The sequence below is a fragment of the Rheinheimera baltica genome (genome assembly GCF_030731985.1).
Classification (GTDB): Bacteria; Pseudomonadota; Gammaproteobacteria; order Enterobacterales; family Alteromonadaceae; genus Alishewanella; species Alishewanella baltica.
Genome location: NZ_JAPJDY010000002.1, coordinates 115,343 through 173,013 on the forward strand (window position 1 = coordinate 115,343; position 57,671 = coordinate 173,013).

At 47.0% G+C, this 57,671-nt stretch carries 53 protein-coding genes (2 of these 53 running past the window's edge); 35 read left to right on the forward strand and 18 right to left on the reverse strand.

What is annotated here, in order from left to right; all coding sequences use genetic code 11:
* Nucleotides 1-66, forward strand: partial view of a LysR family transcriptional regulator gene (locus tag ORJ00_RS03440; RefSeq protein ID WP_027669798.1) — the 3' end only. It extends 873 nt beyond the left edge of the window; the window shows 66 of its 939 coding nt (coding positions 874-939); its start codon lies beyond the left edge, outside the window; its stop codon occupies nt 64-66.
* A gap of 301 nt (nt 67-367) precedes the next feature.
* Here the strand turns inward: ORJ00_RS03440 and aceB are convergent, their stop codons facing one another.
* Nucleotides 368-1,972: a malate synthase A gene (gene aceB / locus ORJ00_RS03445; protein ID WP_306138991.1), complete on the reverse strand. Its 1,605-nt coding sequence runs from the start codon at nt 1,970-1,972 to the stop codon at nt 368-370.
* Between the two features lie 227 nt (nt 1,973-2,199).
* On the opposite strand from aceB, the gene ORJ00_RS03450 reads away from it, so the two are divergent.
* Nucleotides 2,200-2,850, forward strand: a complete 651-nt coding sequence (locus ORJ00_RS03450) for a DUF2726 domain-containing protein (protein ID WP_027669796.1) — start codon at nt 2,200-2,202, stop codon at nt 2,848-2,850.
* Nucleotides 2,851-2,969: 119 nt separating this feature from the next.
* Nucleotides 2,970-3,164, forward strand: a complete 195-nt coding sequence (locus tag ORJ00_RS03455) for a hypothetical protein (protein ID WP_027669795.1) — start codon at nt 2,970-2,972, stop codon at nt 3,162-3,164.
* A 61-nt stretch (nt 3,165-3,225) separates the two neighbouring features.
* Here ORJ00_RS03455 and ORJ00_RS03460 read toward each other — a convergent pair whose 3' ends face one another.
* Nucleotides 3,226-4,779 carry a methyl-accepting chemotaxis protein gene (locus ORJ00_RS03460; protein ID WP_306138992.1) on the reverse strand — a complete coding sequence of 518 codons (1,554 nt, stop codon included), beginning with the start codon at nt 4,777-4,779 and terminating at the stop codon, nt 3,226-3,228.
* Between the two features lie 231 nt (nt 4,780-5,010).
* Here ORJ00_RS03460 and ORJ00_RS03465 point away from each other — a divergent pair, with 231 nt between their 5' ends.
* The 4 genes from ORJ00_RS03465 to ORJ00_RS03480 all read left to right on the forward strand — a co-directional run bounded on the left by ORJ00_RS03465 (nt 5,011) and on the right by ORJ00_RS03480 (nt 8,665).
* Nucleotides 5,011-6,351 (forward strand): hypothetical protein, encoded by a 1,341-nt coding sequence (locus tag ORJ00_RS03465; RefSeq protein WP_306138993.1) that lies wholly within the window; start codon nt 5,011-5,013, stop codon nt 6,349-6,351.
* A gap of 16 nt (nt 6,352-6,367) precedes the next feature.
* Nucleotides 6,368-7,063 (forward strand): response regulator transcription factor, encoded by a 696-nt coding sequence (locus ORJ00_RS03470; protein ID WP_305977569.1) that lies wholly within the window; start codon nt 6,368-6,370, stop codon nt 7,061-7,063.
* An 11-nt stretch (nt 7,064-7,074) separates the two neighbouring features.
* Nucleotides 7,075-8,199, forward strand: a complete 1,125-nt coding sequence (locus ORJ00_RS03475) for a sensor histidine kinase (protein ID WP_306138994.1) — start codon at nt 7,075-7,077, stop codon at nt 8,197-8,199.
* A gap of 82 nt (nt 8,200-8,281) precedes the next feature.
* Nucleotides 8,282-8,665 (forward strand): response regulator, encoded by a 384-nt coding sequence (locus ORJ00_RS03480; RefSeq protein WP_027669793.1) that lies wholly within the window; start codon nt 8,282-8,284, stop codon nt 8,663-8,665.
* A 68-nt stretch (nt 8,666-8,733) separates the two neighbouring features.
* On the opposite strand, the gene ORJ00_RS03485 is transcribed toward ORJ00_RS03480, so the two are convergent.
* Both ORJ00_RS03485 and ORJ00_RS03490 read right to left on the reverse strand, forming a co-directional pair.
* Complete coding sequence (locus ORJ00_RS03485) at nt 8,734-10,686, reverse strand: phytase (RefSeq protein ID WP_306138995.1); 1,953 nt, start codon at nt 10,684-10,686, stop codon at nt 8,734-8,736.
* Between the two features lie 14 nt (nt 10,687-10,700).
* Nucleotides 10,701-13,466 carry a TonB-dependent receptor gene (locus ORJ00_RS03490; RefSeq protein WP_027669791.1) on the reverse strand — a complete coding sequence of 922 codons (2,766 nt, stop codon included), beginning with the start codon at nt 13,464-13,466 and terminating at the stop codon, nt 10,701-10,703.
* 201 nt (nt 13,467-13,667) lie between these two features.
* Between ORJ00_RS03490 and ORJ00_RS03495 the strand changes: the two genes are divergently transcribed.
* The 4 genes from ORJ00_RS03495 (at nt 13,668) to ORJ00_RS03510 (ending at nt 17,653) form a co-directional block, all read left to right on the forward strand.
* Complete coding sequence (locus tag ORJ00_RS03495) at nt 13,668-14,564, forward strand: GGDEF domain-containing protein (protein ID WP_306126140.1); 897 nt, start codon at nt 13,668-13,670, stop codon at nt 14,562-14,564.
* Nucleotides 14,564-15,598: a helix-turn-helix transcriptional regulator gene (locus tag ORJ00_RS03500; RefSeq protein ID WP_306138996.1), complete on the forward strand. Its 1,035-nt coding sequence runs from the start codon at nt 14,564-14,566 to the stop codon at nt 15,596-15,598. The genes ORJ00_RS03495 and ORJ00_RS03500 overlap by 1 nt, the downstream gene beginning before the upstream one ends.
* Before the next feature lie 20 nt (nt 15,599-15,618).
* Complete coding sequence (locus ORJ00_RS03505) at nt 15,619-16,524, forward strand: metallophosphoesterase family protein (protein WP_305976658.1); 906 nt, start codon at nt 15,619-15,621, stop codon at nt 16,522-16,524.
* Nucleotides 16,525-16,636: 112 nt separating this feature from the next.
* Nucleotides 16,637-17,653, forward strand: a complete 1,017-nt coding sequence (locus ORJ00_RS03510) for an SPM autocatalytic domain-containing protein (RefSeq protein WP_306138997.1) — start codon at nt 16,637-16,639, stop codon at nt 17,651-17,653.
* 207 nt (nt 17,654-17,860) lie between these two features.
* Here ORJ00_RS03510 and ORJ00_RS03515 read toward each other — a convergent pair whose 3' ends face one another.
* The 3 genes from ORJ00_RS03515 to ORJ00_RS03525 form a co-directional block, all read right to left on the reverse strand.
* Complete coding sequence (locus tag ORJ00_RS03515) at nt 17,861-18,946, reverse strand: AI-2E family transporter (RefSeq protein WP_027669786.1); 1,086 nt, start codon at nt 18,944-18,946, stop codon at nt 17,861-17,863.
* Nucleotides 18,947-18,972: 26 nt separating this feature from the next.
* Entirely contained in the window at nt 18,973-20,211 is a 1,239-nt protein-coding gene (locus ORJ00_RS03520; protein WP_027669785.1) for a DUF819 family protein, read from the reverse strand.
* A gap of 132 nt (nt 20,212-20,343) precedes the next feature.
* Complete coding sequence (locus ORJ00_RS03525; protein ID WP_027669784.1) at nt 20,344-20,688, reverse strand: HopJ type III effector protein; 345 nt, start codon at nt 20,686-20,688, stop codon at nt 20,344-20,346.
* A gap of 184 nt (nt 20,689-20,872) precedes the next feature.
* Between ORJ00_RS03525 and ORJ00_RS03530 the strand changes: the two genes are divergently transcribed.
* Both ORJ00_RS03530 and ORJ00_RS03535 read left to right on the forward strand, forming a co-directional pair.
* Nucleotides 20,873-22,240: an AlkA N-terminal domain-containing protein gene (locus tag ORJ00_RS03530; protein WP_205623157.1), complete on the forward strand. Its 1,368-nt coding sequence runs from the start codon at nt 20,873-20,875 to the stop codon at nt 22,238-22,240.
* A 3-nt stretch (nt 22,241-22,243) separates the two neighbouring features.
* The gene (locus ORJ00_RS03535) at nt 22,244-22,693 is read left to right on the forward strand and encodes a methylated-DNA--[protein]-cysteine S-methyltransferase (RefSeq protein WP_306138999.1); all 450 of its coding nucleotides are present in this window, start codon (nt 22,244-22,246) and stop codon (nt 22,691-22,693) included.
* Nucleotides 22,694-22,722: 29 nt separating this feature from the next.
* On the opposite strand, the gene ORJ00_RS03540 is transcribed toward ORJ00_RS03535, so the two are convergent.
* Nucleotides 22,723-23,259: a putative outer membrane beta-barrel protein gene (locus tag ORJ00_RS03540; protein WP_306139001.1), complete on the reverse strand. Its 537-nt coding sequence runs from the start codon at nt 23,257-23,259 to the stop codon at nt 22,723-22,725.
* 203 nt (nt 23,260-23,462) lie between these two features.
* Here ORJ00_RS03540 and ORJ00_RS03545 point away from each other — a divergent pair, with 203 nt between their 5' ends.
* The 11 genes from ORJ00_RS03545 (at nt 23,463) to ORJ00_RS03595 (ending at nt 37,910) form a co-directional block, all read left to right on the forward strand.
* Nucleotides 23,463-24,350, forward strand: coding sequence for a pirin family protein (locus tag ORJ00_RS03545; protein WP_306139002.1), 888 nt, complete (start codon nt 23,463-23,465; stop codon nt 24,348-24,350).
* Nucleotides 24,351-24,432: 82 nt separating this feature from the next.
* Complete coding sequence (gene mtnN, locus ORJ00_RS03550; protein WP_027669779.1) at nt 24,433-25,143, forward strand: 5'-methylthioadenosine/S-adenosylhomocysteine nucleosidase; 711 nt, start codon at nt 24,433-24,435, stop codon at nt 25,141-25,143.
* Complete coding sequence (locus tag ORJ00_RS03555; protein ID WP_306139004.1) at nt 25,133-26,101, forward strand: cobalamin biosynthesis protein CobD/CbiB; 969 nt, start codon at nt 25,133-25,135, stop codon at nt 26,099-26,101. The genes mtnN and ORJ00_RS03555 overlap by 11 nt, the downstream gene beginning before the upstream one ends.
* Before the next feature lie 120 nt (nt 26,102-26,221).
* Nucleotides 26,222-30,757 (forward strand): EAL domain-containing protein, encoded by a 4,536-nt coding sequence (locus tag ORJ00_RS03560; protein WP_306139005.1) that lies wholly within the window; start codon nt 26,222-26,224, stop codon nt 30,755-30,757.
* 110 nt (nt 30,758-30,867) lie between these two features.
* Entirely contained in the window at nt 30,868-31,716 is an 849-nt protein-coding gene (locus tag ORJ00_RS03565; protein WP_306139006.1) for a DMT family transporter, read from the forward strand.
* A gap of 124 nt (nt 31,717-31,840) precedes the next feature.
* Nucleotides 31,841-33,274 (forward strand): tRNA (N6-isopentenyl adenosine(37)-C2)-methylthiotransferase MiaB, encoded by a 1,434-nt coding sequence (gene miaB, locus ORJ00_RS03570; protein ID WP_306139007.1) that lies wholly within the window; start codon nt 31,841-31,843, stop codon nt 33,272-33,274.
* 46 nt (nt 33,275-33,320) lie between these two features.
* The gene (locus tag ORJ00_RS03575; RefSeq protein ID WP_027669775.1) at nt 33,321-34,322 is read left to right on the forward strand and encodes a PhoH family protein; all 1,002 of its coding nucleotides are present in this window, start codon (nt 33,321-33,323) and stop codon (nt 34,320-34,322) included.
* Complete coding sequence (gene ybeY / locus ORJ00_RS03580) at nt 34,322-34,783, forward strand: rRNA maturation RNase YbeY (RefSeq protein ID WP_305976653.1); 462 nt, start codon at nt 34,322-34,324, stop codon at nt 34,781-34,783. The genes ORJ00_RS03575 and ybeY overlap by 1 nt, the downstream gene beginning before the upstream one ends.
* Before the next feature lie 33 nt (nt 34,784-34,816).
* Nucleotides 34,817-35,689 (forward strand): CorC family transporter, encoded by an 873-nt coding sequence (locus tag ORJ00_RS03585; RefSeq protein WP_306126130.1) that lies wholly within the window; start codon nt 34,817-34,819, stop codon nt 35,687-35,689.
* A 5-nt stretch (nt 35,690-35,694) separates the two neighbouring features.
* Entirely contained in the window at nt 35,695-37,251 is a 1,557-nt protein-coding gene (gene lnt / locus ORJ00_RS03590; protein ID WP_306139008.1) for an apolipoprotein N-acyltransferase, read from the forward strand.
* Nucleotides 37,252-37,331: 80 nt separating this feature from the next.
* Nucleotides 37,332-37,910 (forward strand): GNAT family N-acetyltransferase, encoded by a 579-nt coding sequence (locus ORJ00_RS03595; RefSeq protein WP_306139010.1) that lies wholly within the window; start codon nt 37,332-37,334, stop codon nt 37,908-37,910.
* A 39-nt stretch (nt 37,911-37,949) separates the two neighbouring features.
* On the opposite strand, the gene ORJ00_RS03600 is transcribed toward ORJ00_RS03595, so the two are convergent.
* Complete coding sequence (locus tag ORJ00_RS03600) at nt 37,950-40,343, reverse strand: Lon protease family protein (protein ID WP_306139013.1); 2,394 nt, start codon at nt 40,341-40,343, stop codon at nt 37,950-37,952.
* A 147-nt stretch (nt 40,344-40,490) separates the two neighbouring features.
* On the opposite strand from ORJ00_RS03600, the gene ORJ00_RS03605 reads away from it, so the two are divergent.
* From ORJ00_RS03605 to ORJ00_RS03620, 4 genes are all read left to right on the forward strand, one after another.
* Entirely contained in the window at nt 40,491-40,766 is a 276-nt protein-coding gene (locus ORJ00_RS03605) for a hypothetical protein (RefSeq protein ID WP_027669769.1), read from the forward strand.
* A 96-nt stretch (nt 40,767-40,862) separates the two neighbouring features.
* Entirely contained in the window at nt 40,863-41,468 is a 606-nt protein-coding gene (locus tag ORJ00_RS03610; protein WP_306139015.1) for an HvfX family Cu-binding RiPP maturation protein, read from the forward strand.
* Nucleotides 41,465-42,130: a sigma-70 family RNA polymerase sigma factor gene (locus tag ORJ00_RS03615; RefSeq protein ID WP_306139017.1), complete on the forward strand. Its 666-nt coding sequence runs from the start codon at nt 41,465-41,467 to the stop codon at nt 42,128-42,130. The genes ORJ00_RS03610 and ORJ00_RS03615 overlap by 4 nt, the downstream gene beginning before the upstream one ends.
* Nucleotides 42,123-42,824 (forward strand): DUF3379 family protein, encoded by a 702-nt coding sequence (locus ORJ00_RS03620; RefSeq protein ID WP_027669766.1) that lies wholly within the window; start codon nt 42,123-42,125, stop codon nt 42,822-42,824. The genes ORJ00_RS03615 and ORJ00_RS03620 overlap by 8 nt, the downstream gene beginning before the upstream one ends.
* A gap of 143 nt (nt 42,825-42,967) precedes the next feature.
* Here ORJ00_RS03620 and pnuC read toward each other — a convergent pair whose 3' ends face one another.
* The 9 genes from pnuC to ORJ00_RS03665 form a co-directional block, all read right to left on the reverse strand.
* The gene (gene pnuC / locus ORJ00_RS03625; protein WP_306139018.1) at nt 42,968-43,555 is read right to left on the reverse strand and encodes a nicotinamide riboside transporter PnuC; all 588 of its coding nucleotides are present in this window, start codon (nt 43,553-43,555) and stop codon (nt 42,968-42,970) included.
* 15 nt (nt 43,556-43,570) lie between these two features.
* Nucleotides 43,571-43,981, reverse strand: a complete 411-nt coding sequence (locus ORJ00_RS03630; protein WP_037053475.1) for a DCC1-like thiol-disulfide oxidoreductase family protein — start codon at nt 43,979-43,981, stop codon at nt 43,571-43,573.
* A gap of 57 nt (nt 43,982-44,038) precedes the next feature.
* Nucleotides 44,039-44,749, reverse strand: coding sequence for a ZIP family metal transporter (locus ORJ00_RS03635; protein WP_306139020.1), 711 nt, complete (start codon nt 44,747-44,749; stop codon nt 44,039-44,041).
* A 79-nt stretch (nt 44,750-44,828) separates the two neighbouring features.
* Nucleotides 44,829-45,524: an aspartate/glutamate racemase family protein gene (locus ORJ00_RS03640; RefSeq protein WP_027669762.1), complete on the reverse strand. Its 696-nt coding sequence runs from the start codon at nt 45,522-45,524 to the stop codon at nt 44,829-44,831.
* Nucleotides 45,525-45,659: 135 nt separating this feature from the next.
* Nucleotides 45,660-46,010, reverse strand: a complete 351-nt coding sequence (locus ORJ00_RS03645) for a putative quinol monooxygenase (RefSeq protein WP_027669761.1) — start codon at nt 46,008-46,010, stop codon at nt 45,660-45,662.
* A 55-nt stretch (nt 46,011-46,065) separates the two neighbouring features.
* On the reverse strand, nt 46,066-47,517 hold the full coding sequence (gene nhaD / locus ORJ00_RS03650) for a sodium:proton antiporter NhaD (protein ID WP_051219706.1): 1,452 nt from the start codon (nt 47,515-47,517) through the stop codon (nt 46,066-46,068).
* A 125-nt stretch (nt 47,518-47,642) separates the two neighbouring features.
* Nucleotides 47,643-48,497, reverse strand: a complete 855-nt coding sequence (locus ORJ00_RS03655; protein ID WP_306126118.1) for a universal stress protein — start codon at nt 48,495-48,497, stop codon at nt 47,643-47,645.
* Nucleotides 48,498-48,525: 28 nt separating this feature from the next.
* Complete coding sequence (locus tag ORJ00_RS03660) at nt 48,526-50,010, reverse strand: SulP family inorganic anion transporter (RefSeq protein ID WP_306139022.1); 1,485 nt, start codon at nt 50,008-50,010, stop codon at nt 48,526-48,528.
* Between the two features lie 101 nt (nt 50,011-50,111).
* On the reverse strand, nt 50,112-50,594 hold the full coding sequence (locus tag ORJ00_RS03665) for a zinc ribbon-containing protein (protein WP_027669757.1): 483 nt from the start codon (nt 50,592-50,594) through the stop codon (nt 50,112-50,114).
* A gap of 134 nt (nt 50,595-50,728) precedes the next feature.
* On the opposite strand from ORJ00_RS03665, the gene leuS reads away from it, so the two are divergent.
* The 7 genes from leuS to mrdA form a co-directional block, all read left to right on the forward strand.
* Nucleotides 50,729-53,320, forward strand: coding sequence for a leucine--tRNA ligase (gene leuS / locus ORJ00_RS03670; RefSeq protein WP_027669756.1), 2,592 nt, complete (start codon nt 50,729-50,731; stop codon nt 53,318-53,320).
* A 1-nt stretch (nt 53,321) separates the two neighbouring features.
* Nucleotides 53,322-53,816 carry an LPS-assembly lipoprotein LptE gene (locus ORJ00_RS03675; protein ID WP_306139023.1) on the forward strand — a complete coding sequence of 165 codons (495 nt, stop codon included), beginning with the start codon at nt 53,322-53,324 and terminating at the stop codon, nt 53,814-53,816.
* Between the two features lie 19 nt (nt 53,817-53,835).
* Nucleotides 53,836-54,879 carry a DNA polymerase III subunit delta gene (gene holA, locus ORJ00_RS03680; protein ID WP_306139025.1) on the forward strand — a complete coding sequence of 348 codons (1,044 nt, stop codon included), beginning with the start codon at nt 53,836-53,838 and terminating at the stop codon, nt 54,877-54,879.
* Nucleotides 54,872-55,507, forward strand: a complete 636-nt coding sequence (nadD, locus tag ORJ00_RS03685; protein ID WP_306136765.1) for a nicotinate-nucleotide adenylyltransferase — start codon at nt 54,872-54,874, stop codon at nt 55,505-55,507. Before holA ends, nadD begins: the two co-directional genes overlap by 8 nt.
* Nucleotides 55,508-55,569: 62 nt before the next feature.
* On the forward strand, nt 55,570-55,890 hold the full coding sequence (gene rsfS / locus ORJ00_RS03690) for a ribosome silencing factor (protein WP_027669752.1): 321 nt from the start codon (nt 55,570-55,572) through the stop codon (nt 55,888-55,890).
* Between the two features lie 6 nt (nt 55,891-55,896).
* On the forward strand, nt 55,897-56,367 hold the full coding sequence (rlmH, locus tag ORJ00_RS03695; protein WP_027669751.1) for a 23S rRNA (pseudouridine(1915)-N(3))-methyltransferase RlmH: 471 nt from the start codon (nt 55,897-55,899) through the stop codon (nt 56,365-56,367).
* A 2-nt stretch (nt 56,368-56,369) separates the two neighbouring features.
* Nucleotides 56,370-57,671, forward strand: the 5' portion of a protein-coding gene (gene mrdA / locus ORJ00_RS03700) for a penicillin-binding protein 2 (RefSeq protein WP_306126113.1). 567 nt of this gene lie beyond the right edge of the window; the window shows 1,302 of its 1,869 coding nt (coding positions 1-1,302); the start codon lies at nt 56,370-56,372; the stop codon falls past the right edge of the window.

Below are 57,671 nucleotides of genomic sequence, written 5' to 3' on the forward strand. Positions count from 1 at the left end.
CACCAGGATGCCAGCCATATATGGTTTCGCCGGCTGATTGGCGAAACCGCAGATGAATTGAACTGAACCTTCCAGACAGGGATAAAACCTTTTTCGAAAGAGTCGGGGAGTGTCTGAGCCCTGCCGTAGGCATAAGGGCGAGCTGCCCCGGCGAAAGAGGAAAAATGTTTTATCCCGGCCTTTGAGCTTAGGACGAGCCGTAACACCCGCTTTGGCTCGTCACAGCAACTCGTTTGCGCTGGCGCACTCACTCAGACACTCTGTGCCGACCAAAACGGGGTTCCTGCTCATCCTTTATTGTGCTGTTAAAACACATAAAAAAGGCGCTGTCAGCAAGTCAGCGCCTTTTGCATTACGGGTTTACTCGTTAATCAAGTAACTGATAAGCCGGCAGGGTTAGGAAATCTACCAGCTGATCAGAAGTCGTGATATCCAGCAGTAACGTTTGCGCCCGGTCGAAATTTTGCTCCGCCCATAACACTTCACCTACTTCTGCCCGAACCACTTTTGCCTCTTCCTCTAACATAGACGCAAATAAGGTTTTGGTAATAAGCTTGCCGTTACTCAAGCTCTTACCATGTTTAATCCATTGCCAAATAGACGTACGAGAAATTTCTGCAGTAGCAGCATCTTCCATCAATCCATAAATAGGCACACACCCTTTGCCGCTAATCCAAGCAGCGATATATTGTAAGGCCACACGAATATTGGTTCGCATGCCCTCTTCTGTGCGCTCGCCATCGCACGGTTCTAACAGCTGTGCAGCGGTAATATCCTCATCGTCAGCACGGCTAACATCCAGTTGGTTTTTCTTACCGCCTGCCAGGTATGTCGCAAACACGCCATTGGCCGTAGCGGCCAAACCAGGATGCGCCACCCAGGTACCATCATGCCCATTACTGGCTTCAAGCTCTTTATCAGCCGTCACTTTTGCTAAAATAGCCGCATTTTCAGTCGTATCTTTTGACGGAATAAAGGCGGCCATACCGCCCATCGCCAACGCACCGCGTTTATGACAGGTTTTAACCAGCAAACGCGAGTAGGCATTTAAAAAAGGCTGTTTCATGCTAACCACTTGCCTGTCCGGTAACACACGATCAGCATGATTTTTTAATGTCTTTATATAACTAAAAATATAATCCCAGCGGCCACAGTTTAATGCCACGATGTGCTCTCGCAGCATGTATAGAATTTCGTCCATCTCAAAGACGGCTGGCAGGGTTTCAATCAACACCGTAGCGCGAACGGTCCCAATAGGTTGAGCAAACTTTTGCTCGGTATACCGAAACACATCATCCCACCACTTGGCTTCTAAGTGGCTTTGTAATTTTGGTAAATAAAAATAAACGCCGGTGCCATTAGCTAAACGAGTTTGGTAGTTATGCAGGAAATACAACGCAAAATCGACCAATGAACCCGGAATTTGCTCACCATCTACCAGTAAATGCTTCTCCCACAAATGTAAACCCCGTACGCGGGCGATTAATAATGCAGGCTTGTCTTGCAACGCATAATGTTTGCCACTTTGCGCATCGGTATAACTTATAGTGCCAAGATTGGCATCACGCAGGTTAATTTGCCCCTCAATGACACCAGCCCAGCTTGGCGCCTGCGAGTCTTCAAAGTCGGCCATAAATACTTTTACATCAGCATTTAGCGCATTAATAATCATCTTGCGATCTACCGGCCCGGTAATTTCAACCCGACGGTCCTGTAAATCGTCTGGTATGGCTGCAACCTGCCAATCTGACTGACGAATATTAGCAGTTTGTGGCAGAAAATCTGGCAACCCACCCGCGTCATATTTTTGCTGTGCAGCCTGACGTTCTGCTAGCAATGCGTTTAATCGGGGCCGAAATTCGCGTGTCAGCTCAACCAGCAAACTGCAGGCTTGCTCGGTAAGAATGGTGTCATATTGTGCATTTAACGGCGCATTTATTGTTAAGCCAGCACGGCTGATACGTGTATTCATAACTCGGTCCTTTTTAAGCGGCTAATACCGGTGTTGCGCGATATCAGAAGTAAGCACAACTATAAGCGCTTTAAGTCATAAAATATATTAATGCAGACAATGCTAGCCATTCACACACGAAATACTAAATCATTGTGAACACCATAAATATTGGCATAGCTTATGCTTTAGAAATAACAGTGTTGTGGTGTGTCAGACACCGAGTCAATTTTCTGTCGGAGGTGCACATGGAATTTGTCCTGTTATTAATTTTACTTTTAGTCATTATTGTTGCCATGGTAGCGAGCCGCTTTATCGACAATGGCAATCCGTTTCCTGTGCAAAAAAAGACCACGCTATTTAGTCCGGTAGAACGTTCTTTTATGCTGTTACTGGAAAAAGCAGTTGCGGCAGATTACAAAGTATTAAATCGGGTGAAATTGGCTGATGTAATAGAACTTAAAAATGTTGCCAACGCTAAGGCTCGAAACGCAACGCTAGCAAAACTAAACGCTAAATATTTGGATTTCGTGCTTTGCGACCCAACCGATATGAGCATCGTTGCGGTTTTGGATTTAGTTAATAACAGTAATAAAGACGGTCATAAGGCTGTGCCCGACTGGTTTGTCAATGGAACCCTGGATGCAGCAGGAATCCCCTATCTGCGCCTGAAAATTCAAGCTGGCTACACACCTGCCGATATTCAGGCCGCCATCGCTGCGCGTCTGGGCAAGACAGTCGTAAAACCCGAACCCATGTTCAAAGGAAGTATGAAAAAGGGCCCTACACGGCCGGTACGCTCGCTTAAACCGGCTACTCCCAGTGGAAACAACTTACCGGTGCCAGCGCTTTCTCATTCCCAAATAAAAGCGCAACAAACCGCCTTAATTCAAGCGTAAGCTACTGACTTAACAAGCCACCGTTAAACCGGTGGTTTTTTTATTCTTTTTTTACTAAACAACTAAAGTATTGCGCTATCCTGCCGCTATAGCTAAGAGGAATTGGCAGAGGAGGCACTATGAGTCAATCCGTTGGCGCTGCGGCGTCTGGTCAGGGCTTTGAAATGCTTGGGGCTGTAATGGCTAAAAAGCAGCAAAACCAGGAAGCAAAAATGGCAATGATGCTAATTCAAAGCGCCGTACAAACAGGTGAAAAGGTGCAAGCCTCATCTCCTGTCGGCAACCTGGGACAGAATATCAATATCGCTGTTTGATATTGAGTATTATGAATGCAAAGGCCAGCTTCCGCTGGCCTTTTTATGAGTAAGATATTTATTATCGTGCAAATCTGACGACCAATTCATGCAATTCATTTGACACTAGCTGCAGCTGTTTAATGCTGTCAGCAGAGTGTGATGCTTCTGTAAGACTTGAGTTCGCCAAGGTTGAAATGTTAACCACTTGCCGATTAATGTCTTCTGCAACACTCGCTTGCTCTTCCACAGCCGCCGCCATTTGAATAGACATACTCGCAATGCTACCCACAGCGTCAGAAATACCGAAGAGCATTTCTTCTGTTTCTTTTACCCGGGTTAAGCCTGCATCCGCCCCTGTTGTTCCATTTTGGGCAACACGTACAGCGGTATCTGCTCGACTAGTTAAATCGGTAATAATTTGATGAATTTCTTTAGTCGACTCTTGTGTACGCTGAGCCAAATTCCGTACCTCGTCAGCCACTACCGCAAAGCCCCGACCTTGCTCTCCGGCTCTGGCTGCCTCTATCGCCGCATTTAGGGCCAATAAATTAGTCTGTTCAGCAATTTGTTCAATCATTTGCGCGACAGTCGCAATTTTCTTGGTTTGCTCAGACACCTCGGTTACTGAGCTACTAATTTCATTAACCGTATTGCGCAATTCTTCAATGGCTTTGCGCGTTACGGCGGCCGTTTCACGGCTTTTTCCGGCGAGTTCATTTGACTGCTCTGCCCGCTCTGCAGTGTCCTGAACATGCTTTGATACTTCCGCAATTGTTGTCGTCATTTCATGCATCGCGGTTGCGGCTTGTTCGGTTTCTTGCTGCTGCCTTTGGATAAGCTTCATTGACGATTGCGCTAGCTCCAGCCCGTTATCTGATTGCGCAGAGACACTTTTCGCTGCATCCTCCATGCGGCTTAGCACCGCACCCAAGTGTGCTTTAGAGCTCAAAATCGCAACTTTAAGCTCGCCCAAGTCTTGTTTGTCATCGGTAAACGTCTGCACGGCCAACTCGTGGTGAAAAGAGTTCACAAGTAAGGTTTTAACGCTATCCAAAGCAGATTTTTTGCTGAAGTTTGCCCAAAGCGCAAACCCTACAGCCGCCAAAAAAAGTACGCTTTTAGAAAAACCTGAATAACCCGCAAAGTAAGCCACCACCGCAGCACTAAGGGCAACAACGAGCGCAATATTAGCAACGCCCAAATGAAAATGGCGCTGATTAAACTTTCCTTTATTAATGGCATGATAAAGCTTTTGAGCACGGGCAACGTCTTCGCGCGACGGACAAGATCGCACCGATTCGTAACCAATAACACGACCATTTTCCGTCACCGGTGTAACGTAGGCATTAACCCAGTAATAATCACCATTTTTACTGCGGTTTTTAACTAATCCCATCCATGGTTTGCCTGCCTTTAAATGCTCCCACATTATTTTATAAGCCAAGGGGGGCATATCAGGATGACGCACAATATTATGCGGCTGACCAATCAATTCAGCTTTGCTAAAGCCACTAATCTGAATAAAAGCATCATTGCAGTGTCGAATATTACCGTGCAAATCAGTATTTGAAATCAACTTCTCATGTTCAGGAAAAGTGCGCTCTGTATTTGTTACCGGCTCATTTCGACGCATTAAGTTTTGTTCCTTGCTAAGTTCACTATCATCCAGATATTAAAAGTAGCAGGCAAAAACCAAAAGGAAACAGAGTTTTCTACTTACGGTCGATATATTCCCCCCCATTTACGCGTACCAACGTAAAGAAACGTTAAGTCAGGTAAAGCTGCGTAAAGTAATGAACTGATTCAATATTATGCCTTCTTAGCCCAGGTTCAGCAGTTAACTCTTAACTTTAGACGAGGCGTTATGCGTAATTTTACTTTTTATTTGTTACTTTCCACTTTATTGGTGTTGGCAGGCTGCGGCGGAAGCAGTTCTGATGATACGTCATCCACATATACCACTAGCTATATTCAGCTCTATAATGGTTCGGCAAACAGCACGTCAACTCGTTTAATTCTGACAGATGATGATGATGTAAGCATACTGATTGGCAGTGCAACCTATACCGATGCAACATCGTTAATTAGCTACACACCCGATAGCTACGACATCGCACTTAGTCGGCTAAATAGCGCTGGAGATGATGTCAGTATTCTGGAGAGCACTCTTCAGTTAAAGCAAAGCTACAAACATTTATTGTTGCTAAGTGGCGACTATGCCAGTCCCGACTTACTTAGTTTGTCATTTTTGCGCGATGACAGTCTGACCGATACATTCAAATTGTATGTCGTTAACCTGTTACCAGATACCACAGCGTATGATCTGTATATTAGCGACTCGGATGGCACCTTTGACGATGCAACTTTAGTTTCAACGCTAAACTATCAACAGATTAGTGAACCGATGGAGTTTAGTACAGGAAGCTACATTGTGTATCTAACTATTGCAGGTAGTCGCGATGTGCTGTTTTCTTCGGCAAGTTACAGCTTTAGTTATCTAACCGAATATGTGCTGGTGCCAAGACAAGCATCTGGTCCACTACAAGGCAATGTTGCCATTGATGTTATCAGTAACACAACAACCGTTACGCATTTAACCGACATTGAAGCTACTGCTCAATTCCGGCTTTACAATAGTATCGACAATGACGAACCGACTGATATTTTCCTTAATGATAGCGTGTTGTTTACTGCCTTGCCTAGCGATGTTTTTAGCGACTATGCTCAACTTGACGCAGCTGATTACCGCTTATCATCAATAGATTTACAAGGCCAATACGTGATGAAAAATGCCTTACTTACGCTTAACCAAGGGCAGAGTAAAGCCGTAGTGTTGTATAAAAATAGTGATGATGTGTCTCGAGCCATCGTCGTTGAAGAGAGCGAACTGCCACAAATATACGATTTTGATGTTAATGTGGTAAATATTATTAATGACTACACTAGCCTGAGCCTTTATTTTGTGCCGCCAGCGGATACCATAGATACCACAGACTATGCTATTGCAACATTAAATCGTGGGGCACAAACCGATATCAATCTGCCTGATGGTGCGTATAGGATCTTGCTGGTTTTCACCGATAGCAATAAAAACAATACACTATTAGCCGAGTCAGAGCTGCAACAATTTGAAGCCGGTAAGAACTATTTATTGGTTGCTGAACCTGACAGCAACAATGGCTATAAACTGAGCTTATTGCACTAAAAGATCTGGAGAGACGGTGAACCGGTTATTATTAATTGACGATGATATTCAGCTAACGTCGCTGTTGGCTGAATACCTGCAAAAAGATGGTTTTGATGTCACAAGCTATAATGATGGCTTCGCCGGTCTTTCCTGTTTACAGCAGCAACAATTTGACCTGCTTATTCTGGATATCATGATGCCAACGCTGGACGGGATTAGCCTATTAAAGAGATTACGCCAAACCAATAACATGCCGGTAATCATGTTAACCGCGCGTGGTGACGAATTTGACAGAGTTGTCGGTCTGGAGTTAGGCGCGGATGACTATCTTGCCAAACCCTGTTTACCACGCGAACTTACGGCTCGTATAAGGGCGATATTACGCCGGGTTCAACAACCTTCAAAACCACAACAACACTCTGCATTGCAATATGGTGCTTTAATGATAAATACAGTAAATCGCAGCGTCTATGTAGACCAAAAACTGGTCGAATTAACCGGTGCGGAATTTAATGTTCTATATTTACTAACGCAAAACGCCGGTCAAATCCTTAGTAAAGCAGCCTTGTCGGAACAAGCTCTTGGCCGGGCGTTATCAAGTTTCGATCGCAGTATTGACGTACATATTAGCCATATCAGGCAAAAGCTGGGTAAACTGCCCAATGGCCAGTATTGGATCACCGCAGTGCGTGGAAAAGGCTATCAGTTTACCTACGCCAAGACATTATAGGTACACCTAACGTGCAACAGTTATTCTGGCGTTTTTTTCTGGTATTTTGGGCAACATTACTAATCGCTATTGTGATGGTTAGACTCACATTTATCGGTGTGGGTGATACCCAACTACAAAGGCCGACTGTAGCACCACCATTGCACGCACAGCTGAATTTACTTGGTCCACCGCCGTCTATGCGTAATCCAGCCCATAGACCAAAACCTACATTCTGGCGTAGGCCGCTGTTGCATTTAATGTTACTACTTACAGCAAGCCTGGTGTTTAGTTGGTTGTTAGCTCGTTACATTGCTTTGCCCATTCGGCAGCTTAAACAAGCATTAGCAGACCTGGCAAGCAATAGTTGGCAAACTCAACTCGCTCCGTCGTTGACCTTACGACGGGATGAATTTGGCAGTCTGAGTAGAAACTTTAATCAAATGGCAGCAAAAGCAGCTGAAGCAATAGCATCTCAAAGACGCTTATTACATGACGTTTCACATGAACTACGCTCACCTTTAGCACGAATGCAAATTCTTACCGGCCTGGCCCAGCAGCCCAACACTGCCGCTCCGTTATTACTGCAAAAAATTGAACAAGAAGTCATTAAGCTTGACGCATTAGTTGCCCAAATTTTAACATTCTCACAATTAGATAACGGTAGTTTTCAAGCTGAGCATATTGATATTAATCTGACAGAATTGGTTGTATCGGTCTGTGAAGACGCCCAACTCGAAGCCAACGATAGCAGTAAATTGCTTGCGTTACAGCTTACGCCTGTGGCAGAAGTAAAAGGAGATCCTTCTTTACTTTACAGCGCTATTGAAAATGTGATCCGCAATGCAATTAAGTATACCCCAGTCAACACTAGCGTTAGCGTGCACTTACAGCAATATGGTCGGCAGGTAATGCTAACTGTCAGTGATCAGGGAGCAGGTATAGCTGCCCAGCACCTGCCGAAGCTGTTTACACCGTTTTTCCGTGCACAAAGTACTCATACCGGTATTGGTCTAGGTTTAAGTATTGCTAAACGCGCAGTAGAAGCCTGTAACGGTAACATTATCGCCGGAAACATCATGCAAGATGGCGCCATAAAAGGGTTTAATGTTGTTATTTCCTTGCCCATTGATTCATCGAAAGTTCAGCTAAACTAGTTAGACTCTGCAAATGTGTTTTGTACCTATATTTATAGGTTATACTCTGTAACAACACATTAAACTTAGCAAAGGAACTGCAATGACCCGGCAGCAATACTCAGTGTTGATTATTGACGACGCCTACACGGTGCGTGAATATTTACGCCAGACATTAATGCATTTAGGCATTACTCAGGTGCATGAAGCATCCAGTGGTAATAAAGGCTTAGCAACATTTACTCAACACCAACATGATTTAGTCTTTTTGGATATTGAGTTGCCTGACATTAATGGCCAGCAGTTACTGCAACAAATTAAAAGCCACACCGACAGAACCCATGTTGTTATGGTTACTGCACACAACTCAGTTGATAACGTGCAACAAAGCATCGCCGCCGGAGCCAGTGGATTTATTGCCAAACCCTTTAGCCCGCTAAAAATTAAAAATATTGTTGAGCGCTGTCTGGCGGCAAAACTCAACTAATTCCTACATAGCATAAACTGTCTTTTTTACCGTAAAGAAAAGGCCGATTTCTGCTTCGGCCTTGTGCTTTATTGTGATAACTGTTGCAAAATAGCCTGCCATGGTACAAGTTTCAGGTTTTGGCCCTGCTCAGGCATGCGGTTACGTCCATCTTGTACAATAAGTGCTCCCTGTTCAAAACCTGGCCCTAACGAACGGGTTGTTACATCCAGACCATCGGTTTCAGAGCTACCATCAATTCCCAGTGTGGGGTTGGTTGTAACCCGAAAGCGCAAACGGGCGGCATAAGGTGCTACTGCATCGTAAATTACATAACTGTCGTTGCCCTGGCTAGACACCACCAAATATTGGTTGTCACCGTCTTGTGCCAATGCCAGTCCTTCCACATCATCTACCAGGGTGGTGCCATCCACTAAAATGATGCTGTCGCCGTTAGTTGCTGCATCAGCTTCAGCCGCAAAGCGCCAAATCCCGACATCTTCTTCACCAACAAAGAGTACGCCGTTTTTATCGTCTGCCACGCAACCCTCCGGTTGGCTGGGCACAGTAAGCGACCTTACCAGCGTACCTCGCCAGGTGTTACCATCGGTGTCGATGCGGTATTGCTCAATCAAGCCAGATTTGTCATTTACAAACACATAGTGCTGGCCACTTTTAACACTTTGGTACATGCACAGGCCATAAATGTCGTTCATGCTGGTCAACACCTTACCGGCGTTATGCAACTGGCCATTATTATCAATGGCAAACAATTGCAGGCTGTTATCATCACGCAAACTGGCGGTTGCAATATCATGTGGTATACCCTGCCATGTCAGGCCATAGCGCACATCAACATTGTTCAGCCGTCCGACTGGCAGCTGCTGTACATCCTTACCTTGCATATTGTAAACGTTTAAACCTGCACGCTTGTCGGTAGCCAGAATCAAGCTGAGTGCTGGCATAGAAGGATGATGCCATACCGCAGGGTCGTCCATGACATCACCGCGTTGACTGGCCGCTTCCGTTTGCAACGTCGGCATCAACTGCACCATAGTGGCATTATTGCGATGCTGTGGTGTTGACTGTGATACTGGCTGTGATACAGGGATTGCCCCTAAGTTAAGCTGCTGCACCGCTTTAGCGGCTTCACTGCTAATAAACGCTGTGCCGCTGTTTCGCTGCAGTTGCACGCTCAACCCCGAGGCTTCAGCCAGAGCGGGCACGTTAACCGCGCTAACTAGCTGGCCATCCTGGCTAAGATGTAACAAACGCGCCGGCTCTTCCTCCAACGCCAGCACACTGCCATCTGGCAGTAGCTGCAGCGCTTTAACCTCGCCCTGCAATTGACCAAATGGCTGTTGAACCTGCAATAAACTGCGACCTTCGTCAGCTTCTGGCTCAGCCTGGTAGCGCCAAATGGCCCTGTCGCCTTCTGCAATATAAAGCGCCCCTGCTGTTTGATCTACCGCGCATGCCGTACTGTCATAAGGCACATTTAACTCACGGATCACCAGCGGCTGTTCCAGCCATTGCTGTTGTTGTTGCAATAGCAATTGATCAGCACCACCACGCCCGCCAAGCAAAAACAAGCTAAGTTGCTGGTTTTCATTGCTGTGATAAAAACACAGATCGTCGACCACGCGACTCGTGATTAGCTGCTGACGCATCAATTGCAGCGGTGATTGCTGTTTCGGCATAAAATGCCACAGATACAGACTGTTGCTATTTGCATCCATTGCCGCCAGCAACGCTGTGTCAGGTGTCAGTGTATGCAACGTCAGGCGGATAAAATGGCCACTGTGGTTTGCAATAAGCCGCTCTGCCTGACGGATTTCCAAGCCCTGTGACGTAGTAAGCAGCTGATAGTCAGTTCCCGCCAGTTGCAGGCTATGGAAATGGCTGGCATGGACTGTTATTGCTTGTGGTGCCAGGCTCGCAGACACAGTTGACTCTTCAGTCACTTGCTGACAAGCACTCAACGTTACACCTAGCAACACACTGAAGATACTGAGTTTAAACATGGTTTTATTTGCTAACATCGTACAGCCCTTATTTACCAGTTAGTGATCTGTACGCCAAGCACTAAAGTGCGGCCATATTGTTCGTACTGAAAGTTGTACTGCTTATTGCCAGTGTAAGCATAATAAGGCTCGTCATTAAGGTTCACGACATTAAAGTACAGCTGCATACCACGCTGAAATGTCCATTTAGCCGTAAAATCAAGCTGCATATGGTCGTCCGAGTACACATCATAGGCACTGTCGGTGACATCACCCACTTCAGCGAGGTACTTCGATTTATAATTGGCGGCTAAACGCAGGCTGATGGTATCGGTTTCATACCCTAGACTCAGGTTGGCGGTTTTATCTGACTGGCTAGGCAACGCCACTTCGCGACTCAATAAAGCACCATCATCAAACCATTCTATATCTGCAGCAGAATCCGTCAGCGTGAGGTTAGCCGACAGCAGCAGGTTATCCATCCAATTGCCGTGGCCGGATAACTGATGAATCGCATTAAGCTCCAGGCCATATAAATCGGCTTTACCGCCGTTGACAAAAGTTTCTGCTTTGGCGAAATCCATATAGTCGCCACGGCCAGCTAAATCGGCTTCGTAGATAAAATTATCAATCTGTTTATAAAACAGCATTGCCGACACCACACCGAGTTTGTCAGCGTAATGTTCAATACCCAAATCAAGGTTTTTGGTGGTTAAAGCATCCAGCTGTGGGTTACCAAAGCTGGCTTCCAGCTCGTCATCATCTTCTTCCAGAATATATGCCGGTGCCAACTGTTCGAAATTCGGCCGTACTAAACCTGTACTCACCGCTGCCCGCACTATGCTTTGCTCAGATACGTTATAACGCGCTACCACAGCGGGTAACCAATAACCTTTACGACTACTTTGCTCGTTAGTGCTAAAGACTTCGTTGATATCGTCGTAACGTGTACCTATGGCATCGCGGCTGTCATGTTCATAGCGCACGCCGCTAATCAATTGCCAATTGTCCCGCTCCCATTGCGCCATTACATAAGCGGCACTGATATCTTCATCGACGCGGTAATCATTAATCTGTGACTCCACGTCATCGACATAGTCGTCGCGATTAAGACCGCGCACTAACTGATAAATACTTGCGCTACTAACCTCTGCTCCCATGGTGCTGAGACTATAATCAACCGCGCCAGCAGCATAATCGGCCATACTAAGCGCGCTAATACCCACATCAGCAAAGTCCTCAAACAACCATACATCTTCTTCTGTGGTTTTCCTGCGCTGGCTATATTTGGCGCCAGCTTTTAACGTTAAGCTACCTGCAGACTGAATAATTTCGCGGCTAAGATCAAACTTCACATTGCGTTCGGTTTCTTTCGCGTAGGTATCTCCCATTTCCACTTCTTTTAGCGCATAGCCATTGGCCAGATAAGCTTCTGCCGGCGCGGTCAGACGCAAAACATCGGTACCGCTAAAACCAATGCCGCTAGCAAACTCCTGCGCAAAGTCGGCAGCGGAGATATTAAACGGGGTATCTTCGTCAGCTTTACTGGCACCGGCTTCCAGTAACCACTGCCAGTTGCCCGATTGTTGTTTAGTCCCCAACACCACAGCACTAATGGTCTGCGTTTCTTTGCGTTGTTTCAGTGAACGGATAATTTCGGCTTCACCTGTGCTACCGGCAAATTGAGGATCGGCCAATTCAACCACCAGACCCTGTCGATTTTCGGTATCACTAAATTCACTGTACAAGGTACGCAGGTAATACTCGTTGTGATTGCCAGGCCGATAGTCCAGGTTTAATGCTAAACCAATCCGCTCGCGGCTAATGGTGTAATCGCGCAGTTCAAACTCTTCCAACCCATCGTCAAAATCCCAGCTGCCGCCGGTTTCTACGTTTTCAGAACCAAATTTTCGCTCGGCATAACTTGCTGCGATGGCAATGCCCAAACTGTCCGTTTCACCCGCAGCATCGAGTATTTTGCTATACACACCAGAGAGCTTTGGGCTGGTTTTGCTTTGCTGCTCGTTGTAACCCGCTTCGGCCGTTATCGAATAAAAGTCGTTACTACGGTCAAACGCTGACAAACTTTTAATCTCCACCGTGCCACCCAGCGAACCCGCTGGCATGTCTGGTGTTAGCGTTTTGCTAACTTCAACCGACTCCAACAAATCCGACGGGATCACATCCAGTGCCACAGCCCGACGGCCTGCTTCTGGTGCAGCAAGCTGGGTACCATTATACGTTACGGCGTTATAGTCTGGCGCTAACCCGCGCACCCGCACGAAGCGGCCTTCGCCCTGATCGCGCTCTACCGACAACCCCGCCAAACGCTGCAGCGCCTCGCTCACATTGCTGTCAGGAAACTGGCCCATCTCATCAGTACTGGCAACCGTAACTATGCCTGACGCATTGCGTTGGCGGTTTAGTGCTTTGCTAACCGCACCAGATTGGCCGACTACTTCAATATGTTCAATACTGTCGCTGGCAGACAGTAATTTAATATCACCCAGGCGCTGCTCACTATCGCTTACCACCAATACCCGGGTTTCCGGCATAGCGCCAAGATAATTGACCAACAAGGTATAGGTCCCTTTGGGTAGCTGGTTGAACTGAAAGCGGCCATCGGCACCGGTTATACGGCGCAGGGTGAGCTCTGGAATACTGACCTCAGCACCAGTAATCAAATTACTGCGGTTATCCGTAATACGGCCCTGTACATCGGCATCTGCTAATATCGGTGCAGATAACGTGGCAAACGCCAGGCTTACAGCACACGCCAGCACGCTGCGTGAATTGTGTTTATGATTGGTCGACTTCATAGGTTGCTCTCAGATCACGGCTAATAATTGCCGTAAAGTGTGCCGCCGATGTATGACAAAAAGCCGAGTATTAACAGCAACAACTGCACGTTGCTGACCCGGGTCTTTAGCGCGCAGCAAGCGGTAAAAGCCGGCCAAGTCTGTCATATAGTTGTCATACCAGCACCGCAAACTGCTGTTTATTTGTAGCGGAAACCCACGATGTGGCGACAACACACATACAAACTGCTGTTTAGTACCCTATTACTTTGCGGCGGCCTGTTAATGGCAACCAATGCCGGCGAGCTAAAACAAAGCCAGGCTTTTGACTGGATTGACGTGCTAGGCGAAGGCACCACCTTTTTGGTGGCGTGCTTGTGGCTGGGGTTAATTATCAGTAGTCGCCCGGCTGGGCGGGTCACAGAATGGCTTTACTACGGCAGCTTACTGCTGATGTTTTCTTATTTTCTTGACCTACTGGACGAGTTTATCCGCTACCCGGACGCGCTTCGGTTAATGAGCTGGTTGGAGTCGTTACCTGCACCAGTAGGTATGTTAGTACTTACCATAGGTTTAGTGGGTTGGCACCGTGAACAACGGGCTATAGATCGCCAACTACGTGGCCGTGAGCTGTTTCTGCGCGATCACGAACTTATCGATCCGTTAACCCAACTCTATGGTACAGAATATCTTTATGCCGTATTACAACGTGAAATAACGTTGCACCGCAGTATGCAAAAGCCGCTAAGTTTATTGCTACTGGATGTTGATAACTTTGCTGACTTCAACCGCCAATATGGTATTGCTGCCGGGGATAACTATCTGGTTCAGCTCAGTGAATTGCTGTCGAATCAACTGCGCTATAGCGATGTGGTATGCCGTTATAATGGCGACCGCTTTGTGGCGTTGTTGCCGAACACCGCGCAGTTGCAGGCAAACATTATCGCGCAACACTTACAACAACAATTTTCATTACTGACAAACCAGAATCAACAGCCACAACTCACCTTGATAAGTTTGGAAGTAGAGCAATTGTCAGCGAAAGACGCCCTGCAACAGGCGCTAAATACACTTACCTCTGCCCGCAAACACGGGCCGTTAACCTTACAGACAGACTGATGAAGCACGCGCATTTTGGTCATCAGGACAAAATACTGCTACTGCAACATGGCTGCACAGATTTACTAACGCTGGCACAGCGCCGCGGTGCACCGCTGCACAAGCTGTTAGCCGGTACCGGCATTTTTGAACAAGACCTGCACAAACCGCATGGCCGATTGCATCATGCCGATTGGCTAAAACTGCTACACAACAGCCAGCAACACCTTAACAGCCCGGAACTACCATTTTTACTTGGCAGCGCTCTGCTCCATAATCACTATATCTCGTTGTGCCAAACTGTGTTGCATGCAGAAAATCTAAGCCAGGCACTGCGCCAGTTGTACTATTTTCGCCATCAATTATTTCCCTCTATTTATGTGCAGCTGTGCCGCCAACCACAACATTTGGTGTTAGAGTTTCACAGTGGCATCGCACTTGGGCCACAATACAGCAGTTGCATTAGCATAGTGTTATCACTGCTACTTAACCTTATAAAACAACAGCTTGGCAACACTGAGGGCGTTAGCGTGCAGCTGCAACACGATACAGCTACAGCTGTACAAAGCCAGCTGCATTGGGGCTGTGAGGTTGTGGCGAATCAAGCCTGCAACAGTCTGCATATTGCGCTGCCTAAGCTTCAGCTGCCGTTTCACACAGCCGATAAAGAAAAATGCACTGCGGCCCTGAGAACCTGCCGACAGCTAAACCGTATTTTACCGCGCCAGCGCGGCTTACTGGAACGAATTTACCGGCTACAACGCCGCGCACTACCGCAATTGCTTAGCCTGGAGCAAGTTGCCCAGCAGCTGGACATTTCAGTAAACACTCTCAAACGCCAGCTCAAACAGCAGAAAACCAATTTTGCCCAGCAGCTTGATGCTATTCGCCGTGATGCCGCTCGTCAATTGCTGCAGCAAGGACACTACTCAAACCGCCAGCTAGCCATCAGGCTGGGCTACTCCGACGAGCATAATTTCCGCCGCGCATTTAAACGCTGGACCGGGTTGCTGCCCAGCAATTTTAAAAGCCTGCTGAATTCACCTTCACTCTAAACATGTACTCAGGACCTTTAATGAAATCTATATCGCGCATTATTTTTATCCAGCTGTGCTTGACGCTGATAGCCTGCTCGCCAGCTGAACGTACAACGACAACTACTAACCTAAGCCCGCCACAATCCGCACAAGTGCTGCGCTTTGCCGTGTTGGGTGACGCCGAACCGAAGCCGCTGGCGGAGTTTCCGCATACGGCCGCAGCAGTGGCAGATATAAACCGGTTAGCACAGCAACAGCAGATACACTTTGTTGTCGGTGTGGGTGACATCGCCCACAAAGGCACCCTGGTGCAATACGAAAATGCTACGCCGGTGTTGCAGCAACTGACGTTGCCGTTTTATCCGATAATGGGTAATGAAGAACACGGCAGCACGGTAGAGCGCTTTATGCAATTTGCCAACAAGTGGAACGACGGCAAAATAACTCTGGATGCGCCCAGCTATGTACTTGAGTTTGATGGCGTAGCATTGGTTTTTGCTTCACCGGATCACGGCCGTGATTTTAATAACAACGGCATTAACTGGATACTTAATCAGCTTATACGGTTAGCGCCCAAACCCGTGCTGTTGGTAGTGCATGGTGCCCAAGCGGGAGTTTATCCAGAAATGGCCGCAAAAGGCATTACCCATTCCGACTTTACCCGCGTTATTGCCCAACCTAATTTAGCTGCAGTGATCTCAGGAGATTTGCATATGGATATGGACAGGGTGCAACACTCCAAGCAGTTGGGTAAGGTACATTACCTGCACATACCGGCGCTGGAACGCACTAAAGTACCGGATGACACCCAGCACACCGCCATGTTCCGGGTATTTGGCGTTTATCAAGATGGCATCGTGCAGGTGGACACCTACCAAACAGGTGTAACCAGCCCATTACAGCGTCATGCCTATCAATTCAGTCTAATGCCTAGCCAGAAATAAAACTTTAATTCCAGCCTGATCATAGCGTTACTGTTCAGGCTGAAAATATTGCTTAAGTTTTAACCACCACTAACCGATAACCGTTTAACATAAAAACCTTGTGAGGCTGAAGATGGAGATTTCATCTGCTTCGCAACAGTTTGCGGTTGCCGAACAAAAAACCGTTGCTTATGGTCGCAAACAGCAGTTACTAAGCAATGAAATTGTGTCAACACCGACAGTAATACCTGCCGAAACAGACGCCTTATCTGAAGATGATTTCAGTGCCGATGACGGTACCTTGTTTAATGCTTACCAAACTTTTGGCATGGTAAAGCATATTCTGGCAACGCTGGGACAACATCACAAGGACTGGCAAAAGCCTGATCTTGCAGCCCCGCCGGCACACAGCAACAGTCGTTTGAACACTGAGGTAGACACCGCTGTATTTGCTGCAAGCTTTAGTAGCGAAAGTCTGTTTGTCAGTGGCAATCAGCAGCAATTAGCTAACAACGGTCAGCGCATAGCCACAACGGAATGGGAACTTGGCTATCAGTCGGTGCAGGCCAATTTTAGTGGTCAGCTGCAAATGCAGGATGGTAGCAGCGTCAGTTTTGCCTTTGAGTTTAGTATGCAGGTAAGCTGGGCCCGCTACAGCTACACCGAGCAGCCGCTGCAAGACCCGTTAATCGTTAGTCTTGACAATAGTCCGGCTAAACTCACCGATAGCCAAACTGAGTTTGATTTATTCAGTAATGGCAGTAGTGTGCAGTTGCCGCAGCTGGCGGCGCAGCAGTTTTATCTGGCATACGATCGTAACAAAGACCAACAGGTAAATAATGGTACTGAGTTGTTTGGCCCGCAAAGCGGCCAGGGTTTTGCCGAACTGGCAGAATTTGATGACAACGGCAACGGCTTTATCGATCCGGGCGATGATATCTGGCAGTACTTGTATTTGTGGCGACCACAACAGCAATTGCTCAGTATGACAGAAGCCAAACTGGGCGCTTTCTCTGTAAGTTCTGCCGCCACACCAATGCCATTATTGGATAAGCAACAGCAGCAGTCCGGTGAGATCCAACGCAGTGGTCTGGCGTTTACAGAGAATGCCAGGCCCGTTTTGGTACAACAGATAGATTTGGTGGTGTAGTAGTTGGCAATTAACACTATAAAAATCGACGTACCCTAAACCAACCGTTGACGGCATGGATGCCGGACAAATTCGCACGGAGCGAATTTGAACAGCCCCGCTGGCCCAACGGACAAACTTCACAGATGAAGTTTGTAATCGAGCCTACAGGGACGTATTCACGGCGTGTTGGTGTGGGTAAGACGGTTCTTTTGGGGCAACTAAACGCTAGCTTTTATCCTGATTTTCCAAAAAATCTTTAAATTCTATGGTGTATAGCTTTAACAGCACCAATGTCAGGGCAAAAATAATCGGCCCGTAGATCACACCGATTAAACCAAACAGTTGAATACCACCAATTAGCGATAAAAAAATCAGCAGCGTATTCATACCTGCACTGTCCTGCATAAGCAACGGCCGTAGGAAATTATCAATAGAGCCCACTACTATCGCGCCCCACAATGCCATAAACAGCGCCCATGGCCAGTCGCCTGTAAGCAACAAATACAAGCTAGCAGGTATCCAGATAAGCGCCGTACCCACCACAGGTATAAAAGAAGCAAATGCCATCATCGTACCCCAGAACAACGCGGGTAAACCAACAATGGCCATGGCAATACCACCGGCAAAGCCCTGAGCTATTGCCGTTAAAAATGAGCCCATAACTGCAGAGCGCGCCACTTTTTTGGCCTCGTCTAACAAAGCCTCTTCCTGCGAGCGTGACAGCGGCAACACCCAATGCAGAGTGTTTACCACTTTGTCGTGATCACGTAGTAAAAAAAACAGAATAAACAGCATCAAAATAAAACTGAATAATAAGCCCGTGACATCGCCTAGCAACTTAGTGCTTAAATTCAGCAATTCTTTACCAAAACCGGAAGCAAACTCGGTAAGTTGCTGCACCAAGCCTTGGCCGCTAATGTTGGCGGAAGGAAGTAACTGATTAATTTTATCCTGCGCACCTTGTAACAATGGGTGCTGTATTAACTGCTCGGCACCACCGCTGTTAAGCCAGGTGTAGCTTTGCTTGGTAAACGCAACGCCCTGCTGCACTATAGCAGTGAACACCAATGACACCGGCACAACAATGACCACGACCAACAATAAGCACGAGATGCTAGCTACCAGGTTAGGCCTGTCAGGAATTTTTCGCTCAATATACTGATGCACCGGAAAACATAACAACGACAACACAAATGCCAGTACTATGGCGCCAACATAAGGTGCCACCAACAGATAACTGGCGTAAAGCGCCAGCAATAAAGCGCCAATTAACACATAGTGCCGCGATTCAGTTTTAAAAGCTTGTTTCATATATCACACTCCCTTGCTTAAAATGGTTAAGGCGCAACCTGCTGCAGAATTAAGCCACAAATATAAGCACCATAGGTACCGAGGCCATAACCCAACACGGCGAGTAATACACCAACCGGAGCCAGTGACGGATGGAATGCCGCAGCCACCACCGGGGCAGAAGCTGCTCCACCTACGTTAGCCTGGCTACCCACCGCCATATAAAACATCGGTGCTTTAATCAGTTTGGCGACCAGCAATAGAAGCCCGGCATGGACGGCCATCCAGATAAGACCAACCAAGAACATCAATGGGTAATCCAGAATAGCGGTAACATCCATATGCATACCAATGGTTGCCACAAGGATATACAAAAAAGCGGAGCCCACTTTGGACGCACCAACGGCTTCTAAACTACGCAACTTGGTGGTAGATAAAAATAAGCCTACCGTTGTGGCAATAACCACCAGCCAGAAAAAGGTACTGGTGAGGCTATACATCGCAAGATGCGGCGCAACCTGCTCAATCCAGGGTGCAATAATGTCGGCCAGGGCATGAGATAAGCCGGTAACACCAAAGGCAACAGCGATAATCAGCATAATGTCTTTTAACTGAGGTATACGCGAGTTTTGCGCTTCATATTGCTCTATTTTTTTGCGCAAATTTACAATGCCGCTGGTATCGGCGCCGTTTTTACGATCAAAAAACTCAGCCCGACTGGCAATAAATAACAACACGGCCATCCAGACATTCGCCACCAGTACATCAACGGTAATCATAACCGAGAAAATACTACCATCGACATTAAACACTTCCTTCATTGCCGCCTGGTTAGCACCACCGCCAATCCAACTGCCGGCAATGGTAGTCATACCACGCCAAACATCACCACCAAGCTGCTCGGGGAAAAAATAGCCCATGCTAACCAGTGCTATTGGTCCACCAATCACTATGCCGGCAGTACCGGTTAAAAACATAATTAACGCTTTAGGCCCAAGCCCAATTATCGCTTTGAAATCAACACTTAATGTCAAAAGCACCAGGCTTGCGGGTAATAGATAACGCGATGCCATTTTGTACAACGACGATCCTTCTCCATCAATAATGCCAAAGGTATTAAACAACGACGGAATGAAATAGCAAAGCAGCAACGCTGGCACATAAGTATAGAATTTTTTGAAAAATGGGTTATCGCTATGGCTGGTGTAAAACACCGCACCAAGGATCACGGCCATTAAACCAAGCACCACGGCATCATTGGTGATTAGTACACTGGATTCTTGCATAGGGAGACCTGAATAATGATGATTATTATCTGAAATTAGCTGGCATCAAAATACCACAGGGGCGTGACTGAGCAAAGCGGCGCAAGATAAGCAGCATCCAGCATGCGCTGACGACGCACTGGACAGGTTGTTTTAAATAGATTTAGCGCTCAGTGCGATTTGCTCAAACTCAACACCATCCCAGCCGCTTCTGATGAAATTACGAATATTTTGATGATCAGTACCCTTAGGGCTATCTAATACTGCACGATAATAATCGCCAAACAAAAACAAGGTTTGTGGCGCAGACAACTGATGCAACAAACCAAATGCCAGTATTTTGCAGGAGCCATTATTTTCACCCGCACTGCTGTATAGCTCACCATTTTTAAACGCTGTCGGCGTAAAATCATATAACGCATCAATCAATGAAATACTTTGCTCAAAACTAATGGTTTCCGGTTCAGTACTTAATTGAATAAAAAAATGTTCTAACATAGTTCCCCCTGCCCCATTCCTTTTTAAGGACTCGCGTAATACGCAGATACTAAGCCTGGGCGGTATCATAAGGCAATAAGCCAAATGTCGGCGCACAACATATTTTTTATTCAGTGCCGGATCTGGCTAATTCATTCCAACGTGCCTGATATAATCAGGCAACACCTAACTTATGGAGCATAACGTGATCAACGCCGATACCTGCCATCAAGCACGGCTGGCACGCGATGCCCGTTTTGATGGCCTGTTTTACACTGCTGTAAAAAGCACTGGTATTTATTGTCGCCCGATTTGCCCAGCACGCGCTCCGGCTGAGCAGCAGGTAACATATTACCCTTCAGCGGCTGCGGCCAGCGCCGCAGGATATCGCCCTTGTTTACGTTGTAGGCCAGACAGCGCGCCGGGTTCAGCGGCCTGGCAAGGTACTAATACTACCTTACAACGAGCGCTACGACTTATTGACGACGGCTGTCTGCAACAACAAAACCAAAGTGAACTTGCCAGTCGACTTGGTATCAGTGAACGGTATTTACGCAAGCTATTTCAGCAACAGCTTGGCCTATCACCAAAACAGTATGCTTTGGCACAGCAGGTATTATTTGCCAAAAAATTATTACACGAGACTGTGATGCCAATTAGCAGCATTGCATTTCAGGCGGGTTTTAATAGCGTTCGCCGTTTTAACGATGCTTTCAAACAACAGCTCAAACTGAGCCCACTGACAATTCGCCGCGCCAACAAAACAACGCCCAATACGTTGCAATTATCGCTTAGTTACCGCCCGCCACTCGCGTGGCAACAGATGCTGGATTTCTGGCGAGACCGCACACTTGATGGCATTGATAGTGTTAACGGGCAATGTTATGGCCGGACATTTACATTTTTACAGCAGCCCGGCTGGTTTGAAATATCACCGGGACAGCACAATAGTTTGCGCCTGGAAGTACATTGGAACGGCAAACAAGGCTTGTTCAAGTTAATTAATCAAATACGTCGTTTGCTGGATTTAGATGCCAACATGCTGCAAATTGAGCAGCAACTAAGTCGCCATACTTTGTTTAGCAATGGCATTATACCGGGACTACGTATTCCTGGTGTTTGGGACAGCTGGGAAGCAGGTGTCCGTGCTGTGTTAGGACAACAAGTTAGCGTGGCCGGTGCCAGAACACAGCTCAACCGGCTAATACAGGCATTAGGCCAACCACAGCCGGCTGACCGGCGGTTGTTTCCAACACCGCAATCTGTAGTACAAAGTGATTTGCAAATGATTAAAGTCCCTCAAGCGCGGCGTGAAACGTTGAGAGCACTGGCGCAATTTGTAATGGAAAACCCAGATGCCGCACCTGAACAGTGGCTGCCGATTAAGGGTATTGGTCCTTGGACAGTAAGCTATGCCAGGCTACGTGGTTTGTCGGATAGCGATATCTGGCTAGGCGGTGATTTAGGTGTGAAAAAAGCGCTGGCAAAAGCGGGTGTCAGCAATGATATCAGTGCATTAGCGCCCTGGCGCAGTTATGCCACGTTTCAATTATGGTTTAGTTTGGGAGCATAAAATATGTATTGCCAGTTTATTAGCAGCCCGCTGGGACACATCAAAATAACTGCCAATGCCGATGGCATAACTGAAATCATGTTCAGCAGTGCAACTGAACATAGTACCCCGTCACGCTTTACCGAGTTAGCGGCAACACAATTGCAAGCTTACTTTGCCGGAACGCTGCAGCATTTTACGTTACCTCTGGCTGCAAGCGGAACACTGTTTCAGCAACACGTTTGGCAAGCATTATGTGAAGTGCCCTTTGGAATGACTTGCAGTTATGCCGATATCGCCAGACGTATTGGCAATAACAACGCTGTACGTGCTGTTGGTAGTGCAAATGGCCGCAACCCTATTGCTATTGTAGTGCCGTGTCATCGGGTTATTGGCGCCAATGGCACCTTAACCGGGTATGCCGGAGGGCTGGAGAAAAAAGCCTGGCTGCTAAAACACGAACAGCGCCTGTAGGCGCTGTTCGTGTTTTAGCGTTAACTTAATTAAAACTGATATGACACACCAAAACGGAATTCATTTTTGGTATCACCGCTATTTAAAGCAATGTTGCTTCTTATCGCCCAGTCAGGACTGAGGAAAAAGGCAATACCACCGGTAAAACTGCCATGATCATCACCTATGGAGTGATAAGTCGCTTCTGAGTACAACTCAACCTGAGGTGTTAATGGGTGACGAACACCAACACCGCCATAACCGCCGGTTTCATCAGCGTCGCCTGACACATTATCAATACCCACTAGAATATAGGTCTGAGTTGTCGGTGAAAAATCTAACTTGAACCCCGTTAAATAGTTAACGCCGGCTTGCACCACATTTACGTCAAACGGACCACTAGATAAACGGCTGTATGTACCACCTACTACCCAGCGGCCGTCAAGACGATAAGAGCCCTCTATATAAGGACCATCGCCCGCAGCGTCAGTGTACCCTGCGCCGACATAATCCCATTTAATATTGGCCTGTGCGCCTGCAGCAAACACTGCAGTTATAATTCCCGCTAAAAACAATGACTTTTTCATGTTGTTACTCCGTGTTATCCAACATACAACCTAGTGTGGTGGCACTTTATTTAAGTGTCGCCAGTTTAGCGTCTGCGAATTAACACCGGCTGAACTGTGCATTGCCCCTAACATTCGTTTTAATAGAAAGTTTTAAGGCAAATTATGCCATTTTCATTTCAATTTTACTGATGTTTAATAAGACAAATATTATGGAGGCCAATATGAGCGCACGTACCTTACAACGATTGATCCCATCGGCTGCCGCATCAGATGGCGCAGGGGTAAAAATTAAACGTAGCCTGGGGCAAAATCCACAAACCCGGCTGGATCCATTCCTGATGCTTGATTTCTTTGGCTCTGATCAACCCGGCGATTATATAAAAGGCTTTCCCCCTCACCCTCACCGAGGCTTTGAAACGGTAACCTATATGCTAGACGGCCATATGCTGCATCAGGACCATTTGGGCAATCAAGGCCACTTAAAAAGTGGCGGAGTACAATGGATGACAGCAGGTCATGGCATTATTCACTCGGAAATGCCGCAACAAGAAGCCGGTGTAATGCAAGGTTTTCAGTTGTGGCTAAACCTGCCGGCAAAAGAAAAAATGAAGCCCGCAGCCTATGTGGATATATTGCCAGAACAAATACCGCAAATTGCTATAGGCCAAGGCAAAGCAAAAGTGATTGCAGGCACTTTGCATCTTGCTGATTTACAGCAAAGCGGCCCTATTACAGGCTTAACAACTGACCCACAATACTATGACTTGCACCTACGCAGCGGCCAAACTATTACGCTGCAATTACCAAGTGCCTACAATGCGTTTTTATATCCTTATGTTGGCAACATTAACGTTAAAGATGACTCTGGATCGCGCAAAATACCGCAACATCATGCTGGCGTGTTAACCCTTGGTGATGAATTAACTATTCAGGCAGAGCAAGATTGTCAGCTGCTATTATTGGCGGCAATGCCGATAGGTGAACCTATCGCGCAATATGGTCCGTTCGTTATGAACACCATGGCTGAAATTGAACAGGCTATAAACGATTATCAACAGGGTAAACTTACCGCTGCAGGCGCAGCACAAAAAATCACGCTGACACAATAAGTAACAGACAACGCCATGAAAAACGGGATTTTACTGTCATGGCGTTTTATACTAGCTGCTTTGGAATAATAGAGACTGCAGCATGCAACTTATTGGTATTATCGGCGCAATGGAGCCAGAAGTGGCGTTGTTACGCCAGCAAATCAGCGATGTCACCACCACTGAACTAGGTAGTTATACCTTTTACTGTGGCACCTTATCAGGTGTCAACGTGGTGCTGGTGCAATCTGGTATTGGCAAAGTCGCATCAGCACTGGCCACCGCGTTACTTATTCAACATTTTAAACCTGAAGCGGTGATCAATACCGGTTCAGCTGGCGGCTTCGACCCAGAGCTCAATGTGGGTGATGTCGTCATAGGTACAGAAGTTCGCCACCATGATGTCGATGTTACCGCCTTTGGTTATGAGATAGGCCAGGTACCGCAAATGCCGGCAGCCTATATAGCGCACCCAAGCTTAGTTATCGCAGCAGAACAAAGCATCGCCGCATTAGGCTTTTGTAAAACCAAGAAAGGATTAATTGCAACCGGTGACAGCTTTATTTGCGATCCAAGCCGGATAGCCATAATACGGCAGCAGTTTCCCACCATGCTTGCCGTTGAAATGGAAGGTGCAGCCATTGCCCAAGTTTGCCATATGCTGCAAATGCCGTTTGTCGTGATCCGCAGCCTAAGCGATATTGCCGGTAAAGAGTCGCCGCAATCTTTTGAGGCATACCTTGAAGTCGCCTCTAAGCACAGCTCAGCCATGGTGCTTGAATTACTGCGTCGGTTAAACGCCGTTGTTCTATAACCTAAGCTGGCCCGAAGGCCTGTCAGCTTACCCAGCGTTAGTGGTGCTGGTTGTTGTGGTTGCAAGGTTGCTGCCTCTGCCGCCGCTTTATCATCCCCTGACGCTGTTTCGCTTGTTGGCACAGCAATTAGGTAAAAAGGTCAACCCGGACCCTTCCAGATCACGGCAGCAATTGATGATTTCCGGTGCACTTGCCATATTGGTTATCTGGCTGCCCATTATGGCATTATTGTATAGCCTGTATTGGTTTTCCGAGCTGCCTTTAGTGCTGGATGCCTTGCTGCTGTATTGCAGCCTGGACTGGCACACTCAGCAGCAACAAGCGATGGCAATTCAGCGCCAGTTACAAGCGGGCCAGTTAACTCTGGCACGAGAACAAGCCAAGCAGCTATTGTGTCGCCGTACAGCCTCCCTAAGCGAAATGGGATTAAGTAAAGCCTTGATAGAAAGCCTGACGTTGCGTTCAGCCAGTCAATTAATTGCGGTCTGCTGCTGGTTTTTAATCGGTGGTGGCCTTGCGGCTATCGGTTATCGTCTGCTCATAGAGATGCACCAACAATGGAATATAAAGCGCTCGGCACATCGCTATTTTGGTGTAACGGTCGCGCTATTAGCAAACCTGACCAGTTTTATACCAAAACTAATAAGCGTAAGCTTGCTGGCATTTCAGCACGGTATATTGCAATGCTACAGACAATGCCGTCAGCCTAAAATGAATCTTAGCTCCGGTTCGTATTGGCTGCTATGCTGTGCCAGTGTGGCAGTTCAACGTAATATCGGTGGCCCGGTATTTTACAATGAACACAAACTGCAGCGCAGTAAAATGCTGCAAGGCACAGATCCCAAACCAACGGATATAGCGCGTATTATCAAACGGTTGCACTTTGTTCATCTATATTTATATGTGCTCATTATGACAACCAGCTTGCTACAGCTAGTGTGGCTGCAGACTAACTGATATCTGCATCAAGGTTACGGAGCGCAACACTGGACAAGTTAAGCCTTCTCGTTATATGTTTTCCACTTATGATAGATGTAGCAACTATAACTTTAACAACGCTACCCTAAGGGAGTACGAGTGAATTTTTTGCCGCACCTTTTGTGCTACTTTGCCTTTAGTTTACTGTTAACGCTAAGCTCTGCGGTAGCATCACCCCTGTTGCGGCCGCTGACTCCGGATCAAGGCTTATCGCAAGGTTCTATCCGCGATTTATTGCTCGATAAAGAGGGCTTTTTATGGCTGGCAACCGATGGTGGCGTTAACCGCTACGACAGTACTTCAGTAACCCACATCACAGCACAGGGTTATCAGCTCAAGGCGCTGTCTTTCTCCAGTTTATTGCAAGACTCTAGTGGTAAAATCTGGGCATCGTCTCACCATGCCGGTATTTATCGCTTTAATCAGGATAAAGCGCTATTTGAATTGTTTATGCCGATGCCCACAGAGCCAAATTCAGAACTACCGGTGCCGCATAATATTGCTGCCGTATTGGAATATGATACTAACACCCTGCTGTTTGTTATGGACGATGCTCTATATCGATTACCATTGGATACCGCAGTACCGGAGCGTATTTTTAGTTTATCTGAGCAGGGTATAGAAAATGGATGGCTACGCACTGCCGCAGTGGTTAATGGACATATATTTATTGCTGCTTTTAATGGCCTATATCACTTTGATACCGCATCAAAAGAAGCGACAAGGTTGCCACATCTTACAGCCTCAATGTCGACTTCAGAAAAGAGTAAAATTGAAGATCAGCAGCATGTTAAACAGCTGAAATTTAAGCATAACCGGCTTTGGATTGGTACAGTAGAGGGCTTATACAGTATTGGCCTTGCTGATATTGAAGCGTACTTAGAGCACGACGTTACTTATACCCCTCTGCAGCATATTGCTCGCCAAAACATCTGGCAACTGCTGTGGCAGAACGAACAAGCATTAGTGGCGACAGAACAAGGTTTGTTTAGCTTGTCGATAGCGGATAAATCACTTACAAACGTTATTCGCTTTACAGATAGTGATTTGGATCTTTTTGACAACAATATTATTGATTTTGTCGCCGACAAATACGGCGGTTATTGGCTTGGGTCTCGAGATGATGGCGCCTTTTATTGGCATCCCCGTGGCAATGCGTTTAGCAATATAACCCGCAGCTATGCCGTTGCTTCAGGTCTAAGCAATGAGAAAGTGTTTAGTCTTGCCGTACAAGAGAGTAACACGCTTTGGATTGGCACTAACAACGGGTTAAATCAGGTTGATTTAACCACAAACAACGTGCAGCAGTATCTGGTAAACCCAGATACGAAAGCGATTTTTCACGGCGGTACCATATATCAAATTTATCCTGACGCGCCCGGAAAGCTATGGCTATTGTCTGCACTGGGGCTGCGTTATTTTGATTACATCACCAACACCCTGACAATGCCACCGGCTAACGATGATAAAGCTGCGAGGATATTGGCTGAGCAAACAAGTTTTATCTATCGCACCGACGAGCAATTTTACCTCTATGCGAATAATGCGTTTTTCATTTATACGCCTAAAAAGGCTGACCTCACAGCGTTGCCGGAGCTAGACGGGGTATTTTCCGCTAGCCTGTTTGGTGGCTTTATTGGTGAGGTTTCAGCAAACGGGCAACTGTTACTATCAGCAGCTGATCAACTCTGGCTGTATGACACTGAGCGAAAACAAGCTCGTATGTTTTATCAGCATCCGCAATTTAAACCCGAACTTAACCGCCAAGCCGATGGGTTGGTCATTGATCGAAATGGCGTGCTGTGGATTGGTTGCTATGGCCTGGGTCTCTTCGCTTTTGACCGTGAAAGCCTAACATTGCAGCATCATTTTGATAGCAGTAATGCTTTATTATCCGACGATGCGTATGCCTTACAAACAGATGCAGAAGGGAACATTTGGTTTTCATCACACATTGGTATTTCCCGGTTGAACCCTGACACACTGCAAATTGAACATTTTAGTAAAGCCGATGGCTTACCGACTTACGAATACAATGGCACAGCGTCGGCAAAGTTGCCTGATGGTCGTTTGGCCTTCGGTAGTATGCGTGGCGTTACGCTGGTTACGCCTTCAGACTTAACAACAGAACATGAGCGCCCTACTGCCATGATTACGGGTATCAGTGTTCAAGCTGGCGAACTCTCGGCACTTAACGGCAACTTAAATGAGCGTCATATCACCTTGTCATATCAGGATTTGGGTATAACGTTAAATTTCAGCAGTATGAATTTTCGTGACGCGCACAAAATGCAATATCGCTTTTGGCTTGAAGGCCAGCGAGAATTGCAATATCCCATCCAGACCAGCAGCAAAGTGGCTTTTCCTCAATTGGAAAGTGGTGACTATGTCTTCAATGTGGTGTCAATATCTCCCACAAATGGCTTGGAAAGTACGCCTGCCCGTTTATTTTTGCACGTAATACCCAGTCCCTGGTTGTCAAACTGGGCACTGGCAGCCTATTTTCTATTGGCAATGTTTGCGGCCTTTCGCTTCTATCAGTACCGCCGTCGTCAACATGACGAAATAACAGCGGCCCACGAAAAAGTACAACAAAGTGCGCTACGTATGATGCAAGCATTGGCGTCGGTCAACAGTGGTGCCTGGGAGTGGAATGCCAGCACTGATCAACTATTTGCCAAACGTATTTACAATATGCTGGGTTATTCAGAGCAATTAAATCCACTTAGTCTGCAGCAACACATTAGCCTTATTCATCCGGATGACGTGCAAAACTTCAATAACCAATGGCAGCGGTTTTTGCAACAGCCAACATCTGGCTTTGACTGTACTTATCGTTTACAGCATAAAGACGGCAATTGGCTTTGGTTTCGCGATATCGGAAAAGCTACGGACATGGTGCACGTTGATAATGTCACTAAAGTTATTGGTACTTACAGTAATATTACTGAAACCCGGGCGAATCAGGAAAAGGCGCGCTTATTTGGTGAAGCCTTCCAACAAACGCGCGACTGGGTGGTTATTTTAGATAGCCATCAACGTGTTATTGCAGCCAATCAATCTTTTACTACGGCTTTTGGCAATATAGAGCAGTATTTGGACCAACCCAGAGTGCATCATTTGGGTATTAGCCTTAAACGACGCCGGTTTTACACCAAGCTACTGCGTGAACTGCAAAGTGGTGAACATTGGCAAGGTGAAGAACAAGTTATAACACCTGATGGCCGTGAGCGGCCAACCCTGATCAATATCAGCGCTATTGGTGAGCAACAGCAACAAACTTTTTTTGTGCTGGTGTTTACCGACATCACCGCACAAAAAATGGCAGAAGACGAACTTCGCTATCTGGCCAACTACGATGCTCTTACCGGTTTGCCGAACAGGGCACTGCTCATGGATCGCATTTACCATGGCATTGATCAAGCCAAGCGAGACAAACGCAGCCTGGCATTGTGTTTTATCGATCTGGACCGGTTTAAACAAATTAATGACTCTCTTGGTCATGATGTCGGCGACTTATTGCTAAAAGAAGTTGCCCGGCGACTTACTGAGGCTTTACGTGACAGCGATACCGTAGCACGCTTAGGCGGGGACGAATTTGTTGTGCTACTGGAAGGCTATAAAAATGAAGACAACATTAGCCACGTCGCCCGAAAAATGCTCACCGTAGTGGGTGAGCCAATGCAATTAGCTACTCATACCGTAGGCGTTTCACCCAGTATTGGTATTGCCGTCTATCCGGATGATGCAATAAATGCAACTGAGTTACTCAAACATGCTGACGTTGCCATGTACCACGCGAAAGAAGCGGGTCGTAATAACTTCCAGTTCTTTACCGAAGAAATGAACGAGAAAGCCCATATGCGGCTGGCAAAAGAAACCCGCTTGCGCAACGCCTTGCACAATGATGAGTTCATTAACTATTACCAACCCATAATCAACAGTCAGACCCGACAAGTTGTCGGCGCCGAAGTATTACTGCGCTGGCAAAGCGCCGAAGGTATGGTTTCACCGGCAGAATTTATCCCGCTGGCAGAAGAACTACGCTTAATTATCAACATGACGCAGCAAATATTAGAGCGGGCACTCAGCGCATTAAAACAGTGGCATAACGATGGCCACCAAATTTATCTGTCGGTCAATTTGTCAACGCAACATCTTGAGCAACCTGCATTAGCGGAACAGACTCGCGCCTTACTGAAAAAATATGAACTACCAGCCAGCTGCTTGCGCTTTGAAGTCACTGAAAGCGCCCTAATGAGAGATCATCAAAGTGCAATAGACACGATGCTGGCATTAAGTAAGTTAGGCGTACAACTGGCACTGGATGACTTTGGAACAGGTTATTCCTCATTAAAATATTTAAAAGAACTGCCAATCGATGGGATTAAAATTGACCGCAGTTTTGTTAAAGACATCGGTATAGATAACAGCGATGAGACCATTATCGAAGCAATGCTTAGCATGGCCGGCAGTCTGGGCATGTATTGCGTAGCAGAAGGGGTTGAAACTGAACAACAGCTGGCATTTTTTAACCGGCGAGGTTGCTATCTTATCCAAGGTTTCTTATTTGCTAAACCTATGCCGGCAGAAGCACTATTGACATTTTTACAGCACGAACATGACAATCTTTAATATGGCTGCGGCAAATGGCTGACCTTACGAGGTAATTCACAAACGTCACCGGTCTGTTATCTGTTTGGGCTCTGTTATACTTGGCGCCAAACAACGCCTGCTGGATATCTATGCTATCGCCGTTAGTGCAAGGTGCTCTACTTTTATTGCTTGCTGAAGCTTGCTTTGCGGGTATCGGTGCCATTGTAAAGTTTACCAGCAGCACAGCATCTGAAGTTCAGGTGGTGTTTTTCCGCAACTTTTTTGCCTTGTTGTTAATGCTGCCTTTCTTATATCAACACGGTTTTAGTTTACTTAAAACCAAACGCTGGTACCTGCATTTAAGCCGTGCTTTAACCGGTATTATCTCTATGTATTGCTTTTTCTATGTGCTGGCGCGATTACCCCTTGCGCAAGGTATGCTGGTATTACTGCTATCCCCCTTTATCGTACCGATTATTGCACGATTTTGGTTAAAAGAGCGCCCAAGTCGGCTGACGTTATTTGGCATTTTACTAGGTTTTGTTGGTGTTATGCTGGCGTTACCGGTTAATTTTGGCAATACCGATGCCATCTTATTAGTAGGGCTTTTATCTGCTGCGTTGGTTGCCATTACCAAAACCACGATTCGCTATATGTCTGATACTGAACCTGCAGTACGAATTGTATTTTATTTTTCGCTGTTAACCGCTGTCTTATCAGCTATTCCAGTGCCTTTTTATTGGCAGCCGTTGAATGGCTCAGTCTGGTTAGCTTTTGTTGGTATGGGTATTTTAGCGGCAATAGGTCAACTGGCGATGACACGCGCTTATGCTCTGGCACCCGCCAGTGATATAGGTATGTGGACATACAGCAGTGTTATTTTTGCCGGCCTGTTTGGCTACCTGTTTTGGCAAGAACCTGTCACGTTAGCCTGGCTTGGCGGCGTACTGGTTATTTTTTATGCTGGCTATATTACAACCCGCCAGAGACTGCTGTAATAATTCGACGAACAGGGTCGTTGCAGTGCTGAAAAGCCATTTTCAGCCAATGCTGGCAACACAAGCGTGAACAGGCTAAAATACGCTCCTTTTTTCCAAGTGACAATACAGGTAACAACGCGCAATGGGCAAAAAGCTGCACATTAAAACCTGGGGCTGCCAGATGAACGAATACGATTCATCTAAAATGGCAGACCTTTTGGATGCTACTCATGGCTATACACTGACTGAAGACGCAGAAGAAGCAGATGTTATTTTGCTAAATACCTGTTCTATTCGTGAGAAAGCACAGGAGAAGGTATTCCATCAATTAGGCCGCTGGCGTCCGCTGAAAGAGAAGAACCCTGAGCTGGTTATTGGCGTGGGCGGCTGTGTCGCATCGCAAGAAGGTAAAGCTATACGTGAGCGAGCACCTTATGTCGATATCGTATTTGGCCCACAAACGCTGCATCGTTTGCCTGAAATGATTAATGCCGTAAAAGGCTCAAAGTCACCCGTTGTTGATGTTTCTTTTCCAGAAATTGAAAAGTTCGACCGCTTGCCAGAGCCTAAAGCAGATGGTCCAAGCGCTTTTGTGTCTATTATGGAAGGCTGTTCCAAATACTGCACCTTCTGTGTGGTACCCTATACGCGTGGTGAAGAAGTTAGCCGACCGCTGGATGATGTATTATTTGAAATTGCTCAGCTGGCAGAACAAGGCGTACGCGAAGTTAACTTATTAGGCCAAAACGTTAACGCCTATCGTGGTGACAAATTTGACGGTACCTTGTGCCATTTTTCAGAGCTATTGCGTTTGGTTGCCTCTATTGATGGCATAGACCGCATTCGTTATACCACGTCACATCCTGTTGAATTTACCGACGATATCATCGAAGTGTACCGTGATGTGCCTGAGCTGGTTGATCACTTGCATTTACCGGTACAATCAGGCTCTGACCGAATTCTTAACCTGATGAAACGTGGACACACGGCGTTGGAATACAAGGCTCAAATTCGCAAGCTAAAGCGTATCCGGCCAAACTTAAGCATGTCGTCTGATTTTATCATTGGCTTCCCGGGAGAAGACGATGTTGATTTCCAAGCCACAATGGATTTGATTCAAGCCATCGACTTTGACATGAGCTTTAGTTTTATTTACAGCGCGCGCCCGGGTACCCCGGCAGCTGATTTACCAGACGATGTTAGCGAAGACGCAAAAAAACAGCGCTTATATATCCTGCAAGATCGTATTAACCAGCAAGCCCTACGTATTGCGCGCGGCATGTTAGGCAGCGAGCAGCGTATTTTAGTTGAAGGCCCATCCAAGAAAAACATTATGGAACTCACCGGCCGCACTGAAAATAACCGCGTTGTTAACTTTGAAGGCACGCCTGAGATGATAGGCCAGTTTGTCGATGTAAAAATTACCGATGTATTTAGTAATTCACTGCGCGGCGACCTGCTTAGAACAGAACAGGAAATGGGCTTGCGTCGCGAAGTTGCACCGCAGCAAATTCTTGCCCGGCAAAAAGCTGAGCCATCTGTTGACAGCATGGGTGTTGCAACCTTTACACCTTAACTTATTCGGGGGCATTATTGCCCCCCTTTTGCATTGAGGCAGGCATTTGAGCACACCTTTATTCACCGCAGAGTTAATACTTGAAGAAGCCGATAGCCGGCGTCTAACCCAGTTATGTGGGCCATTTGACGATAACCTGAAACATATTGAACGCCGTTTACTGGTTGATATTAATCATCGCGACAATCAGTTGAAAATCTCTGGGCCTGAAGACAATGTGGCCGCTGCCCTAGATGTAGTTCAACAGCTTTATGACGCAACGGCTGCAGTTACGGCCGAATTAACACCGGAACAGGTGCATTTATTGATCAGTCAAAACTATGACATTCAGTATCAACAAGACAGTGATAACCGTGATTTCAGCCTGAAAACAAAAAAAGGACTGATTAAACCACGCAACCCAAACCAGGCGGCCTATGTCGGTAATGTGCTTAAACATGATGTCTGTTTTGGCATAGGCCCTGCAGGTACCGGTAAAACTTACCTAGCGGTAGCCTGTGCGGTTGACGCCCTTGAACGCAACTTAGTGCGGCGCATTATTTTGACCCGCCCGGCGGTAGAAGCTGGTGAAAAGTTGGGTTTTTTACCTGGCGATTTAGCGCAAAAAGTTGACCCTTATTTAAGGCCACTTTATGACGCCTTGTTCGAGATGCTTGGTTTTGAAAAGGTCGAAAAGTATTTAGAACGCGGTATTATTGAAATTGCACCGCTGGCCTATATGCGCGGCCGCACATTGAATGATGCCTTTATTATTTTGGATGAAAGCCAAAACACTACAGTAGAACAAATGAAAATGTTCTTAACCCGTATTGGCTTTAGTTCTAAAGCGGTAATTACCGGCGATATTACCCAGGTCGACTTACCTCGCGGTCAGTACTCAGGTTTAAAACACGCTATAGATGTGCTAAGCGAGGTTACAGAAATTAGTTTTAATCACTTCACCGCCAAAGATGTGGTACGCCATCCCATCGTTCAACGTATTGTTATGGCTTACGAAGCACACGAGGCCGCCAAACTGGCAGCTAGTGCTATTGGCAAAGGTGACTAATGGCCATTACTTTGGATTTACAACTGGCCTGCACAATAGACAAAATACCGGCTGAAACCCAGTTTCAGCAATGGTTAGAAGCAGCTATATTACCGTTTCAGACAGAAGCCGAAGTCACCATACGTATTGTTGATAACACTGAAAGCCAACAGCTTAATCTGGACTATCGTGGTAAAGATAAGCCCACCAATGTATTAAGCTTTCCTTTTCAATGTCCACCCGGTATTGAACTACCGTTGCTGGGCGATTTAGTCATTTGTGCTCCGGTGGTAATGCAAGAAGCGACAGAGCAAGGTAAAAGCCTGAACGCGCATTGGGCACACATGGTGATACACGGATGCTTGCATTTATTGGGGTTTGACCATATAAATGACGACGATGCTGAACAAATGGAAGCTGAAGAAGTTACCATATTGCAGCACCTAGGCATTACTAACCCCTATTTGTTGGATGACGAGTAGGTTTTTTTTGTTTTTTGGAGTAATAGTTCACCTATGAGTGACGACAATCCACACTCTAGTCGCGGTTCTGCCGGTAAAACCTGGTTAGATCGGATCGCCAGTATCTTTAATGCAGAACCACAAGATATTTCAGACTTACAAGACATCATCAGCGAGGCAGAAGTACGCAGCCTGATTGATGCCGATACCAAGAGCATGTTGCATGGTGTACTGGACGTATCCAATATGCGCGCACGTGACATTATGGTACCTCGCTCACAGATGGCCACGATCGATATTGACGATAACGTTGCCACCATGCTGCCCATTCTTATGGAAAATAACCACAGCCGTTACCCGGTCGTCAATGAAGATAAAGATCATATTGAAGGTATTTTGCTGGTAAAAGACCTGCTGCAATATGCGCTAGACCCCAATGTGACAGACTGGCACCTGCGCGATTTATTGCGCCCTGCGGTTATTATTCCAGAAAGCAAACGGGTTGATGCACTCCTAAAAGAGTTCCGGCAAAAACGTTACCATATGGCGGTGGTTGTAGATGAGTATGGTGGTGTATCAGGGCTGGTAACCATCGAAGATATTCTGGAGCAAATTGTCGGCGAAATTGAAGACGAGCACGACGATGAAGAAGAAAACGATATTAAGAAAATGGCGTCCCGAGTGTTTCAGGTAAGTGCGTTAACGCCACTGGACGAGTTTAACGAATCATTTAACACCCGTTTTGACGAAGAAGACGCAGATACCATTGGCGGTATTGTGCTGCATGCTTTCGGCCATATGCCAACTAAAGGCGAAAGCATTGAGCTTGAAGGCTTAACGTTCAAAGTAAGCAAAGCCAATAGCCGCCGCTTAGTGCAGTTACAAGTAATACGTGCAAAAGAGCCCGTAACCCCTGAGGAAAACTAGCCATTTTGCCTGCTGTCGTTTCTAAACTACACGCGGTTATTCCTCACCTGCTGCTAATACTAGCCGGTGGGGTAACCACGCTGGCTTTCGCGCCCTACACGCTATGGTGGCTACCGCTGGTAACGCTGGCGTTGCTGGTGTTTCTGCTACAGCGCGCGAATACTGCTAAGCAAGCTATGCTACTGGGTTTTAGCTTTGGCTTAGGCTGGTTTGGTGTGGGCATTAGCTGGGTACACATTAGCATTGATCAGTTTGGTGGCTTACCATTAGCCGGCAGTTTAGGCTTAATGGCGCTGTTGGTAGCCTATCTGGCTATCTTCCCGGCGTTGGCCAGTTGGTTAAGCAATAAACTGCGTTTACCGGTTGTGATGCCCCTGGTATTCGCGGCCAGCTGGACGTTAGCAGAATGGTTACGCAGCGTTGTTTTGACGGGGTTTCCATGGTTATCTTTGGGCTACAGCCAAACTTCAGCTGGCCTGAAAGATTTTGCCCCCCTCATCGGTGAAACCGGTATCAGCTTTTTATTAGTTTTTGCCGCAGCCGCACTGGCACAAATTTGTCGGCCGCAAGCCGCAATTAGCCGTTATAGTTACCTACTTATTGCGGGTGCTGTTTTTGCCATTAGTCCTTTTTTAAACCAGGTTAAAGGCTGGCAGTACAGTGATAACTCGCTGTCCGTACTGCTGGTACAAGGCAATATCAAACAAGAATTGCGCTGGGCACCGGAGCAAGAATGGCCAACCATGGTGAAGTATATGGATCTTACCCGGCCGCATTTTGATACCGACCTGGTTATCTGGCCGGAAGCGGCAATTCCCAAAATGGAACCCCTGGCACAGGATTACCTCGACAACCTGAACCGGGCAGCGTTGTATGCGGATACCGCAGTGATCAGTGGCATTTTGGATTACAACTTTAAAAGCCGTGAAGCCTGGAATAATTTAATCGTACTGGGAAAACGTAACGCCGACTCTACCGACGCTGATTATTTTCATGGGCATGCCAACCGCTATAGTAAACATCACTTACTGCCGATTGGCGAGTTTGTTCCCTTTGAAAACTGGTTACGAAACTTAGCGCCTATCTTTGATTTGCCAATGAGCTCGTTCACCCGCGGCGGCTATGTTCAGCCAAATTTAGTCGCCAATGGCTATAACATACTGCCGGCCATTTGCTTTGAAATTGCGTTTCCGGCGCAAATTGCGGCCAACATGACACCAGACACACAAGTATTACTCACCGTAAGCAATGACGGCTGGTTTGGCGACAGTATAGGGCCACATCAACATTTGCAGATTGCGCAAATGCGCGCCATCGAGTTTGGCCGGCCCCTGATCCGAGCAACTAATAACGGCATTACCGCAACAATTGATGCCAGTGGCAACATCAGTGCCCGCGCTGCCCAATTTAGCGAAACCGTACTAAAAGATACGCTACGTTTAACCCATGGCAACACACTATATTCCCGAGCAGGTAACTACCCGCTGTGGTTGCTGTGCAGTCTGATATTATTGCCGCTGCTTTTGCAACGAACCTACCGACATTATGTCGCACGCAAATAAGATTAATTGTTAACTTTTAACTTGTCCCTATAGCTCAGTCGGGTAAACTAACAGTACGCTTTGCTTAGCTGACGACAGTAATGACCTTACTACACAACATCAGCCGCACGTTGCAGCGCCGCCGCAACAGTACCTGGCATGCATTGGGTTATGACACCACAGTGCGCTTTGAAACCCCTGCTGATATTAAGGCTATTGCCAGTCTTACGCAGGCGGCATTTAATAACGATACCGAAGTACAATTAATCAACACCTTGCGCCAGCAGTGTGCAGAATGTATTTCGCTGGTAGCTGAGCAACATGGCCGTGTTATTGGTCATATTTTGTTTTCACCTGCCACCTTAGATAACGAAACAAACACAAAACTAATGGCATTAGCCCCGATGGCGGTAAGTAGTGTGTTGCAGCAACAAGGCATTGGCTCAGCCTTGGTAAGGGCGGGTTTAGAATTATGTCGCCAGCAAGGTATTGCCGCTGTCGTCGTATTAGGACATCCGGCTTACTATCCCCGGTTTGGTTTTGTTCCTGCCAGCATGTTTAATTTAAGCAGTCCATGGCAAGTGCCCGACAACACCTTTATGTTGCTACCGTTACAACCGCAGGCTCTGCATAAAAAAAACGGCCAGGTTGTATATCACCCGGCCTTTGCGGCGCTTTAATTGCAACTTACCCAAAAGCCACATAACGATGTGAGATCGTTATTCTTCCTCTACCGCGCCGTTAACAATTTCTGCAATCTGCGCTAGCCGCGTCATCGCACGACCATTCACTGATTTTTTCGGATACTGACCACGGCTATTTTTCGTACCGGCATCCACGTCTGTCAGTAAGGTTAATGCCTCATCGACTGTTTTTACCGCGTATACATGAAACTTCTTAAGCTTAACGGCATGAATAACCTCGTCATTAAGCACTAAATTCAATTGGTTACTTACAGGGATAATAACGCCTTGCTCACCGGTTAAGCCGCGGCTTTGGCACAAGCGAAAATAGCCTTCAATCTTTTCGTTAACGCCGCCAATAGCTTGTACCTGCCCATGTTGGTTAATAGAACCGGTAACCGCCAGGCTTTGCTTTATCGGAATATCGGTAATGGCTGAAATTAACGCACACACTTCGGCTAAGGACGCGCTATCGCCATCAATATGACCATAGCTTTGCTCCATCGCAATATTGGCTGATAACGTCAGAGGAAACTCGCGCGCATATTTTGCGCCTAAATAACCGGTTAACAGCAACACCCCTTTGGAGTGAATGGCTTTACCCAATTCGACTTCACGTTCTATATCAATAACGCCGCTAGAGCCAGCAAATACGGTCGCGCTAATGTGCGCCGGTGTACCAAAAGCCGTATCACCAATTTCCAGTACCGTTAAGCCATTAATTTTACCGACGGCTAAACCCTCGGTATCAATTAAAATTTGGCCTTCCTGAATATCTTCCAGAAAACCTTCGCTGATGCGACCGGTTCGATGCTGCTTGCCTTTTAATGCTTGTTGAATATGTTCGGCTCCCAACAAAGAGCTACTTTGCTGTCCGGCGTAATAACACGCTTCGCGCACCAATTCGAGCACATCAGCAAAACGGGCTGACAATTTACGCTGATGCTCTGCCTGGCGAAAACTAAATAGTAGTAATTGTTTTAAACCAGGGGCGCTAAGCGCTTCAATATCAAGCAAGCGCATTTGTTCTTTAATTTGCATTGCCATATAACTCACTGTTTGCGGTGTATATGGCAGGTAATGTTCAAAATCCGCCAGCACGCGAAACAGTTCGTTAAACTCATCATCTACGTCCTGGATCAGGTAATACAAATCACGCGATCCCAGCAACACCACCTTTACGTTCAACGGAATAGCTTTGGGGGTAATAATGGTAGAGTTGGTTACCGAGTGTTCAGACAAGGTATCAATAAGCAGCTCACCCGATTTCAGTGCCAGCTTAAGCGCATCCCAAAGTGCAGGCTGAGTTAATAACCTGTCCGCATCCAGAATTAAATAACCACCATTGGCCCGGTGTAGTGCACCGGGGCGTATCATGCGGTAATTGGTGTATAACGCACCACTTGATGAATTGTATTCCACCCGGCCAAACAAGTTGCCATAGCTGGGGTTAGGTTCAAAAATGATGGGCGCACCAGACATGCTTTCATAATGAACTAACACATTAGGGACAAATTCTTCGATAAAAATTTCGCGATTGTCAGCCTCTTCCTGCTTTTCACCTTCTGACTCGTCCGGTAACAGTTCCAGCACCGCTTTTATCAGGTGGCTGCGCATTTCGCGGACATAACGCTGTACGCCAAGCTCTGCCGCGTAGTCATGCTCCAGCTGTTTTAACAATGGCTTTATGGCTTGCTCTATAGTGTCTTTGCGCAAGGTTCGTAAACTTTCCGACAACTCACGCTTCCACTGCGGCAGCTCAAGTAGCTGCTCGTTTAAAATCGTTTCCAGCTCGCTGACTAAGCCATAAAAGTACTGGCGTTGCTCGTCAGTTATTTTTGAAAACTCCTGATCATCCAGCGGCTTACCATCAATAATGGGAGAAAAACTCACTGCGCCGTTGTCTTCATACAGTACAACGTCTTTTTCCAGTGCTTTTTTCTCCACCAGCTCAATGGCGTGTTCGTATTTGTCGTCAAACGCGCGAGCTATGGCTTTTTTCTTACGCTGATAACCCGGGTTGTCAAACGCCGCCGGAAAGGTATCCAGTAACTCGTCAATCAGTCCCTCGATTTTCTTTACCAGCACCTTGCCTTCACCCGGCAACAAACGTAGCGTGTTGGGCACACGCTCATCATCAAAGTTATTCAGATAACACCATTCTTCCGGTGTAGCTTTTTCACTGGCCGCTTGCTGCAGAACATCTTGCACCAGGGTAAAACGGCCTAGTGCGGGCTCCCCCATTACATAGAGGTTGTAACCCGGCATGTCCATACCAATGGCGAACGCCAGTGCAGATTTTGCCCTGTCCTGGCCTATAAACGCCGGGATAAGTTGTTTTACCTCCAGCGCTTGCTTAATCAGTTTGCTGTCCAATTGTGGACTGAGTTGCTGAACGGTCAGGGCCAGAGTGTGTGCGTGATGGGTCATGTATTACCTTAGCTTAACCAGCTGTTATGCCCGCTATACTAGCAAAAAGCGGCCTTACTGTGCTGGTCATTTTTATTGTTTGGCTAAAGAAATCATTGCCGCAGTCGATACGGTGTTTACCAAGGCAAAGAAAACATGGAGCCCGCAATGAACGAGACTTACCGCTTAGAGAAAATTCGCAACCTGGGCGTACGCTTACAGGAACTGGAATTGGTGGCATTAACACCGGGTAAATCTTACGCCAGCGCCGCACTTAACTTTTTGTTTGCCGATCATGAATTGGAGCGACCTTTTGGTATGCCGCTGGAACACACGTTAAAAACGTTGGGTGAGGCCATCGTTGCCAAGCGCAAAGTGCGTTTTACCACCTTAGATGCAGATGCTGTTATTGATTTTTTTTGCCGTTTGTACCGCGTGCACTAACCCATTCCCCCGCACAGTAAATTGCTACTGTGCTGAAATATTCTCGCTGCCCTGCCGTTCTTATACCTCAGTAAAGCATTATTTGAGTAAGTACCCATGCAGGCTGTTTTTTATTATTATCAACGCGCGATAGCGCAAAGCCAATATTTGTCGGGCTTAGCCCCATTGTTGCTGCGGCTATATCTGGCTCCAGTGTTACTGCAGGCCGGCTGGAATAAATACCAACATTTTGACAATACCGTAGCCTGGTTTGCCAACGACGACTGGGGGCTTGGTTTACCTATGCCAGCATTAATGGCCGCTTTAGCTATTGCTGCTGAAATGGTTGGCGCCTTACTATTGTTGTTTGGCCTATTAACTCGTATAGCCACCCTACCACTAATGGTAACCATGTTAGTCGCTATTTTTGCCGTACACTGGCCCAATGGTTGGCTCGCCATTGCCGACAGTAGTAGTTGGCTGGCAAACCAGCAGGTTATTGATTCGGCACAACAACTTAGCGCAGCCAGAGGTTTGTTACAAGAGCATGGTCACTACGATTGGCTGACTAAAAACGGACAATTCGTCATATTGAACAATGGCATTGAATTCGCTGCAACCTACTTTGTTATGTTATTCAGCCTGTTTTTTAGTGGTGGTGGACGCTATACCAGTCTCGATCACTTTATTGGCCGCTTGCAAGCCGGCAAGGCACAAGCATGAATAACATTCATTTTTTGCCTACTACGCAAAATAGCGCTAGGCTGGCAACTAACTCAGCTGCAAACGAATTATCCTCTATGAGTGAGCCCTTAGTAAAACTCGTGACACAAGCTAACGCTGCGTCAGCTAATGTAACGGCGCTGTTCAAGCTCAGTGATAGCAAAACTCACCGCTATGAAAAGTTAGTGCAACATTATCATGCAGATCTGTATCGCTATGCCTACTGGTTATGCAAAGACCCGGATATCGCTCAAGACTTAGTACAAGACACCTTTTTGCGCGCCTGGAAAAGTCTGGACAGTTTGTTAGACCCTGGTGCAGCAAAAGCCTGGCTGATAACCATTTTGCGGCGAGAGAATGCAAGGCGGTTTGAACGTAAACAATTTGACTACGACGACGTAACGGAGCAAGACAGTCTGGTTGATGTCACTCAAAGCAGTGCTGAACAACATTGCGACAATGACTTGCTGCGTAAACGCATAGCCATGTTACCGCAAGAGTACCGCGAACCTATAGTGCTGCAGGCCTTGGGAGGGTTCAGCAGCGACGAGATAGCCAACTTACTGCAGTTAAATGTGAATACCGTCAATACCCGACTGTTTCGCGCTCGTAAGATGTTACGTGACAGTCTTTCAGCGCAAGGGGAGCCCAGCAATGGATAATTTAGAACTACAGCGTATCTTGCTAGCCAATCCGTTTAGCACGCACCCTGATGTGTTAGCCGCCTTAGCACAAGATGCCGATTTACAACAGTTTGCTGCAGAGTTGCAACAACAAGAGCGCGAGTTAGAAGATGCATTGCAGGTGCCGATACCCCCAATGCTGGCAGAGCGATTACTGCAACTGCCTGAACAGCAGCCAAAATCACACCGACGCTGGTTTGCCCCCTTAGCAATGGCCGCTAGCATCGCATTGGTATCGGTACTGGGGATACAACTGTACCAGGAGAGTTTTGCCACTGATCTTGGCAGCCATGCACTAGCACATGTGTACCACGAAGAAAATTTTATGCTCAGCCACACCAGCGCACAGCCATTGGCAGACGTAAACCTGAAACTAGCCGATTTCAGCGCCAGCTTACAAGATTGGCAGGACGAAATTATATACGCCCGGTATTGCACGTTTCAGGGCGTACGGTCATTACATCTGGCGGTTAAAACGGACAGCGGCTATGCCACTATTTTTGTCGTGCCCAAAGACGCCGAGCTTTCCTATAGCGAACATTTCGCAGATGATCAGTATCAGGGGTTAACACTGGCGATGGCAAAGGCGAATATCGTTATTGTTAGCAGCAATGCGTCAGACTTAAAGCAGCTACCGAAAAAGTTAACCGATAAACTTATCTTTTCGGCATAACAAGCACAGTGTTTTTTAACCACAGCTAAATATCACCAGCTTGCTGTTATTAAACCGATGAAGGCCATGGATGGCTGCTGTGTTGACGTGAGCAAATAGCATTATGCGTCATGCTAAACGGGTGGTATCAGCACTGGCATTTTTCAATTACCACGCTGTACTTCCCCGTCAATTTCCGCTCTGCGGCTAAGCTTGCGCCACATATATAAGCCATACCAGGCATTAAACCAAAACCCAATGTAGACGATAGCCGTAAGCTGCAAGTCACGTGAAAAGTACAACGGCACTGCCAGCGTATTGACCACAAGCCAGAACCACCAGGTTTCCAGTTTACGGTTCATCAGCAAAAACTGCGCAATAACACTGAACATTAAAATGGCCGAGTCAATAAACGGCGCATAGGCGTCCGTTAACCGATGCAGCATATAGCCGTATAGCACGGTAACAAAGAGTGCCAGCGCACTATATCCTGCCAGCCTTTTTATAGGCGTTTGGCTAACGTGTTTAGTACCACTGGCACGGCCCCATTGGTACCATCCAATCAGATTGGTTGCAGTAAAAAACAGCATTAGCAATACTTCAGCATACAGCTGAACCTGATAAAACAAACCGGCAAATAATATGCAGCCAATAATGCCTAACCACCACGTATGAATGCTATTGCGCGCCGCCAAAAACACCGCTAACAAGTAAAAGCCGTTTGCGGCATATTCCAGATACGTTAGATCCATTTAACTTCCATAGTATTAAAAGCGGTCATTGTTACTCACCCCAAGATTATTAATTTTGCGCTTTCTCATCAGCTTTAGCAGTAAGTTACGGCAGCTGCGTAACACCGGATAAAGCCACTTAGCAACCCGCTGTGATTTAAATAAATGGTAATTTAACCGGTTAAATATACCGCTGCGGCTACTAAGTAGTGAAAGCATATATACCGCATCACTGCCGTAATACCAGTTTTCATCCAGTTTTAGCACCATTCCCTGGTCAATATCTAAACCCTGTGCGGTAATGTGCTGCATAATGTCACTGTCTTCACGGGCGTTAACCAACTTAAGCTCGCCAAGGCTCTGCCGCACACGCACTATCTGACAATACGCATTGCAGGCAGGACAATCTTTGTCGTATATCAATACAATTTCTGCGTGCTTTGCCACCCTAACACCCCATTTTTCATAGTCCGTTTTCTACCAATATGTGCCGCAAAAGCATTATTAGTGCGCCAGCATAAAACCAACCATGCCCAAGACAAACCCCAGCACGGTGCCCATTGGCGGCCCCCAATGGCGCTCAAGTTTAACGTTTGGCGCCATATCCTGAAACACGGCATAAAGTATACCACCGGCGGCAAACAACATAATGGCACTGACAATTTCAACCGCATCATGCAGCCATAAATAGCCAGCAAGGCCAGCGGCTGGCCCCAACAAGGCCATTAGCGCAAAACTACCAATTAACCGTGGGCCAGAGGTAAACCGGTTGCGTAATTCACGATAAGCATTAAAGCCTTCAGGCAGGTTTTGTAGTGCAATAATACCCGCCAGCAACAGCGCCATTTGGGGATTGGCACTAAACGTCGCCCCCAATGCGATAGATTCGGGGATAAAATCTGCCAGCATCGCCGCTAACTGACTAGCGGGTGTATTCGCCTTTTGCAGCACAATATCCAGCAACATAAAACCAAAGCCACCCGCGATGAACCACAATGCCGCGCTGTTTGCACTTTGGTGCTTGATCCCTTCCGGCACCAGTACTAATGCAACGGCAGACAATAATGCGCCTGCACCAAACGCCAGCACACTGTGGCGAAATTCTTGCTCCAGCCAATCTGAGTGAATATTTTCAACAGCGGCTATAACGGCCCCTAATGGCATCGCAAAACCGGCACCTAGCGTTACTAACAAAATGATTAGCAAGGCATCCATATGCTTTCTCCACTATTCATTTACGCGGTAGCTTCCTTAACCATCAATAGTGACAGCCAAAAAAACACGCAGCACCGTATTAGTCCTGTAGCGCAAAATCGGCTGCTGCATTAGCGTGAATTAAGCTGGTATCAAATAACGGCACGGCAGCATCAGCTTTGCCCACCAATAAACCAATTTCAGTACACCCAAGAATGATGCCATCCACCCCTTGCCAGCCAAGGCCAGCCATCATCTTGCGCAGGGCCTGCTTCGACTCCGGGTTAATAATACCCTGACACAATTCCTGATAAATAATCTGATGCAAGCTATCTCGCTCCGCCTCGTTGGGCAAAACAACCTCTATGCCATGATGCTCACTTAGTCGTTCACGGTAAAACGGCTGCTCCATGGTAAATTTAGTACCCAGCAGCCCCACCCGGTTGCAACCCGCTTGCTTTATCGCAGTGGCCGTAGCATCGGCGATATGTAATAGCGGAATAGTCACCGAGGCCTCAATCTGCGCGGCTACTTTATGCATAGTATTTGTACAAAGCACAATGCAATCTGCGCCAGCGGCCTCAAGTGAGCGTGCTGCATTGGCCAGCAATTCACCGGCAGCATCCCAATCGCCGGCCTGCTGTAAGCGCTCTATGTCATGAAAATCAACGCTATATAAAATACATTTAGCCGAATGCAGCCCGCCCAGTTGCCGTTTTACCGCTTCGTTAAGCTGTCGGTAATAAGGCACCGTCGACTCCCAGCTCATACCACCTATCAGGCCTATGGTTTTCATCGTAAAACTCTCTGCGTATTAGATAGACATAAAGTGGCGTAAAAGCAGGTAAACTGCAATAACTGGCTAGAGATAAGTCGGATACGGCGGTAAAAAAAAGCCCTGCATTTCAAGGCTTTTTGTAAATTTTAACAATCAGCCTAGCTTAGGCGCATCGAAGTTAGCCGGTTCGTCACTGTAAACACACACATTCCAGTCTTGCGCCAGGCCATCTTCGGCTAAGCAATAGGTGTCGAAAAAGTGCTTTATTTCAGCGCGTTGGCAGTGCGCTTCAAAACTCTCTATGTCGGCCCATATTTCATTAAAGGCGATTGGAAAGCTTTTACCTTCGGCAAACGGGCTGGCAATTTGCCGGGTTACAATGTACTGCAAACAACCGTCTTCACGGTTGCTGTTAGGCTCTAAGCTTTGCAGCACCTTAAATAACTGTTCCGCTTTGCCGGGTTTAGGCAAAAACTGCGCAATACAATACACTTTCTTTGACATAAAGGATCCTTTTACAAGAGCGTCGCGGCCTTCACCGCGACACGTGTTTTAGTAGCTAATGTCCACTTGGGCTGCCGAAAATCTGAAACACATCGGCATTTAAATATAAATGCGTCAGCACGCTTGCACCGTATCCAAGCAAAATAACCGGCGCCCACTTTAAATGACCAACGAAGGTATAGTAGCCACGTGCTTGGCCCATTAATGCAACACCGGCTGCAGAGCCTATAGATAGCAAACTACCGCCCACACCAGCGGTTAAAGTAATCAGTAACCATTGCCCGTGAGACATGTCGGGTTGCATAGTAAGCACCGCAAACATCACCGGTATGTTATCTACCACCGATGACATTAAGCCTAAAATAACGTTGGCGGTGGTAGGGTTGCCATTACCGTACAAACTGGTAGATAGCATTTCCAGATAACCAATATAGCCAAGGCCACCAACACAGGTTACCACGCCGTAAAAAAACAATAAGGTGTCCCATTCAGCTCGGGCTATACGGTTAAATACGTCAAACGGTACAATTTGCCCCAAAGCGCGCAGGCGCTCTTTGTCGCCTTCGCGTTCGGCCATCGCCCGTTTGCGCGCCAATGAGCCTGGCAACGTTTTGCGCAAAAAGAAACCAAAGAACTGCAGTAAACCTAAGCCGGTCATCATGCCTAACACTGGCGGTAAATCTAACCAGGAATGGTAAAGCACGGCAATAGCGATGGTGGTTAAAAACAGCGTTAAAATACGCAGGGCACCGCGCTTTAACTCAACATCTTCTTGCAGAGCTGCCGGGTAGCGGCGCTCTACGAAGAAACTCATAATGATAGCTGGCACCAAATAGTTAACGACAGCCGGGATAAATAAGGTAAAGAATTCATTAAAGGTAACAATACCCGCCTGCCAAACCATTAGCGTGGTGATGTCACCAAAGGGTATAAACGCACCACCGGCATTAGCCGCTACAACGATGTTAACGCAGGTTAGATTAATAAAGCGCTTATCGCCTTCAGCCACCTTCATTACGACTGCGCACATTAGCATTGCCGTGGTCATGTTGTTGGCGAACGAAGAGATGACAAAGGCTAATACACCACTTATCCAAAACAAGGTGCGATAACTAAAGCCCCGTCGTATCATCCAGGCGCGCAGTGCATCAAATAAACGCCGCTCCTCCAGTGCACTGATATAGGTCATCGCAACTAGCAAAAACAGCATTAACTCGGCAAATTCAAGCAGAGTATGGCGAAACGCGTCCGCAGTAACATCGGGTATGCCGTCCTGCATATAGCGCCAGGCAATAAGCGCCCAAATAAGCCCCGCCGCGACCAATACCGGTTTAGATTTTCGCAGATGAATTTTTTCCTCTGCCATTACCAGCAGATACGCCAGAGCGAACAGCACTAACGAGACAATACCAATAGGTGATAAGGTCAGATCCAGGCTTCCGGTTGCGGCAAACGCCGCCGGAGAAAACCCCGCACACAGCAACAGGCACAGCAGAAACAGCTTCACGGTTTTACCCTCAGGTTAGAACGAATAAAATCCGGCGGATACCGGGCGGTTAGTATAAAACAAACTCAGTTAGAATAATTGCTCAACTTACAGCAAAAAACCCGGCCAATAGCCGGGTTTAGGGTTTAACGTAAGATCAACAAAGAACACTTCGCTTTGCAGATCATGGCAGTGGTGGTACTGCCAACAATAAATTGCCGGATCCGGGAATGACCATAGGCCCCCATCACCATTAAATCGATTACATGCTCTTGTTGATACTGGTGCAGCACCGTTTCAGGCTCACCCGCTACAATGGCTGTTTTGGTATCAAAACCGGCTGTACGTAAAATCTGTGCGGCGGTGTCCATTTGACAACGAGCCGCTTCAACATCAGCACCGGCCATCACTAGGTGTACCGGTAAACCGCGCCCTAATGGGCTGGCGGCTAGCATTTCCAAGCCTTTTAAAGCGGTGGCACTGCCATCGTAGGCCAACATAATACGTTTAGGTTCGGTATAACTCTGCTGCGTTAACAGTATTGGCTTATGCAAGCTGCGGATCACACGCTCAACATGTAATCCCATATGGCCGTGCGCTTCTGCACTGCTAAAACCGCGCTTGCCTAATACCAGCAAGCGGGTTTCGTCTTCAAGCTCAGTTAATGTTTCCACCAATTGACCATGGCGTAAACGCTCGTCTACCGCTTTTACACCGGCCTGTTCCGCACGTGACTTAGCCGCATCTAAAATACTACGACCGCGGGCCAGCGCCAGTCTGCTGTGTTTTTCATCCAGCTCAGCCAGTTGCTGTAACAATAATTCCTGTGAGCCAAGGCCTATGCTGCCACTTAAATCTGGTGTATGAGTGTGTTGCGCTTTATCGAGGATATGTACCACAGACATTGCAACATCAAGCTTTTTCGCTGCCCATACGGCATAATCGCAAACGGCTTCGGCATAAGGTGAGGCATCAATACACGCCAGTACTTTTTTAGTCATTACTTTGCTCCGTAGTCCAGTTTACTTATCAGTGGCCCATCAGCTTTTCAACGGCATCAGGCTGATTGTGCACACCAAATTTATCCACTAAGGTGGCACTGGCCTCGTTTAAACCAATTAGCTCTACTTTGGTGCCTTCACGGCGAAACTTCAGCACCACTTTGTCCAGTGAACTGATGGCGGTAATATCCCAAAAGTGTGCCCGGCTCAAATCAATTTGCACCTGCTCTACGGCCTCTTTAAAGTTAAAACCGGCGATAAACTGCTCCGCCGAGGTAAAAAACACCTGACCAACCACCTGGTATTGGCGTTGATGGCCGTCTGCGCTGAGTTTCGAGCCAATAAACAGTATTTTGCCCACTTTGCTGGCAAAAAACAGCGCACTAAATAACACGCCAACTAACACGCCATAGGCCAAGTTATGCGTAAACACGGTAACAATAACGGTGGCTATCATCACTACACTAGAGCTTTTAGGGTTGGTGCGTAAATCTTTAATTGAGCCCCAGTTAAAGGTACCAATAGACACCATGACCATAATGGCCACCAAGGCGGCCATAGGAATTAAACCGACCCACGCATCTAAAAACACAATTAAAATTAATAAAAACACACCCGCTAACAGAGTGGATAAGCGCGTACGACCGCCCGATTTTACGTTAATGATAGACTGGCCAATCATGGCACAACCTGCCATACCACCAATAAGCCCTGAGCCAATATTGGCGATGCCCTGACCAACACACTCACGGTTTTTATCGCTGCTGGTGTCGGTTAAGTCATCCACGATGGTGGCGGTCATTAATGACTCCAGAATCCCCACTACAGCCAGCGCCAAAGCATACGGAAAAATAATAATAAGTGTATTCAACGTTAGTGGAACTTCAGGCCATAAAAATATCGGTAAGCTGTCAGGTAACTCGCCCATATCAGCCACAGTGCGAATATCAAAACCAAAATATATCGCTAATGCAGTTAATACTAAAATGCATACCAACGGCGAAGGAACGGCTTTAGTGACATAGGGAAACAAGTAAATAATCGCCAGGCCCAGCGCGGTCATACCGTAGACCAGAGCCGTACCATGCTGACCGCTTAGTTCGGGCAATTGCGCCATAAATATCAAAATAGCCAATGCATTGACAAAGCCGGTGACCACTGAACGCGAGACAAAGCGCATTAAATCGCCTAGCTTAAAATAGCCGAAAATAATTTGTAGTAAGCCGGTAAGTAAGGTTGCAGCCAACAGGTACTGTAAGCCATGCTCACGCACTAGCGTGACCATAACCAACGCCATGGCACCGGTCGCAGCTGAGATCATCGCAGGACGACCACCCGCAAAGGCAGTTATTACCGCTATGCAAAATGAAGCATATAACCCTACCTTGGGATCAACTCCGGCAATAATGGAAAATGCGATAGCTTCAGGTATCAACGCCAAGGCGACTACCAGCGCTGAAAGCACATCACCGCGCAGGTTAGAAAACCAGTGTTGTTTTAAGTACATAAGCATGACAGGCGCCGATTAAGCAAAACAGAGGGCGCATATTCTAGCAATAATCAGCCCGTCTGCCCACCCGTAAACTAGCTTTGTTGGCGTATTATGTATTAGCCTTAAACCGGTAAGCCTTCACGAAAAAACTGCACACCACCGCAATCATTGCATACCAGTAATTCTGTAGGGTGAGTATAGTCGATGTGCTGCAAGCAATGGCTGCAGCGATAACGACCCATACCAACCACTTCGCCCTGATAATAAACACCCTGATGCTTGAAATCCTGCACCAACTCTTGCCATTCCAACTGGCTTTTGTCGGTAATACTACTTAGCTCTTGCCACAATGCCTCTGGCCACAGTGAAGGCGGTTCATGGGCTTTTTGTGCAAGCTCTTGCTCATTGTGCTCCTGCCACTGCCGTTTTAGCGTTTCGACAAACAAGGTCGTTTCATAGGCACTTAAATCCTTACCAGCCTTTAAATAGGCTTTAAATTGCTCGACAAAATGCACCATACTGTCCAACTGCAACTGATCATTTTGCTGTAAAGTGCGGTTAAATTCGCTAAGCCACTGCTGATATCGCTTCACAAAATCTGTCATTACGCCTCCTGTTATGTAAAACAAGTATAGACAATGCGCTGCTTATTGTTGTCAATACGCCTCTGCGGTATGCTATGGGTACTTTTTTGCCGTAATAGCGGCAGCTGTACTAACCCCTTTTTCGGAAGACCTGAATGCAAGAACAATATAACCCGCAGCAGATTGAAACTGCTCTGCAGCAGCAATGGGAAGATACCAACGCTTTTAACGTGACAGAAGATGACAGTAAAGAAAAGTTTTACTGTCTCTCAATGTTCCCATACCCAAGCGGGCGCTTGCATATGGGCCATGTGCGCAATTACACCATTGGTGACGTGGTTAGTCGTTTTCAGCGTATGCAGGGTAAAAATGTTATGCAGCCAATGGGCTGGGATGCCTTTGGTCTACCTGCAGAAAACGCCGCTATTAACCATAAAACGGCACCAGCAAAATGGACTTACGAAAATATCGACTACATGCGCACCCAATTAAAGCGCCTGGGTTTTGGCTATGACTGGAACCGTGAAGTGGCCACCTGCAAGCCAGAATACTACAAGTGGGAACAATGGTTTTTCACCAAACTGTATGAAAAAGGCCTGGTATACAAAAAAATGGCCACGGTTAACTGGGATCCGGTAGATCAATGTGTACTGGCAAACGAGCAGGTTATTGACGGTCGCGGCTGGCGGTCAGGTGCCTTGGTAGAACAGCGCGAATTAGCACAGTGGTTTATTAAGATTACCGCCTATGCAGAAGAATTGTTGCAAGATTTAGATCAGTTAGATGGCTGGCCAGAACAAGTTAAAACCATGCAGAAAAACTGGATTGGCCGCTCAGAAGGCGTTGAGATCCGGTTTGATATTGCCAACACAAAAGACAGTTTAACCGTGTACACCACCCGGCCAGATACGCTATACGGTGTAACCTATGTTGCGGTAGCAGCACAGCACCCTTTGGCACAACACGCCGCTGCAACAAATGCAGAACTGGCCGCCTTTATTGAAGACTGTAAAGGCGGGAAAATGGCCGAGGCTGAACTGGCTACCATGGAGAAAAAAGGCTGCGCTACAGGCATCTTTGCCGTGCATCCGCTTACAGGTGAGCAAGTTCCGGTATGGGTAGCCAACTTTGTATTAATGGATTATGGCTCTGGTGCCGTAATGGCGGTGCCCGGCCATGATCAACGTGATTACGAATTTGCCAGCAAATATAAATTGCCTATCAAGCAAGTTGTTGCGCCAGCTCCGGACAGTGCACAGGATTGCGATTTATCCAGCGCCGCTTTTACCGAAAAAGGTGTACTGGTTAACTCTGGCGAATTTGATGGTTTAGCCTTTGAGCCAGCCTTTAACGCCATTGCCGATAAACTCGCCGCAATCGGCCGCGGCGAAGTTAAAGTGAATTATCGCCTGCGCGACTGGGGCGTTTCACGCCAACGTTATTGGGGCACGCCTATTCCTATGCTAAACCTGGCAGATGGCAGCCAGGTACCCGTACCAGAAGGCCAACTGCCAGTGCGTTTGCCTGAAGATGTGGTAATGGACGGGGTAACCTCGCCGATTAAAGCCGACCCCAATTGGGCAAAAACCACCTATAACGGTGCTGATGCCTGGCATGAAACAGACACCTTCGACACCTTTATGGAGTCGAGCTGGTACTATGCCCGTTACTGCAGCCCTGATCACGATAAAGCTATGCTGGACCCGGCCAAAGCCAATTATTGGCTGCCGGTAGATCAGTATATTGGCGGTATTGAACATGCAATTTTGCACCTGTTATACAGCCGTTTCTTTCACAAATTACTGCGCGATGTTGGCTTAGTAAATTCTGACGAACCGTTTAAACGCCTGTTATGTCAAGGCATGGTGTTGGCTGAAACCTTTTATCGCGAAAGCGAAAATGGTGGTAAGCAGTGGTTCTCGCCGCAGGATGTTACTGTTAGCCGCGATGAAAAAGGCCGCATTTTAACTGCTGTGTTAAACAGCGATAACCAACCTGTTGTTGCCTCTGGCATGAGTAAGATGTCAAAGTCGAAAAACAATGGTATCGATCCACAGAAGGTTATCGACCTGTATGGCGCGGACACGGTGCGTTTATTTATGATGTTTACTGCACCACCAGAGCAAACATTAGAGTGGTCTGACTCAGCAGTTGAAGGTGCACACCGTTTTATTAAACGTATTTATGCCCTGGTTACTGACTTTGTCGCTGCTGGTAACGTGGGGACACTTGACATCAACGCGTTGAATAATGATCAGAAAACGCTGCGCCGCGAACTGCATAAAACCCTTGCCAAGGTGTCAGATGACATTGGCCGGCGCTACACCTTTAACACTGCTATTGCCGCCATTATGGAATTGAGCAATAAACTACAAAAAGCCAGTTTATCGACAGAGCTTGACCGAGCTGTGATGCAAGAAGCCGTTTTAGCGTTATTGCAAATGTTAAACCCAATAACGCCGCATGTAGCACAATACCTGTGGGCACAACTTGGGCAACAGCATGGCATTGAGCAAACGCCTTGGCCAGAAACTGACACTGCCGCCATGGTAGAAGACGAAAAGCTGGTGGTGGTTCAGGTAAACGGTAAAGTACGCGGCAAAGTCACGGTCGCCGCGAATGCCGATCAGGACGCTGTGCTAAATGCCGCAAAAACGGACGACAATGTTTGTCGTCACCTTGAGGGCGTTACAGTACGTAAAGTGATTTACGTACCGGGTAAATTGCTGAACCTGGTGGTGGGCTAGTATGGTCCGCTTCAGTGCAATGCGGCTGCTGCAATGTGGTGTGCTACTTAGTAGCATGTTGCTAAGTAGCTGCGGCTTTCATCTGCGCGGTGATTTACCCCTTAGCCATTTCCCGGCGATGCATGTTCAAAGTCAGCGTCATTCTGAACTAGCCTCGTTACTCAGCACCAGGTTGGAGCAAAACAATGTGCAACTGCTGAAAAGTTATCAGCAGTCTGCACCGGTACTACAACTCATTGACGACACCCTTGAGCGACGCACCCTGTCATTATTCCCTAATGGCCAGGTCGCTGAGTACGAGCTAATTTATAGAGTGCGCTATGCACTCACCATGCCTGAAGGTGAACCACAAAACTATCAATTTGAGCTGTTCCGCGATTATCAGGACGACCCAAACCAAGCGTTAGCGAAAGCCAAAGAGCTGGAATTGATGCTGGGCGAACTTCGCCAGCAGGCCGCCAACCGCATTATGCGTCAATTGTCCCGGCTGCATTGATGCGCATTGGGCAAGGTTGATGCAAAAACTGTATGCCAATCAATTACCCCAGCATTTAGCTGGTGCGCTAGCGCCCTGCTACTTGCTGTTTGGTGATGAACCACTGCAAAAACTTGAAGCCATTGACGCCATTCGCGCTGCAGCCAAACAAAAAGGCTTTGCTGAACGCATTAGCCTGACTGCCGATACGCAATTTGATTGGAATGAACTCAACAACGAGCTTCAAGCGATGTCATTATTTGCTGAAAAACGGCTTATTGAATTAGAACTGGCACAGCAAAAGCTGTCCACTGCAGCAAATGAACAGTTAAAAGCGCTACCTCAGCAGTTACATCAGGACATTATTCTGCTTATTCATGGCGATCGCAGCCATAGCGAAGTCAGTAAGCTGGCCTGGTTTAAGCAATTGCAAAACCAAGCGGTACAAGTACCCGTTTATCCGTTGGATGAGCGTCAAAGTATGCAATGGTTAAAAGAACGCGCCCGACAACTCCAGCTGCAGCTCAGTAGCGACGCACTGACATTGTTACAACAGCACTGTGCGGGCAACCTTTTAGCTGCAAGGCAAGAACTGGAAAAATTGGCACTGAGTAATATTGACCAGCCGCTGGATGCCGCCTCACTTAGTCAGTTTTTAGCTGACCATTCAAACTTTACCGTGTTTCAGTTAGTTGATGCTATCTTGCAAGGCCAAACCCACGATGCGTTGCACAAGCTGCAGCGTTTGTGTCAGCAAGATGTCGAACCGGTGATTATCGCCTGGCAACTGCAAAAAGAAGTACTACAACTGCGACAACTGCAACAGGCTAAGCAGCACAACCTCAATAATCTCTTTAAAACGTTGGCTATCTGGCCAAAGCGCCAACCGCTGTATCAACAGGCGTTAAAAAGGCTCTCCATTAACTGGTTAGACTATCTACTACAAGAACTGGCAGCATTCGACCGGCTATATAAAGGAGGTCGCCTGAGTAATACTGACGTTGCACTAGCACACCTGGTTACCTTGTTTATTCAGCCAGTACCTAAAGCGTTTTCACTGCAACAACAGGCGGGATATGACTAAGCATATTGGCATTCTGGGGGGAACATTTGACCCGGTACACCTGGGACACGTTAGCTGTGCTCGCTTCGTGCAGCAGCACTGTCAACTTGACGAAGTTAGACTAATGCCATGCCATTTACCTGCACATCGCGCCACACCTGGTGCAACCAGTGAACAACGCGCCGCTATGGTAACACTGGCGATACAATCTTACCCAAGGCTTTCATTGGAAAGGCTGGAGCTGGACAAGCAAAGCGCGTCTTACACCGCAGACAGTTTAGCATTGCTCACCCACCGCGAACCCAACAGCCGTTTCTACTTTATTATTGGCATGGATTCACTTTGCTACTTCCAACAGTGGAAAGACTGGCAAGGTATTTTAAAGCAGGCCCATATTTTGGTATGCCAACGGCCAGGATATAGCGCGGCAGAGGGTGATGCGCCATTCCTATTGCAGCACTATGGCATCAACAATGTAACGTCGCTGAAACAGGTTAGTGCCGGTAAAATTTTACTGCTTGATAACCCACTTCACGCCATCAGTGCCAGCCATATTCGTCAACAACTTGTTAGCGCTAACCCAGGCACTGACACTTTAGATCCTGCCGTATTGAACTATATTGCTACACAACAACTCTATCAGGCGTAAGAGCTATCGCCTGACGTAAACTATGCTAAAATGCCGCTTTTTTAATGTGCAGAGGATTTAGGGTGCAAACATCCGAGTTAGTAAGTTTTGTTCAAGACAAAATTGACGATATGAAAGGCCGTGATATTGTTGTGTTAGATGTCCGTGGTAAGTCTAGCGTAACAGAGTTCATGATAGTGTGTTCAGGCACATCTAATCGACATACTAAATCAATTGCTGACTATGTTGCGGCAGAAGTTAAAAAAGCCGGTATTAATGCGCTAGGCATTGAAGGCCAAAGCTCTGGTGAGTGGGTTTTGCTAGATTTGGACGACGTAGTTGTGCACGTCATGCTGGAAGAAAGCCGCAGCTTTTACCAGCTGGAAAAACTTTGGGGTGCTTAAACCAGTATGAAGTTAATACTGATTGCTGTAGGCAGTAAAATGCCAGCTTGGGTACAAAGCGGCTACGACGAATACGCCCGCCGCTTTCCGCGCGATATGGCGTTGGAATTAATCGAAATACCCGCGGGGAAACGGGGTAAAAACGCTGATATTAAACGCATTCTTGAACAAGAAGGTGAAAAAATGCTGGCGGTTGTGCCGCGGGGTAGCAAAATAGTGACACTGGAAGTAACCGGTGATAACTGGAGTAGCCCACAGCTGGCCAGTAAGTTAACCGACTGGCAACGAGATGGCCGTGATGTCTGTTTGCTGGTTGGCGGACCAGAGGGTTTGGCACCAGCGTGTATCGCTGCCAGTGAGGCTAAATGGTCGCTGTCTGCGCTAACACTGCCTCACCCGATGGTGAGAGTCGTACTGGCAGAAAGTTTGTATCGGGCATGGAGCATTTGTACTAACCATCCTTATCATCGCGAGTAAAGATGTTAAAAAAGCGCGTTGCCATCCAGGATTTCGCTGCCGAAACCAGACTGTTTAACCACAGGGCTGTGGTAGCAATGTTAGTTGTTGCGATACTGTTTTGCGTCATTATCTTTAACCAATATCAGTTGCAGATAGTCTCGTATCAAGACTATCAAACCCGCTCTGAAGGTAATCGCATTAAAGTTATGCCGATGGCACCTAATCGCGGTCTAATCTACGATAGAAGTGGTATTTTACTTGCGGAAAACCGGCCGGTTTTCTCACTGGAGCTGGTACCTGAACAAATCAAAGATATGGATGAGGTGCTTTCAGCACTGGCTCAGTTAATTGATATTACACCAGAGCAAATAGAGTCATTCCTCAAGCATGTCAAAGCACAGCGCCGCTTTAATAGCATTGCATTAAAAGAGCAACTCGACGATACCGAAGTTGCCATACTTGCTGCGAATCAACACCGTTTCCCGGGTATTACGGTAGAAGCCCGTTTAAGCCGCCATTATCCGTTTGGTGATCTGTTTACTCATGCGCTAGGCTACATTGGCAAAATAAATACCCGTGAACTACAACAACTTGATGAAGATGGTGAGGCCGCTAACTATGCCGCCAGCCGCGATATTGGCAAAATTGGTCTGGAACGTTTTTACCAGCGTGAGTTACATGGCACCATGGGTTACCAGGAAGTTGAAGTTAATAACCGTGGCCGGCTAATCCGGGTATTGCGTTCAGTTCCTGCAGTGTCTGGACAAAATATTCATCTGGGACTAGATGTTGGCTTACAACTCACTGCTCAGCAAGTGCTAAAAGATCAACGTGGCGCTATTGTGGCGATGGACCCGCGTGATGGTGCAGTATTGGCGTTTTATAGCAACCCAAGTTACGATCCTAACCTGTTTGTCCACGGCATTAGCTCAACCAACTACAATGCACTGCTGCACTCGCGCGACAAACCACTGTTTAACCGGGTAACACAAGCTACCTACCCTCCGGCGTCAACGATTAAACCACATCTCGCATTACTCGGCCTTGAAACGAATACCATTACACCCAGCAGTAAAATTTGGGACCCGGGATATTTTATGCTGCCAAATGTCGACCACCGCTTTCGCGACCACATAAGCTGGGGCCATGGCTGGGTAGATATTTACACTGCGGTGATGAAGAGCTGCGATACATTTTTCTACGAATTAGGGGTAAAACTCGGCATTGATCGTATCTCTGAATACATGGGAAAAATGGGTTTTGGTGAAAGAACCGGCATTGATATTTTTGAAGAAAGTAGCGGCATTATGCCATCTCGCGGC

What these genes read in the sequence shown, in the direction of transcription:
- aceB (WP_306138991.1), bottom strand. Translation starts at nt 1,972, where the DNA reads ATGAATACACGTATCAGCCGTGCTGGCTTAACAATAAATGCGCCGTTA.
- ORJ00_RS03450 (WP_027669796.1), top strand. Translation starts at nt 2,200, where the DNA reads ATGGAATTTGTCCTGTTATTAATTTTACTTTTAGTCATTATTGTTGCC.
- ORJ00_RS03455 (WP_027669795.1), top strand. Translation starts at nt 2,970, where the DNA reads ATGAGTCAATCCGTTGGCGCTGCGGCGTCTGGTCAGGGCTTTGAAATG.
- ORJ00_RS03460 (WP_306138992.1), bottom strand. Translation starts at nt 4,779, where the DNA reads ATGCGTCGAAATGAGCCGGTAACAAATACAGAGCGCACTTTTCCTGAA.
- ORJ00_RS03465 (WP_306138993.1), top strand. Translation starts at nt 5,011, where the DNA reads ATGCGTAATTTTACTTTTTATTTGTTACTTTCCACTTTATTGGTGTTG.
- ORJ00_RS03480 (WP_027669793.1), top strand. Translation starts at nt 8,282, where the DNA reads ATGACCCGGCAGCAATACTCAGTGTTGATTATTGACGACGCCTACACG.
- ORJ00_RS03485 (WP_306138995.1), bottom strand. Translation starts at nt 10,686, where the DNA reads ATGTTAGCAAATAAAACCATGTTTAAACTCAGTATCTTCAGTGTGTTG.
- ORJ00_RS03490 (WP_027669791.1), bottom strand. Translation starts at nt 13,466, where the DNA reads ATGAAGTCGACCAATCATAAACACAATTCACGCAGCGTGCTGGCGTGT.
- ORJ00_RS03495 (WP_306126140.1), top strand. Translation starts at nt 13,668, where the DNA reads ATGTGGCGACAACACACATACAAACTGCTGTTTAGTACCCTATTACTT.
- ORJ00_RS03500 (WP_306138996.1), top strand. Translation starts at nt 14,564, where the DNA reads ATGAAGCACGCGCATTTTGGTCATCAGGACAAAATACTGCTACTGCAA.
- ORJ00_RS03505 (WP_305976658.1), top strand. Translation starts at nt 15,619, where the DNA reads ATGAAATCTATATCGCGCATTATTTTTATCCAGCTGTGCTTGACGCTG.
- ORJ00_RS03510 (WP_306138997.1), top strand. Translation starts at nt 16,637, where the DNA reads ATGGAGATTTCATCTGCTTCGCAACAGTTTGCGGTTGCCGAACAAAAA.
- ORJ00_RS03515 (WP_027669786.1), bottom strand. Translation starts at nt 18,946, where the DNA reads ATGAAACAAGCTTTTAAAACTGAATCGCGGCACTATGTGTTAATTGGC.
- ORJ00_RS03520 (WP_027669785.1), bottom strand. Translation starts at nt 20,211, where the DNA reads ATGCAAGAATCCAGTGTACTAATCACCAATGATGCCGTGGTGCTTGGT.
- ORJ00_RS03525 (WP_027669784.1), bottom strand. Translation starts at nt 20,688, where the DNA reads ATGTTAGAACATTTTTTTATTCAATTAAGTACTGAACCGGAAACCATT.
- ORJ00_RS03535 (WP_306138999.1), top strand. Translation starts at nt 22,244, where the DNA reads ATGTATTGCCAGTTTATTAGCAGCCCGCTGGGACACATCAAAATAACT.
- ORJ00_RS03540 (WP_306139001.1), bottom strand. Translation starts at nt 23,259, where the DNA reads ATGAAAAAGTCATTGTTTTTAGCGGGAATTATAACTGCAGTGTTTGCT.
- ORJ00_RS03545 (WP_306139002.1), top strand. Translation starts at nt 23,463, where the DNA reads ATGAGCGCACGTACCTTACAACGATTGATCCCATCGGCTGCCGCATCA.
- mtnN (WP_027669779.1), top strand. Translation starts at nt 24,433, where the DNA reads ATGCAACTTATTGGTATTATCGGCGCAATGGAGCCAGAAGTGGCGTTG.
- ORJ00_RS03565 (WP_306139006.1), top strand. Translation starts at nt 30,868, where the DNA reads ATGCTATCGCCGTTAGTGCAAGGTGCTCTACTTTTATTGCTTGCTGAA.
- miaB (WP_306139007.1), top strand. Translation starts at nt 31,841, where the DNA reads ATGGGCAAAAAGCTGCACATTAAAACCTGGGGCTGCCAGATGAACGAA.
- ybeY (WP_305976653.1), top strand. Translation starts at nt 34,322, where the DNA reads ATGGCCATTACTTTGGATTTACAACTGGCCTGCACAATAGACAAAATA.
- ORJ00_RS03585 (WP_306126130.1), top strand. Translation starts at nt 34,817, where the DNA reads ATGAGTGACGACAATCCACACTCTAGTCGCGGTTCTGCCGGTAAAACC.
- ORJ00_RS03595 (WP_306139010.1), top strand. Translation starts at nt 37,332, where the DNA reads ATGACCTTACTACACAACATCAGCCGCACGTTGCAGCGCCGCCGCAAC.
- ORJ00_RS03600 (WP_306139013.1), bottom strand. Translation starts at nt 40,343, where the DNA reads ATGACCCATCACGCACACACTCTGGCCCTGACCGTTCAGCAACTCAGT.
- ORJ00_RS03605 (WP_027669769.1), top strand. Translation starts at nt 40,491, where the DNA reads ATGAACGAGACTTACCGCTTAGAGAAAATTCGCAACCTGGGCGTACGC.
- ORJ00_RS03610 (WP_306139015.1), top strand. Translation starts at nt 40,863, where the DNA reads ATGCAGGCTGTTTTTTATTATTATCAACGCGCGATAGCGCAAAGCCAA.
- ORJ00_RS03615 (WP_306139017.1), top strand. Translation starts at nt 41,465, where the DNA reads ATGAATAACATTCATTTTTTGCCTACTACGCAAAATAGCGCTAGGCTG.
- ORJ00_RS03620 (WP_027669766.1), top strand. Translation starts at nt 42,123, where the DNA reads ATGGATAATTTAGAACTACAGCGTATCTTGCTAGCCAATCCGTTTAGC.
- pnuC (WP_306139018.1), bottom strand. Translation starts at nt 43,555, where the DNA reads ATGGATCTAACGTATCTGGAATATGCCGCAAACGGCTTTTACTTGTTA.
- ORJ00_RS03635 (WP_306139020.1), bottom strand. Translation starts at nt 44,749, where the DNA reads ATGGATGCCTTGCTAATCATTTTGTTAGTAACGCTAGGTGCCGGTTTT.
- ORJ00_RS03640 (WP_027669762.1), bottom strand. Translation starts at nt 45,524, where the DNA reads ATGAAAACCATAGGCCTGATAGGTGGTATGAGCTGGGAGTCGACGGTG.
- ORJ00_RS03645 (WP_027669761.1), bottom strand. Translation starts at nt 46,010, where the DNA reads ATGTCAAAGAAAGTGTATTGTATTGCGCAGTTTTTGCCTAAACCCGGC.
- ORJ00_RS03655 (WP_306126118.1), bottom strand. Translation starts at nt 48,497, where the DNA reads ATGACTAAAAAAGTACTGGCGTGTATTGATGCCTCACCTTATGCCGAA.
- ORJ00_RS03660 (WP_306139022.1), bottom strand. Translation starts at nt 50,010, where the DNA reads ATGCTTATGTACTTAAAACAACACTGGTTTTCTAACCTGCGCGGTGAT.
- ORJ00_RS03665 (WP_027669757.1), bottom strand. Translation starts at nt 50,594, where the DNA reads ATGACAGATTTTGTGAAGCGATATCAGCAGTGGCTTAGCGAATTTAAC.
- leuS (WP_027669756.1), top strand. Translation starts at nt 50,729, where the DNA reads ATGCAAGAACAATATAACCCGCAGCAGATTGAAACTGCTCTGCAGCAG.
- ORJ00_RS03675 (WP_306139023.1), top strand. Translation starts at nt 53,322, where the DNA reads ATGGTCCGCTTCAGTGCAATGCGGCTGCTGCAATGTGGTGTGCTACTT.
- holA (WP_306139025.1), top strand. Translation starts at nt 53,836, where the DNA reads ATGCAAAAACTGTATGCCAATCAATTACCCCAGCATTTAGCTGGTGCG.
- nadD (WP_306136765.1), top strand. Translation starts at nt 54,872, where the DNA reads ATGACTAAGCATATTGGCATTCTGGGGGGAACATTTGACCCGGTACAC.
- rlmH (WP_027669751.1), top strand. Translation starts at nt 55,897, where the DNA reads ATGAAGTTAATACTGATTGCTGTAGGCAGTAAAATGCCAGCTTGGGTA.